Raw genomic sequence first — 46143 nt, forward strand, 5'->3', positions numbered from 1 at the left:
GCGCGAGGCGTTGCTGCGCCTCGCGTTGCCGGCGGGTCCGGGCGAGATCGTGGTCCGGGGCCGCGGCCTGGCCTGTGGCCTGAGCTTCCGCGTGCCGGAGCGGGCCGAGGCGGTCGCGGAGGCCGCGTTCGAGCGCGGGCTGATCGTCGAGACGTCCGGTCCGCTCGGCGAGGTGGTCAAGGTGATGCCCCCGCTCACCGTCACCGACGCGGAGCTCGACCACGGCGTGGGCGTGCTCGCCGCGGCGATCACGGCGACGACCTGACGATACGCTGACGATCCGGGCGACACGGGCGGTTTCGCTGGCTCCTGCTTCCCGCACGGCGTCTGATCGGAGCACCATGTCCTCGATGACGTCGATGCCGCGCCCCGGATCCGCCCCCGCGACCGCACCGCGGGCGGATCGCCCCGCCCGGGCCGAGGTGCGCGACCGCCTCCTCCTGGTCGACGACGACGGTCGGATCCGCCAGGCCCTCTCGCTCGCGCTCGACGACGAGGGCTTCGCAGTGACGACCGCGTCGTCCGGCGAGGAGGCGATGGCCTCGCTCGGCCAGGAGACGGTCGACCTGGTGCTGCTCGACCTGATGCTGCCGGGGACGGACGGGCTGACGGTGTGCCGGCACCTGCGGGCGCAGGGCGACCTGCCGATCATCATCATCACGGCGCGCTCGGACTCGGCGGACGTCATCGACGGGCTGGAGGCCGGCGCGGACGACTACGTCACGAAGCCGATCGTGGCGGGCGAGCTGGCCGCGCGGGTCCGGGCGCTGCTGCGCCGCCGGCGGCCGGGCACCCACTCCGCGGAGCTGCGGGTCGGCGACATCGAGATCCGCCCGGACGAGGGCGTCGTCCGGGCGCACCGCGGGCCGGAGCCCACGGACGTGCACCTGACCCGCACCGAGTTCCGGCTCCTCGTCGAGCTCGCCTCGGCGGGCGGGCGGGTCGTGACGCGCGAGGACCTGCTGCGCCGGGTGTGGGGCTACGACTACCTCGGCGACACACGACTGCTCGACGTGCACGTGCGCCGGCTGCGCCTGAAGATCGAACCGGATCCGGACGACCCCACGCTCGTCCTCACCGTGCGCGGCGCGGGCTACCGGGCCGCCGGCCGGTCCGATGGCGACGACTAGGACGCCGCGGGCACGCGGGCTCCTGAGCCGGCGGGTGCCCCTGCGCTGGCGGGTGGCCATCGCGTTCGCCCTCGTCTCGGTGGCGATCACCGGCCTGCTCGCCGCGGTGACCTGGCACCTCGCGTCGAGCTTCCTGCTGGCCAAGCGCGAGGAGGGGGCGATCAGCCAGGCCGCCGTCGACGCGCGACTGGTACAGGAGGCGCTGCGCAGCCCCAACCCGGGCGGCTCCGAGGACCTGCTGACCGGGCTCGCCGGGGGCGGCGACATCACCGTCGCGATCCGCCGCGACGGCACCTGGACCACCAGCGGCCGCACGCTCGACGCCGATGCCGTGCCGGACGGCCTGCTCGCCCTCGCGGGCTCCGGGACGGCGGCGCGGCAGCGCATCGTGGCCGGGGGGACCCCTGTGCTGGCCGTGGCGCTCCCCCTCAGCGACGGGATCTACCTCGAGCTCGTCCCCCTCGCCGAGCTCGACTCGACCCTGCGGTTCCTCAGCTGGGTGCTGGTGGCCGGGGTCGGCGTGGGCGGGCTGCTCGGGCTGGCGCTCGGCGGGTGGGCCGGAGGCCGCGCGCTGCGCCCGCTCACCGACCTGCGCGATGCAGCCGGCCGGATGGCGGCGGGTGACCTCGACGCCCGGCTCCCCGAGCAGGACGACGCCGACCTCGCCCCGCTGGCCGTGACCTTCAACCGCACGGCCGAGGACCTCCAGCGCCGGGTCCGCCGCGACGCCCGGTTCGCGGGCGACGTCAGCCACGAGCTGCGCTCCCCGCTGACCACGCTGGTCAACGCGGTGGCCGTGCTGCGCCGCCGCCGCGACGAGCTCCCGCCCACGGCACGTCAGGCCGTCGACCTGCTCGACGCGGACGTGCACCGCTTCCGAAAGATGGTCACCGACCTGCTGGAGATCTCCCGCGACGAGCGCATCGACGAGCGTGACCTGGAGGTGTGCGACATGGTCGACATCGTGAACCACGCGGTGGCCGGCCGCTCGGGCATCGCGGTCGAGGTCGTGGGGGCGCCCCCGAAGGTGAAGGTCGACCGCCGCCGGCTCGACCGGGTGATCGGGAACCTGTTGGACAACGCGGAGCATCACGCGGGCGGGGCCGTGCGGGTCGGCGTGTCGTCGGTGAGCGACGGTGTGCGGGTCGAGGTGGACGACGCGGGGCCGGGGATCCCGCCCGAACTGCGCGAGGAGGTCTTCGAGCGGTTCGCCCGCGGGACCAGGGCCGGACGCCGGGACGACAACGGCGGGACGGGGCTCGGGCTGGCGCTCGTCGCCCGGCACGTCCGCGCCCACCACGGCCGGATCCGCGTCGAGGACAGCCCGCCCGGCGGCGCGCGGATCGTCGTCGAGATCCCGGGGGGCCCCGCATGAGCCGCCGGACGCGCCGGGCCGCCGCCGGGCGCCTCCTGGGAGCCGCCCTTCTGGTGTGGCTGCTCACCGGCTGCGGCGTCACCACCGAGGACGAGCCGGAGCCGATCGACCCCACCATGGTGCCGCTCACACCGACCCCCACCGTGACCGTCGTACCGGACACCCCTGCCACGCGCCCCGCCGTCGACCTCGTGCCGCCGACACCGGTCCCCGGCCCGGTGCTCCCCGCACCGGCACCCGCACCGACACTCACCCCCCTGCGGACACCCCTGCCGACACCCCTGCCGACACCGGCGCCCTGACTCCGCGCCGGGCGCCCCGCCTGCGCGGGGGTCAGGGGTCCGGCTCCCGCCGACGTCGGCTGCCCCGCCCCGCGAGCCCGACCCACGACCGGATCTTCGGGTCGGCGAGCAGGAGCAGGAAGAGCGGGAGGCCGACCATGAGGAGAAGCACGAGGACCAGCCCGAGCCACTCGGCGGGCAGCAGCACCAGGAGGACGACGAGGACCACCAGGGTCTGCACCGCCCGGTCGACCGTGAGCCATCTCGGCCGGGCGCTCGCGGGATCCGTGGACAGCCTGTCGCCCAGGGTGGGGTCGCTGGCCTGCAGGTCCGAGCCCAGCTGCGCGAGGACCTGCTTCTCGCGCTCGGTCAGGGGGCGGGCCGGGTCGGGCTCGGGCGGGGGCGGCGAGGGCGGCGGGGACGCGGTCGGCATCGGTCCTCCCGGACACGTCGGCGGCACGATCGCCGACCAGACTTCCCGGCACGCCCCGGCCCACTGTACCGGAATGTCCGTTTCGGGCCAGGTGGTCACGCCGGCCGGACGCTTCCGGTGCGACCGACGGCGGCGCTACACTCCACGATCAGGTGCGCCGGGAAGCCTGGTCGGCAGCAGTGATCGTCGTCGTGCTGGTGCCGGAGGTCCCCCGTGTCGTCGCCTGCCCCCTCCCCCGTGTCGTCGTTCTCCCCGTCCGCCTCGCGTGCCCCGGCACCGGACGGGCCGGCCGTCCGGACCGAGGGGTTGTCCAAGCGCTACGGGCGCACGGTCGCCCTCGAAGAGCTGGACCTGACCGTTCCGGCCGGGGAGGTGTTCGGTTTCCTCGGGCCCAACGGGGCCGGCAAGTCGACGACCATCCGCCTGCTGCTGGGCCTGGCCCGCCCGACCGCGGGCCGGGCGTGGGTCTCCGGCGTCCCGGCCCTCGACGTTGCCCGCGCGCACCGCCACCTCGCCTCGGTGCCGGCGGACGTCGCGCTGTGGCCGCAGCTCACCGGGGCCGAGACCCTCGACCTGCTCGGCAGCCTCGGCCCGGGCACGGACACGGCGTACCGGGCGGAGCTGGTCGAGCGGTTCGCGCTGGACCCGTCGCGGCCCGCGCGGACGTACTCGTCGGGCAACCGGCAGAAGGTCGCGCTGGTGGCCGCGTTCGCGACGCGGGCACCGCTGCTCGTGCTCGACGAACCCACCAGTGGCCTGGACCCGCTGATGGAGCAGCAGTTCCAGCACGCGGTACGGGAGGCCCGGGAACGCGGCCAGACGGTGTTCCTCAGCTCGCACCAGCTGGCCGAGGTGGAGGCGGTGTGCGACCGGGTCGGGATCCTGCGCGCGGGCCGGCTCGTCGAGGTCGCCGAGGTGTCCGCGCTGCGGGCCCTGCACCGCACCGAGGTCGAGGCGGTGTTCACCGGCCCGGCGCCGGCGCTGGACGGGCTGCCCGGGGTGGCCGACGTCGAGGTGCCGGGCCCGGGGCGACTGCGGTTCACCCTCGTCGGGCCGCCCGCCGCGGCCCTGCGTGCCCTGGCGGCGGCCGAGCTCGACGGCCTGCGGGTGCGCGAGCCCGGCCTCGAGGAGATCTTCCTCGGCTACTACGGCAGCGAGCCCCGGTGAGCACGCTCGCCCTCCGGGCCCCGGCCGGGCAGCCGGTCCGGGTCCCGTGGACGGCCGTGGCCGGTCTGGTCGCGCGTCGCATCCGGCTCGGGGCGGGCGCCCTGGTCGGCGCGGCGATCGGGATGAGCGCGATCGTCGCCGTCACCTACGACGGTGTGGTCGCCGACGCCCCCGGTGGTGCGGCCGCGCTGTCGGTGCTGGCGGAGAACCCGGCGATCCGCACCCTGTTCGGTGAGCCGGTGGCACTCGACGCCGCCGGCGGTTTCACGGTGTGGCGGACCGGCGCGGCGCTCGGCGTGCTGCTCGGGATGTGGGCGCTGCTCACCACCACCCGGTTGCTGCGCGGCGAGGAGGACTCCGGCCGGTGGGCGCTGCTGGCCGCCGGCTCCACCCCGGTCGGCCGGCTGACCGCGGTCGTGCTCGCCGTCGTCGCCGCCGTTCCCGCGGCGGCGGGCCTCGGCGTGACGATCGCGCTGGTGGCGGCCGGGACGCCGGTCCGCGGCGCGGTGCTGCACGGGGTGGGTCTGGCACTGACCGGGACGGTCTTCGCCGGGCTCGGTGCCCTGGCCGCGCAGCTGTTCGGGCGCCGGTCCGCCGCCGCGGGCGCGGCCACGGCCGTCCTGGCGGCCGGGCTGCTCGCGCGGATGGTCGGCGACGGGGTCCCCGCCCTCGGGTGGCTGCGGTGGCTGTCCCCGTTCGGGCTCACCGCGCAGGTCGCGCCGTTCCACGCCGACCGGGCCGGCCCGCTGCTCGTGCTCGCCGCGGCCGTGCCGATCCTCGCGGTCACGGTCCCGTGGCTGGCCGGGCGCCGCGACGTCGGCGAGGGACTGCTGCGCCCCGTCCGTCCGCGACGCCGGCACCGCGGCCTGCTCGGCTCGCCGGAGGCGTTCGCGACCCGCACCGCGCTCGCCCCCTGCTCGGGCTGGGCGCTGGGGGTCGGGGCGTACTACCTGCTCGTCGGCCTGCTCACCGTGTCGCTGACGGGTTTCCTCACCGACAACGCCTCCTTCGCCGAGCTGGCCGCGCGGGCGGGGTTCGGCGGTCTGGGCCACGCCGCGGGATACGCGGCGACGCTGTTCGCCCTGCTGCCGATGCCGGTCGGCGGGTTCACGGCCGTCCGGATCGGCTCCCTGGCCGCCGACGAGTCCTCGCGGCGCCTCGCGCTGCTGCTGGCCGGGCCGCTCACGCGCACCCGGCTGCTGACCGCGCACGCCGTCGTCACCGCAGCGGGGGCTGCGCTGCTCACGGTGGTCGCGGGGTCGGCCTTCTGGCTGGGTGCCGTGGTCGTCGACGCCCCGCTCGGGCTCGGCGACGCGCTCGCCGGCGCGCTCAACACCCTGCCGGTGTCGCTGCTCGGGCTCGGTGCGGCGGTGCTCGCGCTCGGGCCGGCGCCGCGGCTGACCGTCCTGGCCGGGGCGCTCCCGGGGGTCGGCGGCTTCCTCTGGCTGGTGACCGCGCAGAGCGTGGGCGCCCCGCCGTGGGTCGCCGGGCTCTCACCCTTCGCACACCTGGCCGCCGTGCCCGCCGAGCCGGTCTCGGCCGGCGCGACCGCGGTCCTGCTGCTCGTCACCCTCGCACTGGCCGGCCTCGGCGCCGCGCACTACCGGCAGCGGGACGTCCGCACCGCCTGACCGCCCGGCACCGTCCCGCCGGGCCCACGGCCTGACGAGTTCCTGACGAACCGGGCGGAACGGTCCGCAGCGGGCCCGCCGGACGGTAGAACTGTCGACGGGTGGCCGGCGGATCCACGGACCGCGGCGCGCAGCAGTCTCGCCGGCTCCCGGTCCCGATCCGGGTGGCCGTCTGGGGAGCGCGGCCCGGCCCGGACGCGCCGAGGTCGGTGCGAGACCCTTTCCGGGACCGGGAGTGCGGCCTGCGGTCCGTCGGCCACCCACGTTCCGGCCGACCGGGAGGCGGGTGAGCGCGGCGTGTCCGAGGAGGACCGGCCCCTCGGCGACGACGAGTGGAACCGCGAGGCCCGCGGCGAGTCCCCGGTCGAACGCCTCGACCGCAACTGGCGGGACCTCCTCCAGGAGCTCCGAGTCGTCCAGCTCGGGGTCCAGCTGCTGACCGCGCTCCTGCTGACCGTCCCGTTCCACCGCTCCTTCCTCGAGCTGCTGCCCCGGCAGGTGGTCGTGTACGTCGTCACGGTGTCGTCGGCGGTCGTGGCCACGGGGTTGCTGGTCACCCCGGTCGTCGTCCACCGCACCGTCTTCCGCCGCGACGGCCGGCGGCCGATGGTCGCGGCGGGGCACCGGCTCGTGGTCGCCGGCCTGAGCGTGTTCGGGCTCGCGCTCGTCGGGGTGGTCGAGCTGATCACCGACCTGGTCCTCGGCCCGACCGCGGGCGTCCTCGCGGCCGGCGCGGCCCTGCTGTTCTTCGCGACCCTGTGGGGTGTGATCCCCGCGCTCGTCCGCCGCCGCCTGCGCATGGTCGCGGCGCCAACGGGTACCTCGCCCCCCGGACCCGGACGGCATGCCTGACGCTCCGGGTCCGGCTGCTTGCAGGAGTCGTCCTGCCCGGCGGGAGCGCGGGTGCCGGACGAGGACGCCCAGACCGAGGGAGGACGGACGCCGGTGATCCCCGTGCTCGCGTTCGGCGTGGTGCTGCTGATCAGCGTCCTGCTGTCCGGACTGGCCGCCCGCACGGTGCTGTCCACCGCGCTGCTCTTCCTGGTCGGCGGGGTGATCATCGGGCCGGCGGTGCTCGACCTGATCGACATCGACCCGCAGAGCGGGACCATCCGCACCATCGCCGACCTGGCGCTGTTCACCGTGCTGTTCACGGACGGCCAGCGGGCGAACCTGCCGGCGCTGCGGGAGGGCTGGCGCCTCTCGGGCCGTGCGCTCGGCCTGGGCATGCCGCTGACGATGGTGCTGGTCGCGCTGCCGGCCCACTACCTCGCCGGCCTGGACTGGCTCACCGCCCTGCTCGTCGGGGCGGTCCTCTCCCCCACCGACCCCGTCTTCGCCGCCGCCCTGGTGGGCAAGCAGGCCGTGCCGCTGCGCCTGCGCCGGCTGCTGAACATCGAGTCCGGGGTCAACGACGGGCTCGCCCTCCCCTTCGTGCTGATCTTCCTGGCCCTCGCCCAGCACGAGCCGACGCACCCCGGCGCGATCCTGGCCGAGCTCGCCGGCGGGCTGGCCCTCGGCGTCGCGCTGCCGCTCGTCGTCTCCCTGCTCCTGCGGCTGCCGTTGCTCGGCGCGGAGGCCCGCCTGCAACCCCTCGGCCCGCTCGCGATCGCGGTGATCCTCTACGGCCTGTGCAGCATGACCCACGCCAACGACTACCTCGCCGCCTTCGCGGCGGGGTCGACGATCGCCACCCTCAACCCGGCGGCCGCGGAGCGCTTCGAGCGCTTCGGCGATCTGCTGTCGGAGATCGCGAAGTTCGCCGCGCTGCTCGTCTTCGGGACGCTCATCACGCTGGACCGCCTCGCGCTCCCCGGCGTCGGCGGCTGGATCACCGCCGTCCTCGCCATCCTGTTGATCCGGCCCGCGACCGTGCTGCTGTCCCTCTGGCGCAGCGACATGCCCTTCCGCGAACGCGCCACGGCCGCCTGGTTCGGGCCCAAGGGCTTCGCCTCGGTCGTCTACGGGCTGCTCGTGCTGCAGTCCGGCATCCCGGCCGGCGAGGAGGTCTTCGCCCTGGTCGTCGTGACCATCGCGCTGTCGATCGTGCTGCACTCCTCGACCGACGTCCCCGTGGCCCGGGCGTTCGACATGGAGGAGATGGCACCGGCGTTGAACCTGCCCGGCGGCGACCGCAGCCGCCATCCCCCGGACCGCCCGGAGGACGACCCGGGCTGACCCCGCGGGCCAGGTCCTCGACCTCGACCGGCGCGTCGGACGTCGAAGCCCCTCAGACGTCGAAGTCCACGGTGACCGTGTCCGAGACCGGCAGGGTCTGGCAGGTCAGCACGAACCCGGCCGCGACCTCCTCGTCCTCCAGGGCGAAGTTGCGGCGCAGGGTGACCTCGCCCTCGGTGACCCGGGCGCGGCAGGTGCCGCAGACCCCGCCCTTGCAGGCGAAGGGCAGGTCGCCGCGGACCTTCTGCGCCGCGTCGAGCACCGGCTCGGTGCGGGGCAGCGTCAGCTGCGTGGACCGGCCGTTGAGCACGACCGTGACCTCGCTGCCTCGGCCGGGTTCGGCGTCGCCGTCGTCCTCGGCGCGGTGCACCTCGGGCGGGGGCTCGTCGACGTAGAACAGCTCGCGATGGATCCGCTTCCGGTCCACCCCGAGCTCGCCCAGCACCGCGACGGCGTCCTCGGTCATCCCGAGCGGCCCGCACAGCCACCAGTGGTCCACGCCCTCGGTGTCGACCAGCGAGCCGAGCAGGATACGCATCCGCCCGGCGTCGAGGCGACCGTTGAAGATGTCGGCCTCGGTCGGCTCGCGGGACAGCACGGTGAGCAGGTGCAGCCGCGGGCCGTAGGCGTTCTTGAGGTCGGCGATCTCCTCGGTGAACATCACGGTGTCGGTGCGGCGGTTGCCGTACAGCAGCGTGACCCGGGTGTCGGGGTGCGCGGCCAGCAGTGACGCCGCGATCGACAGCACCGGGGTGATGCCGGACCCGGCCGCGATCAGCCCGTGGTGGGTGCCCGCGGCGAGGTCGGGGGTGAACGACCCGGCCGGCGGGCCGACCTCGATCTCGGCGCCGGGCTCGAGCCGGTCGACCAGCCACTCGGAGAACAGGCCGCCCTCGACCCGGCGCACGCCGACCCGCGGCGCCGCGCCGGCCGGGGCGCAGATCGAGTAGGAGCGCCGCTCCTCCCCCGCCTCGGTCTCCAGCCGCAGGGTCAGGTACTGCCCGGGCCGGAAGGCATAGTCCGCGCGCAGCTCGTCGGGGACGGCGAAGGTGACGGCCACGGCGTCCTCGCACAGCCGCTCGACGTCGGACACCCGCAGCCGGTGGAAGCCGGAGGCCCGCGGGACGGCGACCTCGGTGTCCGGACCGGCGGAGGCGGTGGTGGTCACCTCAGATCTCCTTCATGTGCTCGAAGGGCTCCCGGCACGACGGGCAGCGCCGCAGCGCCGTGCAGGCGGTCGGGCCGAAGCGGGAGAACTCCTCCGTCGTCGGCGCGTCGCAGCGCGGGCAGCGGACCTGCACGGTCTGCACGGTCGGGGCGTCCAGGGTGAGCGGGATCGGGCCTGCGGACCGCGCGGGTGCCTTCCCGGGCGGGGCGACACCGGCCGCGGCGAGCTTGCGGCGGCCGGCCTCGCTGATCCAGTCCGTGCTCCACGCCGGCGAGAACACCGTGCGGACCTCGACCGAGGTGTAGCCCGCCTCACCCAGGGCGATGCGGATGTCCTCGCGCATGACCTCGACGGCCGGACAGCCGGAGTAGGTCGGCGTGATCGTGACGACGACGCGGCCGCCCCCGTCCCCGGGCTCCTCGGCGACCGACCGGACCACGCCGAGGTCGTCGAGGGTCAGCATCGGCATCTCGGGGTCCACGACCTGCGCGACGACGTCGCGCGCGCCCGGGTCGGGACGCACCTCGGTCACCATGTCGCCCCCTCGTGCCGGCGGGCGAGGCTCTGCAGCACGTCGAGCACGTGCCCCAGCTGCTCGGTGTGGACGCCCTGCCGACCGCCGCGGCCGGCGATGGTGCCCGTCCCCGGGACCTGCGGACGGGTCAGCGTGGACCGGGTGAGCACCTGGTCGAGCACGGCGTCGACCTCCCCGCGGGTCGCCGCCGGGTCGACCGCGACCCCCGCCGCGACGAGCCGGCGCTCCTCCTCCGAGGTGCGGAACAGCTCCTCGGCGAAGGGCCACACCCACTCCACGGCGGACTGCATCCGCCGGTGCGACTCCTCGGTGCCGTCGCCCAGCCGCAACGTCCAGCGGGCGGCGTAGTCGCGGTGGTAGGTCACCTCCTTGACCCCCTTGTCCGCGACCGCTGCGACGACCGGATCGGCCGAGTCCCGGAGCCGGTGCAGCAGCGCGAGCCGCCAGGTGGCGAACAGGAGCAGGCCCGCGATGCACCGGGCGAAGTCCTGGTCGTCGGGCTGCTCGACCAGGGCCACGTTCCGGAACTCGCTCTGCTCCCGGAAGAAGGCCAGCCGGTCCTCGTCACGGGCCTCGCGCCCCTCGACGAGCCCCTCCGCGTGCCCGGCCCGGGAGAGCAGCACCCGGGCCTGGCCGAGCAGGTCCAGCGCGATGTTGGCCAGCGCGACCTCCTCCTCCAGCTCGGGCGCGTTCGCGACCCACTCGGAGAGCCGGTGGCTGTAGACCAGCGCGTCGTCGCCCAGCATCTGGCAGTACGCCGCCAGATCGGCCGCGTCGACGCCGGGGGGCAGCGGCGCGGTGATCTCGGCCCCCCCGAGACCCAGACCGTCGTCGACGCCGGCGCCGAACGCCCAGCGCGGGTCGTCGTGCGCGGTGGTCTCCGACAACGACCGGTAGGCGTTCGTCGCGTCGTGCTCACCCTGGTGCACCTCGTGGGGGCTCACAGGTGCGGCACCTCCTCCGGGATCGCGTAGAAGGTCGGGTGCCGGTAGACCTTGTCGCCGGACGGCGCGAAGAACGGGTCCTTCTCCGCCGGGCTCGACGCGGTGACGTCCTCGGCCTTGACCACCCAGATCGACACGCCCTCGTTGCGCCGGGTGTAGAGGTCGCGGGCGTTGTGCAGCGCCATCTCCGCGTCCGCCGCGTGCAGCGAGCCCACGTGGACGTGGTTCAGCCCGCGCTTGCCGCGCACGAACACCTCGTACAGCGGCCAGGTCCGGCGGCTCGGCCGCGCGTCCTGCCCGGTCTCGACCCCCGTCGTCGGGACGGCGCCGTGGCCGCCCTCGGCGGTCACGTCGGTGACCTGCTCGTCGTCGCTCGGGATCATGCCGACACCTTCCTCGCCGCCTGCTCGTCCGCAGCCTGGTGTTTGTCGGCGTACGCCCGCGCCGCCTCGCGCACCCACGCCCCGTTCTCGTGCGCGCGGCGCCGGTGCGCCAGCCGCTGGGCGTTGGCCGGCCCGGCCCCGGTGATCACGGCCTTGAACTCCGACCAGTCCGGCTCACCGAAGTCGTGCGCCTGCCGCTCGTCGTTCCACCGCAGCTCCGGATCCGGCAGCGTGACGCCCAGGGCCTCGGCCTGCGGGACGGTCATGTCCACGAACCGCTGGCGCAGCTCGTCGTTCGTGTGCCGCTTGATGTTCCACGCCATCGACTGCCGGGTGTTCGGGGAGTCCCCGTCGGCGGGCCCGAACATCATCAGCGACGGCCACCACCACCGGTCCACCGACTCCTGCACCATCGCCTGCTGTTCCGGGGTGCCGTTCACCATGGCCAGCAACAGCTCGTAGCCCTGCCGCTGGTGGAACGACTCCTCCTTGCAGATCCGCACCATCGCCCGCGCGTACGGCCCGTAGGAGCAGCGGCACAGCGGGACCTGGTTGCAGATGGCGGCGCCGTCGACCAGCCAGCCGATCACGCCCACGTCCGCGTAGGTCAGGGTCGGGTAGTTGAAGATCGACGAGTACTTCTGCTTCGCCGAGATCAGCTTCTCGGTGAGCTCCTCGCGGTCCACGCCCAGGGTCTCCGCGGCCGCGTACAGGTACATGCCGTGTCCGGCCTCGTCCTGCACCTTCGCCAGCAGGATCGCCTTCCGGCGCAGCGAGGGCGCCCGGGTGATCCAGTTGCCCTCCGGCTGCATGCCGATGATCTCCGAGTGCGCGTGCTGCGCGATCTGCCGGATCAGCGTCCTGCGGTACGCCTCGGGCATCCAGTCCCGCGGCTCGATCCGCTGGTCGGCGTCGATCGTGGCCTGGAACGCGGCCTCGAGATCAGGCTCGAACGCGTGGTGGGAGCGCTCGTCGGTCGCGGTCATCGCGAACCTCCAAAACCGAATGTTCGTTCGTCTGATGATGGCGCACGCCTCGCGCGGATGCAAGGTGGCGGAGCCCATCCCTCGGAGACGGACGGCAACCGAACGATCGTTCGCGCCGGGGCCCTCACCCCTCCACTCGCAAGAGGGATGCGAAACAGGAACGACACACGCGGTGCGACTGCTCGTGACACACGCCATGTTTCCTCATAGTTGACCTTGATTCTTACTGCGAGACATTCGCGTCCGTCCGTCCTGCACCATTCCGCCGGCACCCCGCACGTGGACAGGTTTCTTGGTCAGAGACTAAGTTTCTCGTTGCGACACGATGAAGGGACCACGATGGCCACCGACACCTCCACCCTCGCCCGCAGCGAGCCGGTTCCGGCCGGCTCGCCCGCCCCGGCCGTCGCGCCGTCGCTGGCCGAGCGGGCCCGGGCCGACGGCGTCCGGTTCCTGCTCGCCCTGTTCGTCGACCTCACCGGCAAGCCGTGCGCCAAGCTGGTGCCGGTCGAGGCGGCGGACGGGCTGCAGCACGAGGGCGTCGGGTTCGCCGGCTACGCGGTGGGCGCGATCGGGCAGCAGCCGTGCGACCCGGACCTGATCGCGGTCCCGGACCTCGCCGGCTACACCCCGCTGCCGTGGGTCCGCGAGGGCCTGGCGCTGGTGCACTGCGATCCGCACGTCGAGGGCCGCCCGTGGCAGTTCGCCCCGCGGGTGATCCTCAAGAAGCTCCTCGCCGAGGCGAAGGCCCGGCAGCTCGAGCTGTTCGCCGGCGCCGAGGTGGAGTACTTCCTGGTCCGACGCGGCGCCGACGGCACCCTCGCGCCGGCCGACAGCCTGGACGTCGAGGCCCGCCCCTGCTACGACGCCCGCGGCCTGACCCGCATGTACGACCACCTCACCGGGATCTCGGCCGCGATGAACGCCCTCGGCTGGGGCAACTACGCCAACGACCACGAGGACGCCAACGGCCAGTTCGAGCAGAACTTCGCCTATGCCGACGCCCTCACCACCGCCGACCGGGTGATCACCGCCCGCTACCTGATCTCGGTCCTGGCCGAGCAGCGCGGCATGACCGCGACCTTCATGCCCAAGCCCTTCGCCGACCGCACCGGCTCCGGGATGCACCTGCACCTGTCGCTGTGGTCCGACGGGTCCCCGCGCTTCCCGGACGCGACGGACGCCCGCGGGTTCGGTCTCTCCGAGCTGGCCTACCGGTTCCTCGGCGGCATCCTCGACCACGCGCCGGGCATGCAGGCCGTGCTGGCCCCCACGGTGAACTCCTACAAGCGCACCGGGGCCACCTCGACCCGGTCCGGCGCGACGTGGTCCCCGCGCCGGGCCACCTACGGCGGCAACGACCGCACCCACTACGTGCGGATCCCCGACCACCACCGCATCGAGCTGCGCGGCGGGGACGGCTCGGCCAACCCCTACCTCGCGCTCGCCGCCGCGCTCGCCGCCGGTCTGGACGGCATCGCGCGCGAGACCGACCCCGGCGCGCCGGGCGCGGTCGTGCGCCCCGAGCTGCCGCCGACGCTGCTGCACGCCGTCGAGGCCCTCGCCGCCGACCCGGTCGTCACCGCCGGGCTCGACGCGGCCGGACCCGGCGTCGCGGAGTACTTCGCCTCCCTCAAGCGCGAGGAGTTCTTCGACTGGCACGCCACCGTCGGCTCCTGGGAGCACGACCGCTACCTCACCGCCTTCTGACCATCACCACCGAGAGGAGACGGCCCGTGTGCGGGATCGTCGGACTCCACCTGCGCGACCCGGAGCTGTACCCGCAGCTCGGCCGCCTGCTGGAGACCATGCTGTGCCAGGTCGTCGAGCGCGGCCCCGACTCGGCCGGGGTCGCCGTCTACGGCGACCGCCGCCGCTGCCCCGAAGGGCACGCCGCGGTGTCGGTCCTGCTCCCGGCCGACGTGCCGGTGGACCAGACCGGCGGCGCGGTGCGCGCCGCGCTGGAGGGCGCCCCCGAGGTGCTGGTCACCGAGGCCGGCGACACCACCGTCCTCGCCGCCCCGGTCGCCGCGGACGTCCTGGTCGCGGCCGTGCGCACCGCGGTGCCGGCGGCAACGGTGGTGGGCTCGGGCACCGACCTCACCGTCTACAAGGGCACCGGTCACCCCCGGGACCTCGCGGCCACCTACGACCTGGCGGACGCCCAGGGCTGGCAGGGGCTGGCGCACACCCGGATGGCCACGGAGTCCGCGGTCACCCCGGAGGGCTGCCATCCCTTCTCCGTGGGACCCGACCAGTGCCTGGTGCACAACGGGTCGTTCGCCAACCACGCCACGATCCGCCGCGAGCTGCTGGCCGCGGGGCACGTGTTCGACTCGGAGAACGACTCCGAGGTCGCTGCCCGGTTCGTCGCCGACCGGCTCGCCCAGGGCGAAAACCTGGACAAGGCGCTGCGCCTGGTCTGCGAGCGCTTCGACGGCTTCTACACCCTGCTCGTGACCAGCGCGGGCGGCTTCGCCGTGGTCCGCGACGCCATCGCCTGCAAGCCCGCGATCATCGCCGAGACGGACGCGTGGGTGGCCATGGCCTCGGAGTTCCGCGCGCTGGCCGAGCTGCCCGGTATCGAGCACGCCCGCCTCTACGAGCCCGAGCCCGAGCGGGTCTACGCCTGGCAGCGCAGGACCGAGCGCCGGACCGGTCCCCGGACCGTCGGCACCACGACCAGCGAAGGAGCGACGCCGTGACGGCGACCGTCGAGACCACGCGGACCCCCACCGTCGTCGATCTGGCCACGACGCCGGTCCGCGAGCTCAACGCCGAGCTCCACGCACCGAAGGCCACGCACTACGCCGTGCACCACCCGCAGGGCGCGCACGCGATCGCCGCCGGGGTCGCCGCGCCGATCACGATCGACGTCCACGGCCACGTCGGCTACTACGCGGCGGGCATGAACGACGGCGGCACGATCACCGTCCACGGCAACGCCGGCACCGGCGTCGCGGAGAACATGATGTCCGGCACCGTGCGGGTCGCCGGCGACGCCTCGCAGTCCGCAGGTGCCACCGCCCACGGCGGGCTGCTGGTCGTCGAGGGCTCGGCGTCGATGCGCTGCGGCATCTCGATGAAGGGCGTGGACATCGTCGTCGGCGGCGACATCGGCCCGATGAGCGCGTTCATGGCCCAGGCCGGGCGGCTCGTCGTCTGCGGCGATGCCGGCGCCGACCTCGGCGACTCGATCTACGAGGCCCGGATCTACGTCCGCGGCACGGTCGCCTCCCTCGGCGCCGACTGTGTGGAGAAGGAGGTGCGCGCCGAGCACCGCGCCGAGCTCGCCGAGCTGCTCATCGCCGCCGGCCTGCCGCACGACCCGGCGGAGTTCCGCCGCTACGGCTCCGCACGCCGGCTCTACCACTTCGCCTCCCACAACACCTACTAGGAGCAGCCATGATCGACCCTGCTCTGCGCGAGCAGCAGCGGTTCGACTCACTCCGTGAGCAGCACCGATTCGACTCACTCCGTGAGCAGCACCGATTCGACTCACTCCGTGAGCAGCACCGATTCGACTCACTCCGTGAGTCGGCCACGTTCGACCGCGCCACCATCGCCGGGATCCAGCGCGCCGCCGCGACCGGCGTCTACGACATCCGCGGCTGGGGCGCCAAACGTCGCCTCCCCCACTTCGACGACCTGCTCTTCCTGGGTGCCTCGATGTCCCGGTACCCGCTCGAGGGCTACCGCGAGCGCTGCGACACCGACGTCGTCCTGGGCGACCGCCACGCCAGGTACCCGCTGCACCTCGACATCCCCGTCACCATCGCCGGTATGTCCTTCGGCGCCCTCTCGGCCCAGGCCAAGGAGGCACTGGGCCGCGGCGCCTCCGAGGTCGGCACCTCCACCACCACCGGCGACGGCGGCATGACCGCAGAGGAGCGCGGCCAGTCCAAGCACCTCGTCCACCAGTACCTGCCCTCGCGCTACGGGATGAACCCGACCGACCTGCGCAAGGCCGACGCCATCGAGATCGTGCTCGGCCAGGGCGCCAAGCCCGGAGGGGGTGGGATGCTGCTCGGGCAGAAGATCTCCGACCGGGTCGCCGGGATGCGCACCCTGCCCCCGGGCATCGACCAGCGCTCGGCGTGCCGGCACCCGGACTGGACCGGCCCGGACGACCTCGCCGTCAAGATCCTCGAGCTGCGCGAGATCACGGACTGGGAGAAGCCGGTCTACGTCAAGATCGGCGCCTCCCGCACCTACTACGACGTCAAGCTGGCCGTCGCCGCCGGCGCCGACGTCGTCGTGCTCGACGGGATGCAGGGCGGCACCGCCGCCACCCAGGAGGTGTTCATCGAGCACGTCGGCATCCCCACCCTCGCCGCCGTCCCGCAGGCCGTGCAGGCGCTGGCCGAGCTCGGCCTGCACCGCAAGGTCCAGCTGATCGTCTCCGGCGGGATCCGCACCGGTGCGGACGTCGCCAAGGCCATGGCCCTGGGCGCCGACGCCGTGGCCATCGGCACCGCCGCACTGATCGCGTTGGGCGACAACGACCCCCGCTACCAGGCCGAGTACGAGAAGCTCGGCTCCGCCGCCGGGTTCTACGACGACTTCCAGGACGGCCGCGACCCTGCCGGCATCTCCACCCAGGACCCCGAGCTCACCGCCCGTCTCGATCCGGTCGAGGGCGGCCGGCGGCTGGCGAACTACCTGCGCGTGCTCACCCTGGAGGCCCAGACGATCGCCCGCGCCTGCGGCAAGGCCCACCTGCAGCACCTCGAGCCGGAGGACCTCGTCGCCCTGACGGTCGAGTCCGCCGCCATGGCCCGCGTGCCGATGGCGGGCACGAGCTGGATCCCGGGGAGCGAGCGATGAGCGGCACCACTGCCGAGGTCGTGATCGTCGGCGGCGGGCTCGAGGGGTGTGCCGCGGCGTGGGCGCTGACCCGGCGCGGGGTCACCGACGTGGTCGTCGTCGAGCGGGACACGGTGGGGTCCGGCGGAACCGGCAAGTCGTCCGGCGTCGTCCGCTGCCACTACGGCGTGTCCTCGCTCGCCGCGATGGCCAACCAGGCCCTCGAGGTGTTCGAGAACGCCGCCGAGATCCTCGGCGAGGACGTCGGGTTCCACCGGACCGGCTACGTCGTCGGCGTCGGCCCGGAGAACGTGGAGGCCCTGCACGCCTCGATGGCCGACCAGCGCGCCGTCGGGGTGCGTACCGAGGACATCGACGTCTCCGAGGTGCAGAAACTCTGGCCGGTCGCCGACCTCTCCCCCTTCGCCGCGTTCGCCTGGGAGGAGCGCGGCGGCTACGGCGACGCGTACCGGACCGCCCAGGCCTTCGCCGCTGCCGCGCGCCGCGCGGGCGTCCGGCTCCGGCAGAACACCACCGTCACCGAGATCCTCACCGACGGCGACGGCATCGACGACCGGGCCACCGGGGTCCGGCTCGCCGACGGCTCCGAGATCCGCGCGGGCGCGGTCGTGCTCGCCGCCGGCCCGTGGTCGGTGCCCCTGCTCGCCGCGCACGGCATCGACCTGCCGATCACCGTGCACCGCGAGCAGATCGTGCTCATCGACCCCGGCCGGGACCTCGGCCGCGTCCCGGTCTTCTCCGACCTGGTGTCCCTGCAGTACGTACGGCCCGAGAGCGGCGGCGAGATCCTCTTCGGCAACTCCGACCTGGCCGAGCTCGAGCCCGCCGACCCGGACCACTACTCGAACCGGGCCACCGCGGCGTTCCTGGACCTGACCGTCGAGAAGGTCGGCACCCGCTTCCCCGGCCTGCACGACGCCTCGATCGCCTCCACCCACGCCGGCTGCTACGACGTCACCCCGGACTTCAACCCGGCCATCTCGGCCACCCGTATCGACGGCCTGGTCGTCGCGGCCGGGTTCTCCGGGCACGGGTTCAAGATCGCTCCCTCGGTCGGTCGGCTCGTGGCCGACCTCGTCGTCGACGGCACCAGCAGCCGGCCCGACGTCCCCGAGGCCGACTTCCGCCTCTCCCGCTTCGCCGACGGCCTGCCGCTCCGCAGCCCCCACCCGTACGTCGGCGCCGGCGAGATGCGCTGAGCCCGGCCGACGGGATCGAGGAGCACCCACGTGCGTCCACCCCTGCGCCCCGACGGTGCGGCGGGGGCAGGCGGTGCGGGTTGATCACGGGCCGGCGGCCCGGCGGACCGCCGTCCGCGGCGCGCCACGGAACGCGGGGCCTGTGAACCGACCCTTGACGCGCGCCCTCCGCGGTCGACACTCGAACGGACACGGAGTCGGAACCTACGCATTCCGCACCGTGCCCTCGAGGGAAGGGAACGCAGCGATGGCAGTCAAGGAACCCGGCACGGGTCGGGGTCCGGTCACGGAGCCGGGCCCGGACGACACCGACGGCGTCGTGACCGCTCACGGTTCCGGGAGTGCCGAACGGAGGCACCCCACCGACCGGGTCGTGTTCGGCGTCGCCGCGGTGCTCGTCGTGGCGTTCATCGTGTGGGGCATCGCCGCCACCGACAACCTCTCGACGGTCTCCGGCGCGGTGCTCAGCGGGATCATGAACTCGGGCGGCTGGTTCTTCATCCTGGCCGCCAGCGGCTTCGTGGTGTTCGCCCTCTGGCTCGCGATCAGCCGCTACGGCCGGATCCCCCTCGGCTACGACGGCGAGGCCCCGGAGTTCCGCACCAGCTCCTGGGTCGCGATGATGTTCTCCGCCGGGATGGGCATCGGCCTGATGTTCTTCGGTGTGGCCGAACCACTGTCCTTCTTCACCACGCCCCCACCGGGAACAGCCGCGCCGGGCACGGCAGGTGCCCTCGACGTGGCCATGGCCACCACGCTGTTCCACTGGACCCTGCATCCCTGGGCCATCTACGCCGTCGTCGGACTCGCGATCGCCTACGGCACCTTCCGCCGCGGTCGCAGCCAGTTGATCTCCTCCGCCTTCGCCCCACTGCTGGGCACCCGGCGCACCGAGGGCCCACTCGGCAAGGCCATCGACATCTTCGCCATCTTCGCCACCCTGTTCGGCTCCGCCGCGTCGCTCGGCCTCGGCGCCCTGCAGATCGGCGGCGGCATGACCGTCCTCGGGTGGATGGACGGCCCCGGCACCGGGCTGCTCGTCGCGATCATCGTGGTGCTGACGATCGCGTTCATCGCCTCCGCGGTGAGCGGCGTGGCCAAGGGCATCCAATGGCTGTCCAACATCAACATGGTGCTCGCCGCCGTCCTCGCCTTCTTCGTCTTCGTCGTCGGCCCGACCGTGCTGATCCTCAACCTGCTGCCCGGCAGCGTCGGCCACTACCTCGCCGACCTCGCGTCCATGGCCGCCCGCACCGGCGCCGACGGGCCCGAGACCGCCGAGTGGCTGCAGAGCTGGACGGTCTTCTACTGGGCCTGGTGGATCTCCTGGACCCCGTTCGTCGGGATGTTCATCGCGCGCATCTCCCGCGGCCGCACCATCCGGCAGTTCATCGCGGGCGTCATCCTCATCCCCAGCGTGGTCTCGCTGGTCTGGTTCGCCATCTTCGGCGGTGCGGCGATCTCCGCCCAGCAGGCCGGCAACGACCTCGCCGCCGGCGGGCAGGAGGAGAAGCTGTTCGGGCTGCTGCAGTCCTTCCCGGTCGGCTCGGTGCTCAGCGTCGTCGCCATGCTGCTCGTGGCGATCTTCTTCGTCTCCGGCGCCGACGCCGCCTCGGTCGTCATGGGCACCATCTCGCAGAAGGGCTCCATCCAGCCCGGGCGCGGCATCGTGATCTTCTGGGGCACCGTCATGGGCGCCATCGCCGCGATCATGTTGCTGGTCGGTGGCGACGACGCACTGACCGGCATCCAGAACATCACGATCATCATGGCCCTGCCCTTCGTGATCATCATGGTGCTGCTGTGCGTCTCGCTGTGGAAGGACCTGCGGTCCGATCCCCTCATCCGCCGCCAGGTCCGCGCCGGCAAGGCCGTCGAGCAGGCCGTCCACTACGGGATGACCGCGCACCAGGGCCAGTTCGTCCTCAACGTCAAACCCATGACCGCGACCGACGCCGTCCACCAGGCCGAGGCCCGCGGCGGACACACCGTCCTGCCCGGCGAACCCGGTCCCTCCGACCGGGGCTGAGCAGCCCGCAGCGCGGCCCCGGCGTCGTGCGCCCGTCGCTGCTCGAGCGTGACGTCGCCGGCCGCGCCACGACCCTCCTCTCCGCGACCCCTCTCCGCGACCCCTCTCCGCGACCCCTCTTCGGGACGCCCTCTTTGGGACACTCCTCGCACAGATCGTCCGGACCACGGGAGGAGGTACGCGATGGGAAGCACGACGGACCGCCTCGTCGTCGTGACCGGTGCCGCCGGCGCGCTGGGGCGAGCGGTCGTCGCCGAGTTCCTCGGCGCCGGGCGCGAGGTCGTCGCACTGGACCGCCCGGGTGACCCGCTGGACGAGGTCGGCCGCCTCGACGGGGTCCACCCGGTCGCAGCCGGCCTGTCCGAGCCCGACGAGGTGGCCGCCGCCTGGTCGACCATCGACTCGATCGGCGCCCCGGACGTGCTCGTGGCACTCGCCGGCGGCTTCCGCCCCAGCTCGCTCGCCGAGCTCACCGAGGACGTCTGGGATGCGATGTGGCAGTCCAACGTCGCCTCCCTGGTGTGGTGCGCCAGGGAGGCGGCCGCCCGGTTCGGCGCCGCGGGTGGGGGCGCCATCGTCACCGTGGGCTCGAAGACCGCGGTGAGCGGCGCGGCTCCGCTCGCACACGCGACGAGCAAGGCGGCGGTGGTGCGGATGACCGAACTGCTGGCCGAGGAGCTCCGCCCCCAGCGGATCCGGGTCAACGCCGTGCTGCCGTCGGTGATCGACACCCCGGCCAACCGCACGTGGATGTCACCGGACCTCGCCGCCCGAGCCGTCAGCCCGGAGGCGATCGCCCGCGTGATCGCCTTCCTCGCCGGACCGGACGCCGCCCCGATCAGTGGAGCCCGGATCCCGGTCTACGGAGACGCCTGAGCCCTGGTCGGCCAGCACCTGGATCTGGGCGGCGATGGCCTCGAGCGCGGTGACCAGGGCGAGGGTGATCTGGGCGCGGGCGCCGCCGTCGCCGCTCAGCCCACGCGGCGCCGCGGTCAGCCGCTGGTGGTACGACTCCGCAACGCTCCGGCCGCACGACCCTTGAGACGACCGCCGGGACGACGCACCGGAGGAGGACCGCCCCCAGAAGTGTGGCGGCCACCACACCGGGAGCGTCAGAATGGTGGACCCCGTTCAGCGAAGGAGTCGACCATGGCGGGTTCCATGCGCGCGTTCGTGATGACCCATGTCGGTGCGACGGCGGTCGTCGAGAAGCCGATCCCCGAGCCCGGCCCCGAGGCGGCGGTCGTACGCACGACCGCCGCCCTGATCTGCACGTCGGACGTGCACACCGTCAAGGGCGCGCTCCCCGTCGAGGACGGCAGGACACTGGGGCACGAGTCGGTCGGCGTCGTCCATGCGTTGGGGTCGGCGGTGACCGGGTTCGAGGAGGGACAGCGGGTGGCGGTCAACGCGGTGACGCCCTGCTACCGGTGCTCGTACTGCCAGCGCGGCTTCACCAGCCAGTGCGGCGGGCCGCTGGGTGGCTACCGCTACACCGCGCAGATGGACGGCAACATGGCCGAGTACTTCGTGGTCCCCGCCGCCGCGGCGAACCTGACCCCCATCCCCGACGACGTCACCGACGACCAGGCCGTCTACACCTGCGACATGCTCTCCACCGGCTTCATGGGCGCCGAACACGCCTACCTGGAGCTCGGAGAGACAGTGGCGATCTTCGCTCAGGGACCGGTCGGCCTGTGCGCCACGATCGGCGCGAGCCTCAAGGGCGCAGGCCAGATCATCGCGGTCGAGTCCCGGCCCGAGCGGCAGGCGCTCGCCAAGCGGTTCGGTGCGGACGTCATCGTCGATTTCACCGAGGGCGACCCGGTGGAACAGATCATGGACCTCACCGGCGGGCAGGGCGTCGACGCCGCCATCGAGGCGTTCGGGTTCCCGCAGACCTTCGAGGCCTGCGTGCGGGTCACCAAGGCGGGGGGCCGGGTGTCGAACATCGGCTACCACGGCGAGAATCCGGCCCCTCTGCAACTACCCCTCGACGCCATCGGCCTCGGCATGAACGACAAGGCCGTCCACACGGGTCTCTGCCCGGGCGGTAGCGAGCGGATGACGCGGCTGCTGCGGCTGCTGCAGTCCGGCAAGGTCGACCCGACACCGATGACGACCCACCGCTTCGGGTTCGACGAGGTGGAGCGCGCCTTCGACCTGATGACCACCAAGGAGGACGGCATCATCAAGCCGCTCATCACCTTCGGCTGATTCCCCATGGGAGATCCGCTGTCAAGTGTGTGTCTTGCGGGCTGGTCGTCGGGCGCCTGAGGATGGCAGGTGGGGAAGGTCGCCTCGTTCGTCGACGCTCTCGGGTGTCCGGCCTGTCGTGTCCTGTGTGGACTCGCCGAGGGGCCTTCCCCGCCCCGGCCCCGGGCGGAGAGCAGCTCGACGCGGTCGGACAGGCGCTCGGCGAGCTCGTGGACGGACAGCACCCGCAGCCGCGCAGGCCAGCTCGATCGCCAGCGGCAGGCCGTCGAGGCGCTCGCACACGCGCCGCACCGCGTCGCGGTTGGTGTCGTCGACGGCGAAGCCCGGCAGGACGTCGCGGGCCCGGCTCTCGAACAGGGCGATCGCCGGCGTCCGGTCGCCCGTCGTGGCCAGCGGGTTCAGCACGGTGATCCGCTCCCCCGGCAGGTTGAGGACCTCGCGGCTGGTGGTGAGGAAGTGAACCCGCGAGGTGGCGTGCAGGACGTCGTCGGGTGGGCGGCCATGCCCTTGATGGACATGCCCGCCGCACGAAGCCGATGGATCTCGCTCCACTCGTCGGCGTTCAACGGCTCCTCCGACACCCCGATCGGCCCCTCGTGACGGTGTACCCAGCCTCATCGCCCAGGGGCCTGCTCGCCCGCGCGGGCGACGCTCGCGTAGCCCCACACGTCCTGGCTGCGGTGGTCCCACAGCGCGCCCGAGACCATCGCCGAGGCCTCGATCCGCAGGTCCGCGGGCTTGCCGCGCTCCCCGCCGACGATCACTGCGCCGGCGCCGTCGCTGGTTGGGCAGCACTGCAGGAAGGTCAGCGGCTCGGCGATCACGCGCGAGGCCAGGACCTCCTCCGTGTTCGGCACCCCGGCGGCCATGCGCCAGCTGGTGTCCAGCGGGGTCGCGTCGCTCGTGGAGCTGAAGTCCCAGGGCAACCTGCCCGCCTCCGCCGAGGCGTACGTGCGGCACTTCCTGCACGGGACCTGGGGCATGGAGTACGCGGCGGCCCTGCGGCTCGAGCTGCCCGGCGGGCACACCGCGCTGGTCGGGATGTTCGATCCGCGGGCGGACAAGCTCGGGCCCGCCGAGCTCGCCACGCTCCGGCTGCTGAGCCGGCAGCTGTCGGCGATCTCCCGGAGCCTGCCCGTCTCGCGGCCGAAGGCGGCGCTGGCCGGCCTGTCCGAGCGGCAGAAGCAGGTGGTCCAGCTCGTCGCGGACGGGCTCTCCAACGCCGACATCGCCGAGACGCTGTCGCTGGTCGAGGACAGCGTGAAGAAGTACGTGAGCCGGATCCTCAGCGCCACCGGCTGCCACTCGCGCATGGAACTGGCTCTGCTGGCCCGCTCCCGCTGAGTCCGAATCTGATAATCTGATTCGGTGAAGGAACTCTCCGCGACCGAGGCTGCCCGCAGCTTCTCCGCGGTGCTCGACGGTGCGGAGCAGGGCGAGACCGTGGTCATCACCCGGGGTGGGCGTCAGGTCGCGATGATCGTGCCGGCGCCGCGGGCGAACGGCGCCGCGGTCAAGGAGGTGTTGGGGCGCTGGCAGGAGCGTCTCACCGTCGACGACGAGTTCGCCGCGAACGTCGCCGCCGCCGGCGATGCCACGACGGAGATGGACGACGACCCGTGGCGCGAGTAGCCCTCGACACCGGCGTCCTGGTGGCCGCGGCCCGGGGCCGGCTCGACCTCGCCTCGCTCAGCGAGGAGGACGACATCGCCCTGCCGGCGACCACCGTTGCCGAGTACCTCGTCGGCATCGAGCTGGACCCCGACCCGGATCGCCGAGCCACCCAGCACACCAATCTCGACGAGCTGCTGGCCGTCGTTCCGGTGGTCGACTACACCGCGCAGGTGGCCGAGCACCATGCCGCGCTGCTGGCTCACGTCCGGCGGACGGGCAGGCCCCGCGGTGCACACGACCTGATCATCGCGGCCACCGCACGTGCCACCGCGCGCGTCCTGGTCAGCACGGATGGGCGCGCCGGTTTCGACGACCTGCCCGAGGTCTCGGTCCGGCTCCTCGGACCCTGACGCAGCCCGACGAGCCGGCCCGCTGTGCGGGGCCGGCCCGTCGTCGGTGTGCCTACAGGAACGAGGACTCGCGGGTGAGCCCGTACCGGGGGTGCTCCCCGATCACCATGGACTCGAAGATCCCGTAGCCGACGGCCTCGCCCTCGCGCACTCGGATCACGCAGTCGCGGAGCTGGTGGACCTCCTCGGCGGTCTCCCGGGTCGACACGTCGGCGTAGCGCTCGCCGTCGATGTGCTGCGGGCCGTGCCACTGGCCGTGCCGGTGGCCCTTGAACCCGAAGTACAGCCCGGTGCCGAGGTGGAAACCGGTGTCGCTGATCGGCTCGATCTCGACCGTTCGGGTGGCGCCCCAACCGGCGTCGAAGGTCATCTTGCCACCGAGCAGCCGCCGGTTGACCGGGTCGAACTTGAGCTCGTCCACCATGCCCTGGAGGGGGACCTGACGTCCGTCTGCCTCGTTGACGAACCCGGAGAAGTAGGTCGTCTCGTGGTCCACGGCCTGGTGGTAGTGGTGGATCTCGTAGTGCGAGCCGTCCGGCCGCCGCAGGTACATCGGGCTCCACGTGAGCAGGAAGTCCTGCTCGAGCCGCTGCGGCTTGAACACGTCCGGCGCCGGCTCGCCGACGTCCATCCGCACGCCCCAGGAGTGGTCGCGGAAGCCGAACCACTCCTCGTCGCGCACCTCGATCTTCTCGCCGTCGATCCACACGGCGCCGCTGATCGTCGACGACTGGTGGTAGCGCAGCAGGTCGGACTGGATCCGGAACCCGTGCGGCTCCCGCTGCGCGTCCTTGCGCTCCAGGAACGGCGGCAGCACGCCGGTGACGGTGAGGTCGAACCGGATCGGGAGCATGTGGTTCTCCCGTAGCACGAACCGCACCGTCTTCAGCGGCTCGAGGACCTCGTAGTCCAGCGGGCCGACGCCGACCCGGTCCGGGTCGAGGTCGAGCTGCCGGCTCGCCCGGACCGTGAGCTGCTCCTTCCCCCGGGAGATCCCGGCGAACATGTCGATCACGTTCCGGTTGTGGTACTTGCCCAGACCGACGTCGACCTGCAGCGACCCGTCGCGGGCGAAGAGCGAGCCCCACAGCTTCTCGGTCCAGGAGATGTCCGCGTGGGCGATCGTCGCGAACGTCTCCGGCGTCTGGTGGCACAGCAGCTCGTCGGCCGCCGTCAGTTTCTGCATCGACTGGCGCATGACCCTCCTAGCTGTCCCGACCACGCACGGGCGAGAACGAGCCCGGCATGTCGTTGGCCACCAGCGCCGTGCCGAAGATCGCGGCGGCCTGGTCGTCGTCGTCGAACGGGTCCGGGTGCAGGGCCAGCGTGTCGTCCGAGAACGACCAGTCGATCGAGTCGGTCACCCCGGCCAGGGCCGCGAACGGGCGCAGGCCCGACGTGTACATCCGCGTCGCGGCGAAGATCCGCTCCCGCCGGTCCATCGCGGCGAAGCGCTGGTAGAGCGTCATGTGCTGCCTGCTGATCGCCGCCGCGACCTCCGGCCACTCCTCCGGCGGCAGTAGCCCGCGGGAACCGTCGGCCCGGTACCCGAACACCGCCGCCTCGGTCACCGACGCGAGCAGCTGATCCGGCTCCGTGAACGTGGTGCCCCAGTCGTTGATCTCGAACTCGCTGAAGGACGCGGGGTCGAAGGTCAGCGCCATGGTCAGGCCCGCGTACGGGGGCGCGAGGTCCTCTGCCCACGGGTAGGCCCAGGCGCTCGGTCCGAGCGAGAGGTAGTCCCGCACGATCGTCCGCCGGGCCGCCGCCCCGCGCCGGGGGTACGGGCCGGAGTCGCAGATGCCCACCCGGGAGTCGCAGAAGTACAGGAACGAGTAGCCGGAGACGGTGGCGTTGAGCCGCTTGAGGGCCTTGGACGCCGCCGGGTCGAGCACGGTCCCCGCGTCGGTGAGCTCGTCGACCACGGGCTGGGGCAGGTAGCGGTTGGTGAAGCCGGCGTCCTTGTAGTCGAGGGTGCCGTCGCCCCGGTGGGCCAACGCCAGCCGGCGCCAGAAGTCCACGACGGTGCGGATCTCCTCCCGCCGCTCGTCCCGACCCAGCTTGCCCATCTGGATCAGGCACTCGCGGCCGCACAGGTAGTGGTAGCCGATCATCCAGATCCACAGCGGGCTCACCCGGTTCGGGCCCTCCCGCAGCCGGCGCCCCAGCTCCTCCGCCGGCATCGCGGCGTCGATCACCGCGACGCGCTCGGCGTAGCTGTGGAAGTCCTCGATCACCGACAGCGACATGTACGGCAGCATCGGGAACAGCTCCGAGGTGAAGCCCGAGCGCCGGGTCATCTCGGGCTTGAACGCCCGGCCCATGTGCTGGACCAGGTCGTCGAGCCGGTCGTCGGTCAGCTCCTCGGCGATCAGCGCGTCGAGGGCCTCCTGCGACACCGCCACGTCGAAGTCCTTGACGGCGATCTCGTCGCCGACCCGGCGGACGTACGACCACCATGCGGCGCTGACGTCCCCGTCCGGCGTGGCGACCTCCGGCTCGGCGCCGGTGCGGACCACGCCCGCCCCGTCGTCGATGTCGAGGACGATCTCGGTGCCGTCGGCCAGCTCGTCGGTCAGGTCGGTGCCGACGAGGCACGGCACCTCGAACTCGCGGGAGACGATCGCGAGGTGGGAGCGCAGCGTCCCGTCGAGGCACACGATCCCGCCCAGCCGACCGAGGATCGGCGACAGGAATGTGGTGCCACCGGAGGCGACCAGCGCGATCGTCGACTCGAGGTCGCTGTCGAGGGACTCGATGACGTCCTGCGGCGACCGGAAGTTCCGGACGCGGCCGGTGGTGCGGGTGAAGGTGTAGGACGGTGTGCCCTTGCCGATGACGGTCATCGTCACCCTCCCAGGGATCGGAAGCAGCTGTCCCGGTCCTGCGGGACGAAGATCCCGCCGATCAGCTGCAGTGCGAGGTCGGGGTCGGAGAACCTCTCGTAGGACTCGGCGATCCGCGGCGTGACCGTCCAGTCGATCTCGTCGTAGCAACCGGCGAGCCGCGCCCACGGCTTGGTCTTCCACGCGTACATCTGGGTCGCGTAGAGGTTGCGCTCCTCCGGGTCGGTTTCCGCGAGCCGCTGGTAGAGAGCCCGGTGCGCCTTACGGATCGCCTTCGTGGCCTCGTCGATCTCCGCGATGTCGAGAGGGCGCAACACGTCGCCGTCCGTGCAGAAGACCCGGGTCTCGAGGATCTCGGCCTGGTAGTCGCCCGGCGTGAACCAGGCCGTGCCCCAGACGTTGTTGTCCATCCGGACCGTGTTCGGCAACCGGTAGGCGATGACGAAGTGGTGGTAGGGCAACGTCTCGCGGATGCCGTCGACCCACGGGAAGTCCCCGGACCCGTCGGCGCAGGTCTCGCGCAGCGCGAGGAAGCTGCCGTCCTCCAGCTGGTAGGGGCCGGTGTCGCAGACCGCGGTCCGGGCGTCGCAGTTCTCCAGGAACGCGTAGGCGGTGAGCCGGGCGCCGAACTTGCGGATCACCGTTTTCACCTGGTCGTCGGCGGGGACGAGGTGGCTCCGGATCTCGGCCAGGAGCCGGTCGCCGACCACATGGCTGGAGTTCGCCGGGTCGGCGTGCATGTTGTAGAGCACGCCGTCGGTGCGCATCGCGATGGTGGCCTCGCGCCAGAACCGCAGGACCTCGAGCTGGTCCTCCAGACCGTCGGCCAGTGAGTTCTCACCGAGGTCGACGAACAGCTCGCGACCGGTCAGGTAGTGCAGCGGCATCGCCGCGAGGTTGATGAAGCTGCGCTTGTTGCCGATGGGCAGCGCCTGCCGGGCCAGCTCCGCCGGGGTGGCGTGTCGGCGGATGGCGCGCAGCCGCTCGGGGACGCGGAGGTAGTCCTCCATCATCGACATCAGGATGTAGGTGTTCATCCCGAACAGCTCGGACTCGAACACGGTCCGGGCGGCCAGCTCGCTCTTGTAGGCCGCGCCGCCCTCGTGGACGAGCCAGTTCCACTCCTCGAGGGTGGGCTCGTAGGAGGCGTCGGTGTAGAGCGCCTTGACGTTCTCCGGGGTGGTGAGCTGCGCCGTCACGCCGTCACCGCCGCGGCGACGCCGATACGCGCCGTCTCGGCGTCGGCCAGGTCGAGGACGACGGTGTCGCCGTCCGCGACCTCACCGCTCAGCTGCGCCGCCAGCACGCACGGCACGTCGGACTCGCGGGACAGGATCGCCAGGTGCGACTCGCGGCTGCCCGCGGTGCACACGATGGCCTTCAGGTCCGGCAGGATCGGCGACAGGAAGGTCATGCCGCCCTTGTTGACGAAGGCGATCGTCTCCTCGAGATCGTCGTCGTCGATGGACAGGACGTCCGACGTGTCGTGGAACCACCGGGCCGTGCCGCGCACCTCGCCGGCCGTGAAGAGGGTGACGCCGGTCCCGACGTCGGTGAGCTCCCCGCTCATACCTGCTCCGTCCCCGCCCCGACGCTGGGGCGCGATCGTGACTCGGGCGCATTCGCGCTGGTGGAACCGTAGGGAGCAACGATCACTGTGACCCAGTGCACTTAGGGGGACAGTCGGTCGACGCGGCGGGGCCGCCGCCCTCGCCCCCGGCGCGGTCGACGTCGGGACGGCCACGCCTTCCTGTGGAGGCAGGCACGGGTGCAGTTCACAGTGGAGGGTCTGGTGGCCGGTCCGTCCCCTCCCTGGCGTGGGGTCGGCCAGGGCGGCCGGCCCGGCCGTCCGCGATGTGCGACACCAGGTCCTCGACCGCCCGCTCGAGGAGGACGTCGCCGACGAGGACCTCCTCCATCGGCAGACCGAGGACGCCGGCCGCCTGCTCCGCCGCCGCGCGAAGGCGGGCGGTCGGGTGCTGGGCGAGCCAGACGACCCGCCGGTAGTGGCCGAAGTAGTCGTCGCGCAGCTCCGGGTACCGGTCCAGACCGAGCTCGACGACGACCGAGCGGGTGAAGGACGCCACCAGGTAGTCGGTCAGCACGTAGGTGCCGGGTTCCGCCTCGAGCACCGCCCGCATCCGCGCCGCGCCGGCGAAGACCGTGTAGCAGTCGCTTCCGGACAACCGGCGCAGCCCCCACCGGGCGCAGACGTCGTCGAGCGCGCCGTAGGTGCCGCAGTCGGCGTAGCCGACGGCGACCCGCGCGTACCGCGGCCGCAGGCGCGACACCTCGCGCTCGACGGCGGCGGCGATCCGCTCGGGCCGGTTGTGCAGCAGCGGAGGAAGCGGGACGACGTCGACCGGCCAGCCGCGGCGGGCGGCGACGTCCGCGACGTGGCGCGCGATCGCCCCGCACGCGACCACCGCCACCCGGTCCTCGCACACGGGACGGTCAGAGCGGGAAGGCGAGGCGTTCGACGAAGCGGTCGTTGAAATCGGCGCGGTCGGAGAGCTCGACGTAGTGCACCTCCTCCAGCAGCGCCCGGGCCGCCGCCCGCTCGCGCACCGACAGCAACGCCATCTTGGCCCCCTCCCCCGCCACGTTGCCCGCGCTCACGACGCGCACCGGCGCGACCTCGGGCACCAGCCCGATCCGCACCGCGGCGGCCGGGGCGAGGTAGCTGCCGAAGGACCCGGCCAGCAGCACCTGGGCGATGTCGGCGCTGGTCAACCCCTGTTCCTCCAACAGCAGCTGCCAGCCCGTGGAGATCGCCGCCTTGGCGAACTGCAGCTCGCGGACGTCGCGCTGGGACAGGTACAGCGCCCTGGCGGGATCACCGGCCTTGTCGTCCCCGGGGAAGTGCAGGACGAAGACCCGCTCCTGGCCGACCTGCCGCAACCGGGCGGCCAACCCCGGCGGCACACCCGGTGCGTCCGCCGTGACCAGGCGCCCCGAGCCGTCGACGAGGCCGGCCGCCACCATCGCCGCCACGGCGTCGACCAGGCCGGACCCCGCCAGCCCGACGGGCTCGACGTCGCCGATGACCTGCAGCACGACGTCGTCGTCACTGATCTTCACGCCCTCGACCGCGCCGGGCGCGGCCCGCATCCCGCAGCGGATGGCCGCACCCTCGAACGCCGGGCCGGCGGGCGCCGCCGTCGCCAGCAGCCGGTCGCCGGCCGCGAGGAGGATCTCGCAGTTCGTGCCGATGTCGACGAAGAGCCGGACGCGCCGGTCCCGGTCCATCCCGGAGGCGAGTGCCCCCGCGACGATGTCGCCGCCGACGTACGCGCCGAGCGCCGGGAACACGTACGCCCGCGCCCGCGGGTGCACCCGTACGCCGAGGTCGGCGGCCGTGAGGCCGTCGAACGACCGGGAGGCCATGACGAACGGCGCGACGCCCAGCGGCTCGGGGTCCAGCCCCAACGCCAGGTGGGTCATCGTGGCGTTGCCCGCCACCGCGATCTCGTAGACCTCGCCACGGTCGACCTCACCGTCGGCGCAGACCTCGCCCGCGAGCTGGTCGAGGCCCTGGTGGGCGAGTGCGGTGAGCCGGTCCAGCGCCGTCGGGTCGGTCATCGTCGCGCTGATCCGGGTGATCACGTCGGCGCCGTGCGACTGCTGGGGGTTGAGCCGCGACGCGACGGCGACCGGGGTGCCGGTGGCGAGGTCGAGCAGCGTCGCGACGACGGTCGTCGTGCCGAGGTCGAAGGCGATGCCGAAGAGCCGCCCGCTCGTGTCCCCCGGCTCGACGTCGACGAGCACGTCGTCCACGACGACGGCGGTGACCGTGTGGTCCGCCGTGTGGTTCGCCGTGTGGTCCACGCAACGCATCGCCCGGGCCAGGCTGCGGACCGCCGGCAGGTCCACCCGGAGCTCGAGGTCGGGCAGCGCGTCACGCAGCCGCTCGACGTCGGTGCGCTGGTCGGCGAGGGTCGGCTCGGACAGCGTCACACAGCGCTTCTGCAGGGCGGGGCGCAGGATCACCTGGCGTCCGACGCCGACCGTGGCCGCCTTCGGCCGGGTGACCAGCGGCGGCACCTCCACCCGGAGGTCCTGCTCGGCCCGGGCACGGCACGCCAGGCGCCATCCCGCCCGCAGCTCCTCCGGGCCGAACGCGCGTGGGTCCAGCCGGGACACCGGCACGTCGCCCTCGACGACGCGCATCCGGCACTTGCGGCAGGTGCCGTGGCCCCCGCAGGTGGAGTCGACGGCGATGCCGTTCCAGCTCGCGGCGTCGAACAGCGTCGCCCCGGCGGGGACCCGCACCTCGCGCGGCCGGGCCCCGTCGGGGTCGAACCGGATACGGACCCGGTCCGGTGGGGGCGGCTCCGGCAGCGCGGTCACCGTCAGGCCGTCTTCCCCGCGGCCGCCGCCCGGGCCCGCGCGATCCAGGCCGCGCCCCACTCGTCGTTGCCCAGCAGCAGGTCCGCGGCCTTGACCGCCTCGACGATCTGCGGCGACCGCACGTCCATGATCGCGCTGGTCAGTCCGCAGGACATCGCCATCGGCAGGAACGTCGCCCCCAGTACCGGGCGGCCGGGCATGCCGAAGGAGACGTTGGAGGCGCCGAGCGTCATGTTCAGGCCGAGCTCGTCGGAGATCAGCTCGATCGTCCGCAGCGTCGTGCGGACGAGCGTCGTGTCCGCTCCCACCGGCATGGCCAGCGGGTCCACGACGACGTCCTCGACGGGGATGCCGTACTCGCCGACGGCGACGTCGAGGATCTTGCGGGTGATCTCCAGCCGGCGCTCCGGCTCGTCCGGGATCTCGTCCTCCTCGTTGGGCAGCGCGATCACCGCCGCCCCGTACCGGGCCACGATCGGCAGGACCGCATCCAGCCGTTCCCGCTCGCCGGTCACCGAGTTCACCAGTGCCTTGCCCTCGTACGCCGCGAGCCCGGCCTCCAGCGCCTCGACCACCGACGAGTCGATGACCAGCGGCAGGTCGGTGAGCTCCTGCACCGTCGTGACGGCCTCGGCGAGCAGCTCGGCCTCGTCGGCGAGCGGGACGCCCATGTTGACGTCGAGCATCGTCGCCCCGCCGGCGACCTGCTGCTCGACGTCGACGCGGATGCGCGAGAGGTCGCCGCGACGCAACTGCTCGGCGAAGATCTTCCGACCGGTCGGGTTGATCCGCTCACCGATCAGGCAGAACGGTCGGTCCGGACCGATGACGACCTCGCGGGTCGCCGAGCGGAGCACGGTGTGCATCAGACCCCCACGGCGGCGCGACGGGCGGCGAGCAGTTCCTTGGCCGTGCGGACGGCGGTGGCGGCGTCGGCGGCGTACCCGTCGGCACCGACGGCGTCGGCGTACTCCTGGGTGACGGGCGCGCCCCCGACCATCACGATCACCCGGTCGCGCAGCCCGGCCTTCTGCAAGGCGTTGATGTTGGCCTTGAACATCGGCATCGTCGTGGTGAGGAACGCGGAGAAGCCGACGATGTCGGGGCTGTGCTCGTGGATCCCGGCGATCACCTTCTCCGGCGACACCTGCACACCCAGGTCGATCACGTGGAAGCCCGCGCCCTCCAGCATGATGTTCACGAGGTTCTTCCCGATGTCGTGGACGTCGCCCTTGACCGTGCTCATCAGGAAGGTGCCGACGGTCCGTGCCCCGGTCTCGGCGAGCAGCGGGCGAAGGATGTCCAGCGCGCCGCTCATCGCCTTCCCCGCGACCAGCATCTCGGGCACGAAGAAGTCCCCGCGCTCGAACCGGGCACCGACCTCCTCCAGCGCGGGAATGAGCGCGTCGAACAGCATCGTCTCCGGGGTGAGGTCCGCGTCGAGCCCCTCGCGCGTCAGCTCGAGCACGCGTGGCCTGTTGCCGACCAGCGTCTCGTCGTAGAGCCCGCGGAGGATCGTGTCGTGCTCCATCAGGCCGTGCCCTCCTTCATCGGGCTTGTCTTCCGTCCGGGTTGGTGTCCCAGCAGCGCGGACAGCCCGCGCAGCTCGGCGACGAGCAGGTCCCCGAGTCTGGTGATGCCGAAGTCGTTGATGCGGCTCGTCGGACCGGAGACCGAGATGGCGGCGACGACGGTGCCGTCGACGGCCCACACCGGAGCGCCGACGGCGGTGAGCCCGAGCTCCAGCTCGTCCAGCGAGGCCGCCCAGCCGCGCCGGCGGACCTCGACGAGGCCGTGCTCGAACTGGGCGCGGTCGACCGGTGAGTGCGCGGTGCGGCGCTCCAGCCGGCCGGACGGCAGCGGGAGCGCACCGTAGGCGTAGAGCACCTTGCCCAGCGCCGTGCAGTGCGCGGGCACGTCGACCCCGACCCAGTTCGTGGCCCCGACCAGGTAGCGACTGTCCACCTGGTCGATCTCGACGAGCTGGCCGCCGCGTGCCATGGCGAGGTTCACCGTCTCCCGGGAGAGCGCGGACACGTGCTCCATCGTGGGACGGGCGAGCTCGGCCAGGTCGTGCAGCGCGCTGGGCCGGGCCGCGTGCAGCGAGAACAACGCGCCCGGGCGGAACGCCCCGGCCCGGTCACGGTGCACCAGCCGGCTGCGCTCCAGGGCCTGCAGGAGCCGGGAGGTGGTGGACTTCGCCAGGCCGAGCTCGTCGACCAGCGAGCTGAAGGTGCGCGGCGCACCGGACTCGACGATGACGCCGAGCAGGGCGCTCGCGCGCTCGACCGCCTGACTTCCCGACTGCGCCACCATGGCTGCCGTCCAAAGTTTCACATTATGGAACCCGAGTTCTGAGGATGGCGGCTACTGTGACGCCCGTCTCTCAGCCCGTCAAGAGCGGAGAAGCACATGTTCCGCAACGGCATGCCCCGCTACGAGATCCTCTCCGAGGACGCCCTGGACACCCTCGACACGGGCTGGCGCCGGCTGGTGTCGGAGATCGGTGTGGAGTTCGGTTCGTCCCGGGCGCTGGAGCTGTTCCGCCAGGCCGGCCAGAAGGTCGAGGGCTCCTCCGACGAGGGGGTCGTCCGGTTCGATCCCGACTTCGTGCTCGAGCAGGTCGCCAAGGCGCCGCGGTCGTTCGACGTGCAGGCCCGCAACCCGGCGAACACGGTGCACATCGGCGACGACGCGATGGCGTTCGGCGCCGTCTACGGCCCGCCGTTCGTCCGCGAGGGCGACATCCGCCGGGACGCGACGATGGACGACTTCCGCAACTTCGCCCGCCTCGCCCAGGGCTTCGCCGCCCTCGACTCGGCGGGCGGGGTGGTATGCGAGCCGGAGGACGCACCGCTGGACTCGCGACACCTGGACATGACCTACGCCCTGCAGACGCTCACCGACAAGATCTACATGGGCAATGTGGTGTCCGGGGTCAACGCCGCCGACACGATCGCCATGACCGAGATCCTCTTCGGCGGCCGGGCCGCGATCGAGGCCACCCCGGCCACGATCTCGTTGATCAACTGCAACTCGCCGCTGCGCTGGGACGAGCGCATGCTCGAGGCGCAGCTCGCCTACAGCGAGGCCAACCAGGCCGTGGTGATCACCCCGTTCCTGCTGATGGGCGCGATGTCACCGGTCTCGATCCCGGCGGCGTTGACCCAGCAGATCGCCGAGGCCCTCACCGGCATCGCGCTGTCCCAGCTCGTCCGGCCGGGCTGTCCGGTGATCTTCGGATCGTTCCTGTCCAACATCGACATGCAGTCCGGCTCCCCCTGCTTCGGCACGCCGGAGTCGGCGGTCGGGCTGCTCTGCACGGGGCAGATCGCCCGCCGGTTCGGGCTCCCGGTGCGGTCCGGGGGCGGTCTGACCTCGAGCCAGACCGCGGACGCCCAGGCCGGCTACGAGTCGCTGATGACCATGCTCCCGACGTTCCTCGCGGGCATCAACTGGGTGATGCACACCGCCGGCTGGCTGGAGGGCGGGCTCGTCGCGAGCTACGAGAAGTTCGTGCTCGACGTGCAGCTGCTGGAGATGCTGCAGCACGAGTTCCGGCCGCTGGAGATCGACGAGGCGTCGCTCGCCTTCGACGCGCACGACGAGGTCCGCCACGGCGGTCACTTCCTCGGTGCCGCCCACACCATGGAACGGTTCCGCACCTGCTTCTACCGCCCGTTCGTCACCAGTTCGGAGAACTACGAGCGGTGGATGCGCAACGGCGCCAAGGACGCCGCCGCCCGCGCCCGCGAGGTCGCGCGGAGGCGGCTCGACGAGTACGAGCCTCCGCCGCTGGACGACGCGGTCCGCGAGGAGCTGACGGAGTACGTGACCCGGCGCCGCCGCGAGCTGGGCGACTAGGAGGACCACCCGATGCCGAATCTCCCCGCCACCGCCCGCGTCGTCGTGATCGGCGCCGGCATCGTGGGCAACTGCCTCGTGCACCACCTCTCCCGCCTGGGCTGGCGGGACATCGTGCAGATCGACAAGGGCCCGCTGCCCAACCCGGGCGGCTCCACCGGGCACGCCTCGAACTTCATCTTCCCGGTCGACCATTCGCGCGAGATCGCCGACCTCACGCTCGACTCCGTGCGCCAGTACACGGAACTGGGTGTCTTCACCGAGTCCGGCGGGTACGAGATCGCCCGCACCGAGGAACGGATGGAGGAGCTGCGCAGGCGGATGTCGTCGGCGCGGGCCTGGGGTGTCCCGGCGGAGCTGGTGACCCCGGACCACGTCGTCGAGCGCGTGCCCTACCTGGACAAGGACCAGATCCTCGGGGCGTTCTGGACGCCGTCCGTGGGCGTGGTCGACTCGCTCCGCGCGGGCACGCTGATGCGGGAGTCGGCGTTGGCCCTCGGCGCGCTCACCGTGGTGCCGACCGTCGAGGTGCTCGGGATGGACGTCGAGCGGGGGCGAATCCGGCGCGTGCGCACCAGCGGCGGGGACATCGAGGCCGACACCGTCGTGATCGCCTGTGGGGTGTGGAGCCCGAAGCTCGCCCGGATGGCGGGCGCGACGATCCCGCTCACCCCCGCCGTCCACCAGATGATCTCGGTGGGGCCGATCCCACAGCTCGCCGAGCGCCCCGGCGAGATCTCCTTCCCGATCATCCGTGACATGGACACGTTCTGCTACGAGCGTCAGCACGGCGCCGACATGGAGGTGGGCTCCTACGCCCACCGTCCCATCCTCTGGGACCCGGAGGAGATCCCGTCGATCGACCAGGCCCGGCTCTCCCCCACCGAGGCGCCGTTCACGGCCGACGACTTCGACCCGCAGCTCGAGCAGGCGCTCGAGCTCATGCCGGACGCGCTCGGCGCCGAGGGCGCCGAGATCCGCTACGCCATCAACGGCCTGCTCTCGCTCACTCCCGACGGCGCCCCGATCCTCGGGGAGACGCCCGAGGTGGAGGGCCTCTGGTCGGCCGCCGCGGTGTGGATCAAGGAGGGCCCCGGCGTCGGCCGGGCGGTCGCGGAGTGGATGACGCACGGCTACTCCGAGATCGACCTGCACCACTCCGACATCGCGCGGTTCCACCCGCACCAGCGCACCCGTGCCCACGTGCGCTCGCGCACCTCGGAGGCGTTCAACAAGACCTACGGCATCGTGCACCCCGGCGAGCAGTGGGAGGGTGAGCGCGGCAAGCGGCTCGCGCCCATGCACGCGGCCGAGCGGGCGGCGGGCGCGGTCTTCTTCGAGACCGTCGGCTGGGAACGGCCGATGTGGTACGCGTCGAACGAGGCCCTGCTCGGCGAGTACGGCGACAAGGTGCTGCCGCGCGAACACGAGTGGGACTCCCGCTGGTGGTCGCCGATCATCAACGCCGAGCACCTCGCCATGCGGGACCGCGCCGGCATCGTCGACCTGTCCGCCTTCGCGATCTTCGACGTCGTCGGGCCGGCGGCGGAGCAGGCGATCCAGGGCATCGTCGTGGCCCAGGCCGCGGTGGCCGAGGGCCGGGTGATCTATACACCGGTGCTCGACGCCCGGGGCGGCTTCCGGTCCGACCTCACCGTGATGCGGCTGGCCCACGACCGCTACCGGGTGGTCACCGGCGGCCTGCACGGCATGGCCGACCTGAAGTGGTTCGCCGACCACCTGCCCGACGGCGCCGCGGTCGTGGACCGGACCTCGGCGTTCACCACCATCGGGCTGTGGGGGCCGCGGGCCCGCGACATCCTCGGCCGCCTCACCGACGACGACGTCTCCCACACCGGTTTCCCGTTCCTCACCTGCCGCGACATCGCCGTCGGCAGCGTGGCCGTGCTCGCGTCCCGGATCTCCTACGTCGGCGAACTCGGTTGGGAGCTCTACGTCCCGATGGAGCAGGGCGCCCGGGTGTGGGAGCTGCTGCACGAGGCCGGGCGGCCGGACGGCGCCGTCCCGGTCGGGATCGGCGTCTACGGCACCACCGGCCGGCTGGAGAAGGGCTACCGGGCGTTCGGGTTCGAGCTCGACGGCGAGCGCACGATCGTCGAGGCGGGGATGGCCCGGCCGAAGGTGAAGGACGCCGACTTCGTCGGCCGCGAGGCCTACCTCGCCCAACGGGCCACCGAACCCGGCGCGGTGCTGTGCACGCTCACCGTCGACGACCACCGGTCGGCCACCGGCCGCAACCGCTACATGCTCGGTGGCGAGCCGATCCTCACCCGCGACGGTGGCGTGCTGACGGACGGGCACGGTCACCACCCCTACGTCACCTCGGCGGGGTCGGCGCCGTCGCTGGGCGCGCACCTCCTGATGGCGTATCTGCCGCCGGACCAGGCCACGGTCGGGAACCGACTCGCGGTGTCCTACATGGAGGAGCTGTACCCGGTGACCGTCGGCTCGACCGACGCCACGCCGCTGTTCGACCCGGCCAACGAGCGGATCAGGGCCTGAGCCATGGCGAACGTGCTGGTCTGCGTCAAGCGGGTGCCCGACGTCGGGGGCGAGGTGCTGCTGACCCCGGACGCACAGGCGATCGACGCGCGCTTCGTCGGGTTCACCGTGAGCGCGCACGAGAACTGCGCCGTCGAGCTGGCCGTGCGCGTCGCCACCGCCACCGGCGGCACCGCGACCGTGCTCACCCTGGGGCCCGAGGCGGCGGTCGAGCAGCTCCGCGCCGCCCTGGCCGTCGGCTGCGCCGCCGCCGTACACATCGACGCCGACCCGGTCGGGTACGGGCCGGTGGACGTCGTGCGGGAGATCGCCGCCGTCGTGGCCGCCCATGCCGCGGAGGGCCGCACCCACGATGTGATCCTGCTCGGCAACGACGCCGCCGACACCGGCGACTTCCAGGTCGGTGTCCGGCTCGCCCACGCGCTGGGCCGGCCGGTCGTCACCGGTGTGCGGACGGTCGAGGTCGACGGCGGGGTGGCGACGGCGCGGGGTGCCGGGCCGGACGGCGTCGAGACCTTCGCGGTGCCGCTGCCCGCGGTCGTCACCGTGCTCGAGGGCGGCGTCGAGCCGCGCTACCCGTCCGTCGTGGGGCGGATGAAGGCGAAGAAGATCCCGATCGAGACGGTGGCACCGCGGTTCGAGCCGCGCGGCCCCGGTCGCGTCCGGCTCACCCTGCCGCCCGCCCAGCCGAGCACCGTCGAGGTGCTCGGCGCCGGCCCCGACGCCGCCCCGGCCGTGGTCGACCTGTTGCAGCGCCTGGGGGTGAGCCGATGATCCTCGTGCTCGTCGAGACCGATGCGGCCGGGGCGACCGAGGTGTCGCTGGAGACCGTCACGTTCGCGCGCGCCCTCGCCAAGCGCGTCGGCGGCGCGCTGCATGCCGTGGTGGTCGGCCCGCGCCCGGACGGGCTGGTCGACCACCTCGCCGACCACGGCGTCGGCGAGGTGCACCACGCCACCGGCGACGCCTTCTCGGCCTACGGCGGAGCCGCCTGGGCGGCCGCGGTGCAGGCTGCGGTGGCGGCCGCCGACGCCGATGCCGTCGTCGCCCCGGGGAGTCCGCGCGGCCTCGAGGTCATGGCCCACCTGGCCGCACGGCTCGACGTGCCGATGGCCGCCAACGTCGTCGGGCTGGGCAGGGACGACGACGGGGACGACGGGGGGGACGACGGGGGGGCGCTGCGGGTCGTCCGTCAGGTGATGGGCGGCGCGGCCCTCGAGGAGATGCTCCTGCCCCGGCGCCCCGCGGTCCTCACCGTCGCGGGCCACGCCGTCCAGGCCGAGCAGGTCCCACCCGTGCCCGTGACACTGCGCGAGTTCTCCCCGGAGGTCGCGGAGGCGGACCTGGTGACGCGGGTCGTCTCGACCGAGCCCGCCGAGGCCGACCTGTCGGGCGCGCTCACCTCGGCCCGCGTCGTGGTGGGCGCCGGGCGCGGGGCCGGCGGCGCGGACGGCTTCGCGGGTGTCGCCGAGCTGGCGGAGTTGCTCGACGGGGCGCTCGGCGTCTCGCGCGTCGTGACGAGCATGGGCTGGCGCCCGCACCACGAGCAGATCGGCCAGACCGGCAGCCGGATCTCCCCCGACCTCTACATCGCCTGCGGCATCAGCGGGGCGATCCAGCACTGGGCCGGCTGCGCGAGCTCCAAGACGATCCTGGCGATCAACACGGACGAGAACGCGCCGATGGTCACCAGGGCGACCTACGCGGTGATCGGGGACATGCACGAGGTCGTGCCCGCGCTCAACGCCGAGATCCGGCGCCGCCGGGGCTGAGGGGACCAGCGATGACGACACCCACGTACCCCGAGCTCAGCGACGCCGTGCGCAGGTTGATGTCCCCGTTCAGCGTGGAGATCACCCCCCGCGAGGCGGCGACACTCCCGCCGCTGCACGACCACCTGGCGGCCGGGACGGCCGTCTACCTGACGTTCCTGCCGGACCAGCCGTGGGCCGACACGGTGGCGGTCGCCCGCGCCGTCCGGGAGGCGGGCCTGCGGCCGGTGCCCCACCTGGCGGCCCGGGCCGTGTCCGACCGCCCCACGCTGCGGCGCATGCTGGCCGACCTCACCGCAGCCGGGGTCGAGGACGTCCTGCTCCTCGCCGGGTCCCTGACCACCCCCGTCGGGGAGTTCTCCGAGTCGGCGCAGGTCCTCGACGCGGGCCTCCTGGAGGAGACCGGCATCCGCCGTGTCGGCATCGTGGGCCACCCGGAGGGACATCCCGACGTCGACGACGACGAGCTGTTCCGGGCCCTCGTCGCGAAGTGCGGCATCGCCCGGGCCCGCGGCTTCGACCTGCACCTCGTCACCCAGTTCTGCTTCGATCCCGGGCCGATCGTCGCCTGGGAGCGGCGAGTCCGGGCCGCGGACCTCGACGTGCCCGTCCACGTCGGGCTGCCCGGCCTCACCTCCCCCGCGCGCCTGCTCCGGTACGGGCTGCGCTGTGGGGTGGGCCCCTCGCTCAAGGTGCTCCGGCAGCAGGCCGGGAGCGTGCTCAAGCTGGCGACCTCGCCGGTCCACCACCCCGACGCGACCCTCCTCGGCCTGGCGGCCGCGGTGGCCGCCGACCCCCGCAACCTGCTGCGGGCGGTGCACTTCTTCCCGTTCGGCGCGCTCGTTCCCACCGCCGCCTGGGCCGCGGACATCCGCGACGGCCGGTTCGAGGTGGACGACCGCGACTCGCTGCGGGTGACCGCCTGACCCCCTGCCACGACCGAGGAGACCGCCGATGATCCCGAGAGACCTGCACATCGCGCAGGCCGCGTCACTGAAGCCGCTCGACGACGTGGCCGCCGCCATGGGGATCGGGTCGCACCTGCTCGAGGCGTACGGCGAGCACGTCGCCAAGATCAAGCTGGCCGCGATCGAGGAGCTCGCGGGGCGGCCCCGCGCGAAGTACGTGGTGGTGTCCGCCGTGACGCCGACCCCGTTGGGCGAGGGCAAGACCACCACCACCGTCGGGCTCGGGCAGGCGCTGTGCCGGATCGGGCGGCAGGCCACCGTGGCGATCCGGCAGCCGTCCATGGGCCCGACGTTCGGGATCAAAGGTGGCGCGGCCGGCGGCGGCTACAGCCAGGTGGTCCCGATGGACGTGCTCAACCTCCACCTGACCGGCGACTTCCATGCCGTCACCGCGGCGCACAACCTGCTCTCGGCCGTCCTGGACAACCACCTCTTCCAGGGCAACGCCTCCGGCCTCGACCCGCACGCCATCACCTGGCGCCGGGTGCTCGACGTCAACGACCGCGCGCTGCGCAACGTGATCGTCGGCCTCGGCAGCGGGACGGACGGGATCCCGCGCCAGACCGGGTTCGACATCACCGCGGCCAGCGAGGTCATGGCGATCTTCGCACTCGCCCGGTCGCTGCAGGAGATGCGCGAGCGGTTCGGCCGCATCGTCGTCGGCTACACCCCCCAGGGCACGCCGGTGACCGCGGAGGACATCGGCGGCGCCGGCGCCATGACCGTCATCATGCGGGACGCGTTGAAGCCCAACCTGATGCAGACACTGGAGAACACGCCGGTCCTCGTGCACGCCGGCCCGTTCGGCAACATCGCCCACGGGAACTCGTCGGTGGTGGCCGACCTCATCGGCATCCACGGCGGCGACTTCCTCGTCACCGAGGCCGGGTTCGGGGCCGACATGGGCGCGGAGCGGTTCTTCAACATCAAGTGCCGGGCCTCGGGCCTCGTCCCCGACGCCGCGGTGGTCGTGGCGACCGTGCGGGCACTCAAGGCGCACTCGGGCCGGCACCGGATCGCCGCCGGCCGGCCGCTGCCGGCGGCGCTGCTCGCCGAGAACCCCGACGAGGTCCACATCGGCGGCGCCAACCTGCGCAAGCAGATCGAGAACATCCGGCTGCACGGGGTGTCCCCGGTGGTGGCGATCAACGCCTTCCCCGGCGACCACCCCTCCGAGCACGCGGCGATCGCCGAGATCGCGCGGGAGATGGGCGCGCGCGTCGCCGTCTGCACGCACTTCACCGACGGCGGGCGCGGGGCCGGCGAGCTGGCCGAGGCGGTCGCCGACGCCGCCGACGAGCCGGCGGGGGCCGACGGCGGGTTCCGCTTCCTCTACCCCGACTCGGCCGACCTGCGGGAGAAGATCGAGACGATCGCGACGAGGGTCTACGGCGCCGAGGGGGTGGACTACGACCGCACCGCGTCCCGCCAGCTCGACACGTACGAGGCGAACGGCTACGGCCACCTGCCCGTCTGCGTCGCCAAGACCCACCTGTCGCTGTCGTCCGACCCGTCGCTGAGGGGGGCGCCCACGGGCTGGCGGCTGCCCGTCCGCGAGGTACGGGCGTCGGTCGGGGCCGGGTTCATCTACCCGATCTGCGGCGACATGCGCACCATGCCCGGCCTCGGCGCCACTCCGGCCGCCCATCTGGTGGACATCGACCGCGAGGGCAACATCGTCAACCTCTCCTGATCGTCACCCGAGCGCGCGGCGGACCTCGCCGCGCAGTCGCGCGGCCCGGTCGAGGAGGTCGTCGACGGGACCGAGGGCGGCGGCGAGGGCCTCGGCCTCCGTGGTGCCGTGGCGCGGCGCGACGTCGGCCTCGACGTTCGTCCGGCTGATGCTCAGCGCCGCGGCCGTGGCGTCGGCGGCCGCGGCCACGTCCGCGAGGAGGGCACCGCTGCCGACCTCGGCCATCCGCTCGCACAGCTCGACGAGCTCCGCACCGACCCGGACGAGCTCGGCCGGTGGACCCGCGGCGGCGAGGAGGGCCTCGGCGACCGCCGCGGCGCGTCGCGCCCGCTCCGCCTCGGTGGTTCGGGGGAGCGCGTAGGCCGCGGCGACCTGCCCGACGGCGTCGGTGTCGGCCTCGGCGAGGCGCAGCGCCGTCTCCTGCAGCTCCTCGGCCCGCCCGAGCACGCTCTGCGCGACGGCCCGCACCGGGGGGTCCCGGTCGACGCGGAACCGGGCCACCATGGTCAGCAGTGCCGCGGCCTGAGCCAGGTTGAGCGCGGCGACGGCAGAGCCGGCGGGGGTCGGGTGCCGGGCCGCCAGGAGGGCGAGATACGCGTCGATGCTCCAGCTCCGCACCCCGCCACGCTAACGGTGTCCGGGCTCGTGATGTCCGGGGCTCCGGTCCGAACGCGGAGGACCCGGCGGACGCATTGCGATGGATGGCGGTCGCCGCGGACCGTCGACAGCGGGAGTCTGTGACGTGCGTCACCGCCGTGAACGTACGAAGGGAGTGTCGGAACGATGGGGAACTACTACTCCGAGGAGATCCACGGTCCGCACGAGTACCTCGACCTCGGCGACTTCGAGCTGGCCAACGGGATCACGCTGCCGAACGCGAGGCTCGCCTACAAGACGCGAGGCACGCTGAACGCGGCGAAGGACAACGCCGTCCTGTTCCCGCACATGTGGTCCGGAACGTCGGCGTCGATGGAGATCTTCGTCGGGGAGGGCCGTCCGCTCGACCCGTCGAAGTACTTCATCATCTTCCCGGGCCAGTTCGCGAACGGGTTCTCGTCCTCACCGAGCAACACACCGCCTCCGTTCAACGGGGGCGCCTTCCCGAACGTCACGATCGGCGACGACGTGCGGGCGCAGCACCGGCTCGTCACCGACGTCCTCGGGATCGAGCGCCTCGAACTCGTGCTGGGCTGGTCTATGGGCGCCGAGCAGACCTACGAGTGGGCCGTCCGGTACCCCGACATGGTCAAGCGGGCGCTCCCGATCGCCGGCACGGCCAGGACCACCGCCCACGACTACCTGTTCGTGCGCTCGCACGAGGACGCGCTGAAGTCCGACCCCGCCTGGAACGGCGGCTTCTACAAGGACCAGAGCGACGTCCACGTGGGTCTGCGCCGGCACGCGCAGGTCTGGTCGGTGATGGGACTGTGCCCGGAGTTCTACAACTCCGAGGCCTACCGGGCCTACGGCTTCACCTCGCTCGAGGACTTCCTGCACCGGTTCTGGGAGAACTACTTCGCGCCCATGGACCCCAACAACCTCATCTGGATGGGCTGGAAGTGGCGCCACGGCGACGTCAGCCTGCACACCGGCGGGGACCTGGCCGCCGCCCTCGGGCGGATCACGGCGAAGACCTACGTCGTGCCGTTCTCCCGGGACATGTTCTTCCCACCGGAGGACTGCGAGGCCGAGCAGCGGCTGATCCCGAACAGCGAGTTCCGAGTGGTGGATTCGCTGTGGGCACACTTCGCGATGTTCTGCGTCGCCGACCGCGACCGGGAGCAACTCGACTCGTGCATCGGCGACCTGTTGAAGGAGCATGTCGACTGACTCCGGCAACGCGTATCAGGCCGCTTCACGGCACTCGCCTCGACCCACCGCCGACCTCACGACCCGATGTCGAGCACGACCTTCCCGAACCCCGCGCCGGACTCCAGGTAACGGTGCGCCGCGGCCGTCTCGGACAGGGGGAAGACGCGTGCGATCGGCGGCGGCACGATCCCCTGCTCCTCGACGAGGTCGACCAGGCCCGCGAAGTCGGCGGGGCTGCCCATCGTGGTGCCGAGCAGGTCGTACTGGCCGAAGTAGAACCGTCGCACGTCCAGGTCCGCTCGTTCGGCGGAGACCGAGCCGAGGACGACGACCCGTCCGCCGGGACGCACCGCCTCGAGTGCTGGGGCCCAGGTGCCGACAGGATCGAGGACGACGTCGAAGCCGGCCTTCTCCGGGGAGAGCGCGCGGGCCGCGGCCGGCCAGTCGGGGTCCCGGTAGCTCACTCCGCCCACGGCGCCGAGGGCGACCGCGGCGTCGATCTTCGCCGTGCTGGAGGAGGTCACGTGGACCGTGGCTCCGATCGCGGACGCGAGGATCACGGCCATGGTCGCGACGCCGCCGCCCGCGCCGAGGACCAGCAACGACTGGCCCCGCTCCAGCCGTGCCCGGGTGACGAGGGCGCGGTAGGTCGTCAGCCCGACGAGCGGCAGCGCCGCCGCCTGGGCCCAGCTCAGGCCCGCGGGTTTGGGCACGACACAGTCGTCCGGCACGCGTACGTACTCGGCGTAGGTCCCCGGCCGGTGATCGCCGAGGATCTCCCATCGCGGGCCCGGGGCCCGCTGGTCGGAGCCCCACCACAACGACGGGAGCACGAGGACCTCGCTCCCGTCGTCCACCCGCCTGCCCGCTCCGTCCGCGCCGGGCACGTGCGGCAGGGGCGAGCCGTACCTGCCCTGCCGGACGAGCACGTCGTGCCAGTTCAAGGCGGCTGCGGCCAGCCGTACGACCGTGAATCCCGGTTCGGGTTCGGGGTCCGGGAAGTCGCCGTACACGAGCCGCGAGGCGTCGCCGAATCCCTCGAGTACCGCTGCTCGCACTTCTCACCCCTTCGTCCAGGAATCCGCGCGGGACGACCCTATTTGGTCAGACCCTTCGACGGTAGTCACTGCGGGGTCAGGGGCCGTTCCGGGGACGGCGGGCCACCACGACCACCGCACGGTCGCGTGGTCACAGGGATCGCACAGGGCGGACACAGCCCTCATAGAGCCCTGCGCCCCTAGCTTCCGCCCATGGCTCGCTTCTCACCCAGACCCTGATCGTCGTGCCCGCGGCCGCGGTCGCGCTCGCCCTCACACTGGCCGGGTGTTCGAGCTCGGAGAGCCCGGGCAGCACGACCACCTCGGCCTCGCTCGACGCGACCCAGACCACCGCCGCGACCCTCTCCGGCTCCTCCAACGACATCCTGCTCGGCCCGGGCAAGGACTGGGCCTTCCCGACCACCTCCGAGGGCCTCGTCGGGTCGGAGCTCACCGCCGACCAGAAGGCGACGCTGCTCGCCGCGATCGCGACCTCCGTCGACGTCGACGACGCGGACGCCGCCACCATCCTCGCCGGCAGCCTCGGTCCGGTGACGCCATGGATCTGGCAGGTTTGTGGATCACCGCAGTGGTGGCGACGCGGCGGCGGTCGGGCCCGGAGCGCCGAGTCGTTCGTCGTTCCCGCTCGCCGGGGTCGTGCGACCTGGGTCCCGCCCCGCGGCCGTTCCCGGATGGTCGGGCTGATGATATAAAGGTCAGGCCAAAACTCGACGGCTCGGACGCGTCCTCCGGAGCCGGGCCTTCGTCACT

General features: G+C 72.9%; 45 protein-coding genes. 27 read left to right on the forward strand and 18 right to left on the reverse strand.

Translation table 11 applies throughout. From position 1 onward, the window contains the following. The 4 genes from ACL02T_RS32630 to ACL02T_RS32645 form a co-directional block, all read left to right on the forward strand. A partial coding sequence (locus ACL02T_RS32630; RefSeq protein WP_412834670.1) for an aminotransferase class III-fold pyridoxal phosphate-dependent enzyme occupies positions 1–265 on the forward strand: 265 nt, incomplete at its 5' end. 94 nt (positions 266–359) lie between these two features. After that, positions 360–1130, forward strand: a complete 771-nt coding sequence (locus tag ACL02T_RS32635) for a response regulator (protein ID WP_412834713.1) — start codon at positions 360–362, stop codon at positions 1128–1130. Between the two features lie 34 nt (positions 1131–1164). After that, positions 1165–2505, forward strand: a complete 1341-nt coding sequence (locus ACL02T_RS32640; RefSeq protein ID WP_412834671.1) for a HAMP domain-containing sensor histidine kinase — start codon at positions 1165–1167, stop codon at positions 2503–2505. Continuing rightward, on the forward strand, positions 2502–2807 hold the full coding sequence (locus ACL02T_RS32645; RefSeq protein ID WP_412834672.1) for a hypothetical protein: 306 nt from the start codon (positions 2502–2504) through the stop codon (positions 2805–2807). The genes ACL02T_RS32640 and ACL02T_RS32645 overlap by 4 nt, the downstream gene beginning before the upstream one ends. Before the next feature lie 31 nt (positions 2808–2838). Here ACL02T_RS32645 and ACL02T_RS32650 read toward each other — a convergent pair whose 3' ends face one another. After that, on the reverse strand, positions 2839–3219 hold the full coding sequence (locus ACL02T_RS32650) for a DUF3040 domain-containing protein (RefSeq protein WP_412834673.1): 381 nt from the start codon (positions 3217–3219) through the stop codon (positions 2839–2841). A 306-nt stretch (positions 3220–3525) separates the two neighbouring features. Between ACL02T_RS32650 and ACL02T_RS32655 the strand changes: the two genes are divergently transcribed. From ACL02T_RS32655 to ACL02T_RS32670, 4 genes are all read left to right on the forward strand, one after another. Beyond that, complete coding sequence (locus tag ACL02T_RS32655; protein ID WP_412834714.1) at positions 3526–4386, forward strand: ABC transporter ATP-binding protein; 861 nt, start codon at positions 3526–3528, stop codon at positions 4384–4386. Continuing rightward, the gene (locus ACL02T_RS32660) at positions 4383–6017 is read left to right on the forward strand and encodes an efflux permease Rv1217c-related protein (protein ID WP_412834674.1); all 1635 of its coding nucleotides are present in this window, start codon (positions 4383–4385) and stop codon (positions 6015–6017) included. Before ACL02T_RS32655 ends, ACL02T_RS32660 begins: the two co-directional genes overlap by 4 nt. Positions 6018–6314: 297 nt before the next feature. Next, complete coding sequence (locus tag ACL02T_RS32665) at positions 6315–6869, forward strand: DUF6328 family protein (protein ID WP_412834675.1); 555 nt, start codon at positions 6315–6317, stop codon at positions 6867–6869. Between the two features lie 51 nt (positions 6870–6920). Further along, entirely contained in the window at positions 6921–8195 is a 1275-nt protein-coding gene (locus tag ACL02T_RS32670) for a cation:proton antiporter (protein WP_412834676.1), read from the forward strand. 52 nt (positions 8196–8247) lie between these two features. On the opposite strand, the gene paaE is transcribed toward ACL02T_RS32670, so the two are convergent. Genes paaE through paaA form a run of 5 tightly spaced genes read right to left on the reverse strand, consistent with a single transcriptional unit; the run spans position 8248 to position 12211 of the window. After that, positions 8248–9363: a 1,2-phenylacetyl-CoA epoxidase subunit PaaE gene (paaE, locus tag ACL02T_RS32675; protein WP_412834677.1), complete on the reverse strand. Its 1116-nt coding sequence runs from the start codon at positions 9361–9363 to the stop codon at positions 8248–8250. Between the two features lies 1 nt (position 9364). After that, positions 9365–9898: a 1,2-phenylacetyl-CoA epoxidase subunit PaaD gene (paaD, locus tag ACL02T_RS32680; protein WP_412834678.1), complete on the reverse strand. Its 534-nt coding sequence runs from the start codon at positions 9896–9898 to the stop codon at positions 9365–9367. Further along, positions 9892–10842 carry a 1,2-phenylacetyl-CoA epoxidase subunit PaaC gene (gene paaC / locus ACL02T_RS32685; RefSeq protein WP_412834679.1) on the reverse strand — a complete coding sequence of 317 codons (951 nt, stop codon included), beginning with the start codon at positions 10840–10842 and terminating at the stop codon, positions 9892–9894. Before paaC ends, paaD begins: the two co-directional genes overlap by 7 nt. Continuing rightward, positions 10839–11225: a 1,2-phenylacetyl-CoA epoxidase subunit PaaB gene (gene paaB / locus ACL02T_RS32690; protein ID WP_412834680.1), complete on the reverse strand. Its 387-nt coding sequence runs from the start codon at positions 11223–11225 to the stop codon at positions 10839–10841. Before paaB ends, paaC begins: the two co-directional genes overlap by 4 nt. Then, positions 11222–12211: a 1,2-phenylacetyl-CoA epoxidase subunit PaaA gene (paaA, locus tag ACL02T_RS32695; protein WP_412834681.1), complete on the reverse strand. Its 990-nt coding sequence runs from the start codon at positions 12209–12211 to the stop codon at positions 11222–11224. Before paaA ends, paaB begins: the two co-directional genes overlap by 4 nt. A 339-nt stretch (positions 12212–12550) precedes the next feature. Here paaA and glnT point away from each other — a divergent pair, with 339 nt between their 5' ends. From glnT to ACL02T_RS32735, 8 genes are all read left to right on the forward strand, one after another. Then, positions 12551–13921, forward strand: a complete 1371-nt coding sequence (glnT, locus tag ACL02T_RS32700) for a type III glutamate--ammonia ligase (RefSeq protein WP_412834682.1) — start codon at positions 12551–12553, stop codon at positions 13919–13921. A gap of 26 nt (positions 13922–13947) precedes the next feature. Beyond that, a complete protein-coding gene (locus ACL02T_RS32705; RefSeq protein ID WP_412834683.1) occupies positions 13948–14916 on the forward strand; it encodes a class II glutamine amidotransferase domain-containing protein in 969 nt (322 codons plus the stop codon). Next, complete coding sequence (locus ACL02T_RS32710) at positions 14913–15608, forward strand: GltB/FmdC/FwdC-like GXGXG domain-containing protein (protein WP_412834684.1); 696 nt, start codon at positions 14913–14915, stop codon at positions 15606–15608. The genes ACL02T_RS32705 and ACL02T_RS32710 overlap by 4 nt, the downstream gene beginning before the upstream one ends. Before the next feature lie 8 nt (positions 15609–15616). Next, positions 15617–17038, forward strand: coding sequence for an FMN-binding glutamate synthase family protein (locus ACL02T_RS32715; RefSeq protein ID WP_412834685.1), 1422 nt, complete (start codon positions 15617–15619; stop codon positions 17036–17038). Continuing rightward, positions 17035–18237 carry an NAD(P)/FAD-dependent oxidoreductase gene (locus tag ACL02T_RS32720; RefSeq protein WP_412834686.1) on the forward strand — a complete coding sequence of 401 codons (1203 nt, stop codon included), beginning with the start codon at positions 17035–17037 and terminating at the stop codon, positions 18235–18237. Before ACL02T_RS32715 ends, ACL02T_RS32720 begins: the two co-directional genes overlap by 4 nt. A gap of 247 nt (positions 18238–18484) precedes the next feature. After that, entirely contained in the window at positions 18485–20266 is a 1782-nt protein-coding gene (locus ACL02T_RS32725) for a BCCT family transporter (RefSeq protein ID WP_412834687.1), read from the forward strand. 183 nt (positions 20267–20449) lie between these two features. Continuing rightward, on the forward strand, positions 20450–21142 hold the full coding sequence (locus ACL02T_RS32730; RefSeq protein WP_412834688.1) for an SDR family NAD(P)-dependent oxidoreductase: 693 nt from the start codon (positions 20450–20452) through the stop codon (positions 21140–21142). Between the two features lie 273 nt (positions 21143–21415). Further along, on the forward strand, positions 21416–22483 hold the full coding sequence (locus ACL02T_RS32735) for an NAD(P)-dependent alcohol dehydrogenase (protein WP_412834689.1): 1068 nt from the start codon (positions 21416–21418) through the stop codon (positions 22481–22483). Between the two features lie 614 nt (positions 22484–23097). Here the strand turns inward: ACL02T_RS32735 and ACL02T_RS32740 are convergent. Then, on the reverse strand, positions 23098–23340 hold the full coding sequence (locus ACL02T_RS32740) for a hypothetical protein (protein ID WP_412834690.1): 243 nt from the start codon (positions 23338–23340) through the stop codon (positions 23098–23100). Here ACL02T_RS32740 and ACL02T_RS32745 point away from each other — a divergent pair. Genes ACL02T_RS32745 through ACL02T_RS32755 form a run of 3 tightly spaced genes read left to right on the forward strand, consistent with a single transcriptional unit; the run spans position 23330 to position 24507 of the window. After that, a complete protein-coding gene (locus tag ACL02T_RS32745; protein WP_412834691.1) occupies positions 23330–23827 on the forward strand; it encodes a helix-turn-helix transcriptional regulator in 498 nt (165 codons plus the stop codon). The two genes, ACL02T_RS32740 and ACL02T_RS32745, sit on opposite strands and share 11 nt — an antisense overlap. Before the next feature lie 24 nt (positions 23828–23851). Then, the gene (locus tag ACL02T_RS32750; protein ID WP_412834692.1) at positions 23852–24115 is read left to right on the forward strand and encodes a type II toxin-antitoxin system Phd/YefM family antitoxin; all 264 of its coding nucleotides are present in this window, start codon (positions 23852–23854) and stop codon (positions 24113–24115) included. Beyond that, on the forward strand, positions 24103–24507 hold the full coding sequence (locus ACL02T_RS32755; RefSeq protein WP_412834693.1) for a PIN domain-containing protein: 405 nt from the start codon (positions 24103–24105) through the stop codon (positions 24505–24507). The genes ACL02T_RS32750 and ACL02T_RS32755 overlap by 13 nt, the downstream gene beginning before the upstream one ends. Before the next feature lie 52 nt (positions 24508–24559). Here ACL02T_RS32755 and ACL02T_RS32760 read toward each other — a convergent pair whose 3' ends face one another. The 9 genes from ACL02T_RS32760 to ACL02T_RS32800 form a co-directional block, all read right to left on the reverse strand. Continuing rightward, positions 24560–25705: an Rv3169 family protein gene (locus ACL02T_RS32760; RefSeq protein WP_412834694.1), complete on the reverse strand. Its 1146-nt coding sequence runs from the start codon at positions 25703–25705 to the stop codon at positions 24560–24562. Between the two features lie 7 nt (positions 25706–25712). Further along, a complete protein-coding gene (locus ACL02T_RS32765) occupies positions 25713–27353 on the reverse strand; it encodes a PEP-utilizing enzyme (protein WP_412834695.1) in 1641 nt (546 codons plus the stop codon). 2 nt (positions 27354–27355) lie between these two features. Continuing rightward, positions 27356–28552, reverse strand: coding sequence for a hypothetical protein (locus ACL02T_RS32770; protein WP_412834696.1), 1197 nt, complete (start codon positions 28550–28552; stop codon positions 27356–27358). After that, complete coding sequence (locus ACL02T_RS32775; protein ID WP_412834697.1) at positions 28549–28923, reverse strand: PEP-utilizing enzyme; 375 nt, start codon at positions 28921–28923, stop codon at positions 28549–28551. The genes ACL02T_RS32770 and ACL02T_RS32775 overlap by 4 nt, the downstream gene beginning before the upstream one ends. Before the next feature lie 205 nt (positions 28924–29128). Beyond that, the gene (locus ACL02T_RS32780) at positions 29129–29785 is read right to left on the reverse strand and encodes a DUF1638 domain-containing protein (protein ID WP_412834698.1); all 657 of its coding nucleotides are present in this window, start codon (positions 29783–29785) and stop codon (positions 29129–29131) included. Positions 29786–29807: 22 nt separating this feature from the next. Continuing rightward, positions 29808–31703, reverse strand: a complete 1896-nt coding sequence (locus ACL02T_RS32785; protein ID WP_412834699.1) for an ASKHA domain-containing protein — start codon at positions 31701–31703, stop codon at positions 29808–29810. 2 nt (positions 31704–31705) lie between these two features. Beyond that, complete coding sequence (locus ACL02T_RS32790) at positions 31706–32569, reverse strand: dihydropteroate synthase (RefSeq protein ID WP_412834700.1); 864 nt, start codon at positions 32567–32569, stop codon at positions 31706–31708. Then, positions 32569–33234, reverse strand: coding sequence for a cobalamin B12-binding domain-containing protein (locus tag ACL02T_RS32795; RefSeq protein WP_412834701.1), 666 nt, complete (start codon positions 33232–33234; stop codon positions 32569–32571). The genes ACL02T_RS32790 and ACL02T_RS32795 overlap by 1 nt, the downstream gene beginning before the upstream one ends. Further along, the gene (locus ACL02T_RS32800) at positions 33234–34019 is read right to left on the reverse strand and encodes an IclR family transcriptional regulator (RefSeq protein ID WP_412834702.1); all 786 of its coding nucleotides are present in this window, start codon (positions 34017–34019) and stop codon (positions 33234–33236) included. The genes ACL02T_RS32795 and ACL02T_RS32800 overlap by 1 nt, the downstream gene beginning before the upstream one ends. A 96-nt stretch (positions 34020–34115) precedes the next feature. Between ACL02T_RS32800 and ACL02T_RS32805 the strand changes: the two genes are divergently transcribed. From ACL02T_RS32805 to ACL02T_RS32830, 6 genes are read left to right on the forward strand one after another with little or no spacing between them, the layout of a single operon-like run. Beyond that, a complete protein-coding gene (locus ACL02T_RS32805; protein ID WP_412834703.1) occupies positions 34116–35567 on the forward strand; it encodes a trimethylamine methyltransferase family protein in 1452 nt (483 codons plus the stop codon). A gap of 12 nt (positions 35568–35579) precedes the next feature. Continuing rightward, positions 35580–38090: a GcvT family protein gene (locus ACL02T_RS32810; RefSeq protein WP_412834704.1), complete on the forward strand. Its 2511-nt coding sequence runs from the start codon at positions 35580–35582 to the stop codon at positions 38088–38090. Between the two features lie 3 nt (positions 38091–38093). After that, on the forward strand, positions 38094–38864 hold the full coding sequence (locus ACL02T_RS32815) for an electron transfer flavoprotein subunit beta/FixA family protein (protein ID WP_412834705.1): 771 nt from the start codon (positions 38094–38096) through the stop codon (positions 38862–38864). Then, the gene (locus tag ACL02T_RS32820; RefSeq protein WP_412834706.1) at positions 38861–39862 is read left to right on the forward strand and encodes an electron transfer flavoprotein subunit alpha/FixB family protein; all 1002 of its coding nucleotides are present in this window, start codon (positions 38861–38863) and stop codon (positions 39860–39862) included. Before ACL02T_RS32815 ends, ACL02T_RS32820 begins: the two co-directional genes overlap by 4 nt. An 11-nt stretch (positions 39863–39873) precedes the next feature. Continuing rightward, the gene (locus ACL02T_RS32825; RefSeq protein ID WP_412834707.1) at positions 39874–40788 is read left to right on the forward strand and encodes a methylenetetrahydrofolate reductase; all 915 of its coding nucleotides are present in this window, start codon (positions 39874–39876) and stop codon (positions 40786–40788) included. Positions 40789–40816: 28 nt separating this feature from the next. Beyond that, positions 40817–42523 (forward strand): formate--tetrahydrofolate ligase, encoded by a 1707-nt coding sequence (locus tag ACL02T_RS32830; protein WP_412834708.1) that lies wholly within the window; start codon positions 40817–40819, stop codon positions 42521–42523. Positions 42524–42526: 3 nt separating this feature from the next. Here ACL02T_RS32830 and ACL02T_RS32835 read toward each other — a convergent pair whose 3' ends face one another. Then, positions 42527–43141 (reverse strand): cyclodeaminase/cyclohydrolase family protein, encoded by a 615-nt coding sequence (locus tag ACL02T_RS32835; RefSeq protein WP_412834709.1) that lies wholly within the window; start codon positions 43139–43141, stop codon positions 42527–42529. A 165-nt stretch (positions 43142–43306) separates the two neighbouring features. On the opposite strand from ACL02T_RS32835, the gene ACL02T_RS32840 reads away from it, so the two are divergent. After that, entirely contained in the window at positions 43307–44353 is a 1047-nt protein-coding gene (locus tag ACL02T_RS32840) for an alpha/beta fold hydrolase (protein ID WP_412834710.1), read from the forward strand. Between the two features lie 56 nt (positions 44354–44409). On the opposite strand, the gene ACL02T_RS32845 is transcribed toward ACL02T_RS32840, so the two are convergent. Further along, positions 44410–45393: a zinc-binding dehydrogenase gene (locus tag ACL02T_RS32845; protein ID WP_412834711.1), complete on the reverse strand. Its 984-nt coding sequence runs from the start codon at positions 45391–45393 to the stop codon at positions 44410–44412. A gap of 224 nt (positions 45394–45617) precedes the next feature. On the opposite strand from ACL02T_RS32845, the gene ACL02T_RS32850 reads away from it, so the two are divergent. Further along, the gene (locus ACL02T_RS32850; RefSeq protein ID WP_412834712.1) at positions 45618–46085 is read left to right on the forward strand and encodes a hypothetical protein; all 468 of its coding nucleotides are present in this window, start codon (positions 45618–45620) and stop codon (positions 46083–46085) included. The last annotated feature ends 58 nt before the right edge of the window (positions 46086–46143 follow it).

Origin of the sequence: Pseudonocardia oceanicola, assembly GCF_047200735.1 — a bacterium.
In the GTDB taxonomy this organism is placed as follows: Bacteria; Actinomycetota; Actinomycetes; order Mycobacteriales; family Pseudonocardiaceae; genus Pseudonocardia.

Coding starts and splice junctions, on each gene's coding strand:
- ACL02T_RS32635 (WP_412834713.1), top strand. CDS start 360: ATGCCGCGCCCCGGATCCGCCCCCGCGACCGCACCGCGGGCGGATCGC.
- ACL02T_RS32645 (WP_412834672.1), top strand. CDS start 2,502: ATGAGCCGCCGGACGCGCCGGGCCGCCGCCGGGCGCCTCCTGGGAGCC.
- ACL02T_RS32650 (WP_412834673.1), bottom strand. CDS start 3,219: ATGCCGACCGCGTCCCCGCCGCCCTCGCCGCCCCCGCCCGAGCCCGAC.
- paaD (WP_412834678.1), bottom strand. CDS start 9,898: ATGGTGACCGAGGTGCGTCCCGACCCGGGCGCGCGCGACGTCGTCGCG.
- paaB (WP_412834680.1), bottom strand. CDS start 11,225: ATGATCCCGAGCGACGACGAGCAGGTCACCGACGTGACCGCCGAGGGC.
- paaA (WP_412834681.1), bottom strand. CDS start 12,211: ATGACCGCGACCGACGAGCGCTCCCACCACGCGTTCGAGCCTGATCTC.
- glnT (WP_412834682.1), top strand. CDS start 12,551: ATGGCCACCGACACCTCCACCCTCGCCCGCAGCGAGCCGGTTCCGGCC.
- ACL02T_RS32715 (WP_412834685.1), top strand. CDS start 15,617: ATGATCGACCCTGCTCTGCGCGAGCAGCAGCGGTTCGACTCACTCCGT.
- ACL02T_RS32720 (WP_412834686.1), top strand. CDS start 17,035: ATGAGCGGCACCACTGCCGAGGTCGTGATCGTCGGCGGCGGGCTCGAG.
- ACL02T_RS32725 (WP_412834687.1), top strand. CDS start 18,485: ATGGCAGTCAAGGAACCCGGCACGGGTCGGGGTCCGGTCACGGAGCCG.
- ACL02T_RS32730 (WP_412834688.1), top strand. CDS start 20,450: ATGGGAAGCACGACGGACCGCCTCGTCGTCGTGACCGGTGCCGCCGGC.
- ACL02T_RS32735 (WP_412834689.1), top strand. CDS start 21,416: ATGGCGGGTTCCATGCGCGCGTTCGTGATGACCCATGTCGGTGCGACG.
- ACL02T_RS32760 (WP_412834694.1), bottom strand. CDS start 25,705: ATGCGCCAGTCGATGCAGAAACTGACGGCGGCCGACGAGCTGCTGTGC.
- ACL02T_RS32765 (WP_412834695.1), bottom strand. CDS start 27,353: ATGACCGTCATCGGCAAGGGCACACCGTCCTACACCTTCACCCGCACC.
- ACL02T_RS32775 (WP_412834697.1), bottom strand. CDS start 28,923: ATGAGCGGGGAGCTCACCGACGTCGGGACCGGCGTCACCCTCTTCACG.
- ACL02T_RS32790 (WP_412834700.1), bottom strand. CDS start 32,569: ATGCACACCGTGCTCCGCTCGGCGACCCGCGAGGTCGTCATCGGTCCG.
- ACL02T_RS32795 (WP_412834701.1), bottom strand. CDS start 33,234: ATGGAGCACGACACGATCCTCCGCGGGCTCTACGACGAGACGCTGGTC.
- ACL02T_RS32800 (WP_412834702.1), bottom strand. CDS start 34,019: ATGGTGGCGCAGTCGGGAAGTCAGGCGGTCGAGCGCGCGAGCGCCCTG.
- ACL02T_RS32805 (WP_412834703.1), top strand. CDS start 34,116: ATGTTCCGCAACGGCATGCCCCGCTACGAGATCCTCTCCGAGGACGCC.
- ACL02T_RS32810 (WP_412834704.1), top strand. CDS start 35,580: ATGCCGAATCTCCCCGCCACCGCCCGCGTCGTCGTGATCGGCGCCGGC.
- ACL02T_RS32815 (WP_412834705.1), top strand. CDS start 38,094: ATGGCGAACGTGCTGGTCTGCGTCAAGCGGGTGCCCGACGTCGGGGGC.
- ACL02T_RS32820 (WP_412834706.1), top strand. CDS start 38,861: ATGATCCTCGTGCTCGTCGAGACCGATGCGGCCGGGGCGACCGAGGTG.
- ACL02T_RS32825 (WP_412834707.1), top strand. CDS start 39,874: ATGACGACACCCACGTACCCCGAGCTCAGCGACGCCGTGCGCAGGTTG.
- ACL02T_RS32830 (WP_412834708.1), top strand. CDS start 40,817: ATGATCCCGAGAGACCTGCACATCGCGCAGGCCGCGTCACTGAAGCCG.
- ACL02T_RS32840 (WP_412834710.1), top strand. CDS start 43,307: ATGGGGAACTACTACTCCGAGGAGATCCACGGTCCGCACGAGTACCTC.